The organism is Citrobacter sedlakii (assembly GCF_018128425.1).
Lineage (GTDB): Bacteria > Pseudomonadota > Gammaproteobacteria > Enterobacterales > Enterobacteriaceae > Citrobacter_A > Citrobacter_A sedlakii.
In genome coordinates, this window is sequence record NZ_CP071070.1 from 3,560,699 (window position 1) to 3,618,369 (window position 57,671).

Sequence of the window (57,671 nt, forward strand, 5' to 3'; positions counted from 1 at the left end):
CAGTTGGGTGTTCATCACGAGATTACCGTTGACGCCGGTATAGTCGCCGTTCACCGTCAGGGTTTTAAACGTCGCCGCGTCGCGGGTCAGCGAACGGGTCGTCGCGCTGGACGGCATAAAGGTCAGCGTCGAATCGTTCAGCGACAGGTTGGTCAGCTGCGAGTCTTTGGTCATATTCCAGACCGATTGCTCCGCCAGCGACAGGTTGCTCACCGCATCGTCAGTGGTTGCTGCGCCGCCATCAAAACGGGACTGGTTAATCGCGGTGATATCAATCGTCGCAGCATCTTTTGCCTCCAGCGTCCCGACAATATGGACTTTCTGCGGATTGATGGTCACGCGGGAGTCGGCATTTTCAGCCAGGATCGCGACAGCATCCGGGTCGTTGTAATTCACCCCCATCCGCACCTCGCCATTCAGGGTGATTTCGCCGCCCTTATCCGCATGGAGATAATTCCAGCTCCCGCTGCGGGTGGCGTCGACAACGTCAATATCCAGACTGCCGTTAACGGCGATTTTCCCTGCGGCTAACGCCTGATCCATCGAGGCATACAGCCCGGTGCCCGTTGTCTGCTGATGCCCTTTCGCATCAAAAGTGATACTCAGATCGTTGCCGGTATAGACCGTCGAGCCCATTGAGTCGACGCCATCAAGCACCGTCTGATCCGCGCCTGCGTTAAGTCGCATCGTGGTGGTGCCGACGGTAGTGACAGCGGCATCCACATCGACGCCCGGAAAACCGTCTGACAGCCAGATACCGGACGCCACGCCGCCGACGGCGTTGACGGTGACGTCAAGGACTGTATCGCCAAGCGCTTCAACTTTGCCGCCGTTCGCGCTAATCCCGTCAGCAAACTGATCGGCTACCGAGGTCACGGTCGCATTCTGATAGCGAATAAGCGAACGGGCACTCTCTTCCATCGCTTCGGAAATGATCCCGCCAGCATACCCCGTCCCCTTACTGTTGAGGATAACGTTCTCAGCTTCAATGCGGGTGCCATATTTTGCATACACGCCGAAAGCATTGCTGTTTGCCCCGGTCACCGTGGTATTCACAGTGGTATTACCGCTTAAGAGAATGGAACCATTGTTTTTCGCGCCATAAATCCCGGCGATCCCTTTATCATCACGCTTATGGCTCATGTTAACCGTTAAATCATCAGCAACGATCTGCGCCTGTTGCGCATTCAGGGGGGCGCTGATGTTTTCTTCAGTCATAATCGTGACCGCAGACATAAAATCATAATCAGCGTCAAGCGGCAGATCCGGTCTGCCGGGTACGGTTCCGGGAATATAATCACCAATAATATGATTCACGGTAGAGCCGGAACCTAAGTTGATAGTGCCGCTGTTAACCAGTAGGATCGTCCCGCTGGCCAGCATGAAATCACCCGTTTCAAACTCCCCACGGCCATCCACAGTCCTCGTACCGCCAGGGTTGTTAACAGTCACGCTGCCGTTATTGGCCACGGAGATAGTGTTATGTTCACCCGAAGTACTGATGATGTTATATGTTCCACCGTCAGCAAGCTCCCCGCTTCCGGTAATCACGCCATCTCTGTCATAAAGCTCAGCATGGGCATAGTTTGTCATCAACAGGCTGCTGACAAGGAGCGCTGTTGTGGTTAATTTAAATTGTTTCATATCGGTATCCGTAACAGACATCGCGGCGCTAAGACGTATTGCGTGCAATAACGCCATGGCCGATGTGCAATTCCTGGGTTAAACAAAAGTGAAAAAACGCCGGTTATTCCGGGAGTGGTCTTTGCTGGTGCTCACGGTGGCTTCTGTGCGCCATTTTCCACCTGCACAGCAACAGGACAAATGAAATGACCTTAGCTAAAAAATTGAATTTATTATCTGTATATAAAAACAATACCTTTTTAATATATAAGTATTTTATTTATTAGCAGTGTTTTATTCTTCTAAAATCAGGACAGGAAAATCTTAAGATCATCCCGTTAAGCAATACCCACTTTTTAATAGTGGGTATTTCCGCAGTGTAAGTATCACCGGTAAATGTCGGATAAGGCGCAACGCGCCTTATCCGAGGTGACTTATCAGAACGACGCTTTAATACCAATCATCGCCGAGGTGTCGCTGTAGCCTTTGTCACCGACCTGCTGGCCGACGTTGCCCCACAGGGAGACGTTCTTCGTCAGTTGGCCTTCCACACCGGCCTTCAGCTCGCCGATATTGCGGGTGCCGTCCAGATCCACGTTGTCACCGTTCATCGACACGCCGAACTCCTTGCTGTTGTGGATCCAGTTCGCTTCGACAAACGGCTGGAAGGTGCGGTCTTTACCGTCATCCAGTTTATTGTGGCCCTTGCCGAACAGACGCACGCCAATGCGGGTCTGCACGTTACCGTCACCGTGACCTTCCACGCGGGTGCCGTTGGCTTCGCGGTGTTCGTCCGCCTTCACGCCCATCCAGGTGACCTGCGCTTTCGGCTGGATATACAGCGCGTTACGCTCGCTGATGTCCGCCAGCTTCCAGGTGTAGCCGGATTCCACCGACGCGGTGAAGCCTTTTGAGTCGTACTCTTCGGATTCGACGCCGCGACCGGAAACGGTGTTGTCAAACCAGCTGTACTGCGCCCAGGTATCGACATACGCGCCTTCGTGGGTGGCGTTATCCTGCAGCCAGGTGCCGTACAGACCGACGCTGTAACCGCTGATGCGGCTGTCGGCGCGGTTGCCGTTACGCTGGTTTTCCGCCCGAGCCTTCTGGTTGGCATAGCCCGCCATCAGACCAAGGTGGAAACGGTCGGTGTTGTCGGAAGACCACTGAGCGATGTCGCCGCCAAGCTGCATCACATAGCGGTTGGCCTGCATCTCCAGCTGGCCGCTGCCGTCCTGCTGGCGGGTGTGACCGCCGACGTTGCGCAGCCACAGGCTGGTCACCGCTTTCTCGCCGGTCAGCACGTCGACGTAATGGGTTTCGCCCAGGCGGTCGTGCAGACGGGTGTTAAACATCGTGTTCGCCGCCTGCAGGTTCATACCGTACAAACCGGCTTCCGGACGCACCGCGTTTTCGCGCGGGGTCGGGGATGGCCTCTGCGGTTCCGGTTGTGCTGGTGGTGCCACCGGATCGACAGGGTCCAGAGGGTCTACAGGGTCTATGGGATCTACCGGATCGACAGGGTCTACGGGATCAACCGGATCTGGTTCGGGTTCCGGCTGCGGGTCCGGCGTCAGGCCGCTGGTCAGATACCAGTTCTTGTCGTTCTGGCCTTCACCGCGCGCCAGAGTGTAGTCATACGCCCCCGCCACGATACGTCCGCTTTGTTTGAACTCGCCGTCAGAATTTCCGGCCACGCTGATAAGCTCAATACCGTCGGTGGTCAGCCCACCTGCGCCGCCTGCGTTCACCACCGTCACATTGGTGGCGCCGGAAGTGTTGCCGTTAACGATCATCCGGTCAGTCTGAGAACTGTCATCGCCCAGTTGCGTGCGCATGATGATAGTGCCGTTATTGCCCGCGTAATCGCCGTCTACCGTCAGGGTTTTAAACGGCACCGTTTCGCGCGTCAGATTACGGCTACTCGCCATAGCCGGAGCAAAGTTCAGCGTCGCGTCATTCAGCGTCAGGTTAGTGACGCTGGAAGAATCGGTCATATCCCAGCGGCTGCTGCTGCCGTTAAACGCCAGATCGATCACCCCGTCAGAGACTTTCTTCGTGCTGCCGTAGAGATACGAGTTGTCGCCGGTTTTAATGTTAACGACATGTCCGCGTTCGGAGTGAATGTCGCCCCACGCCATAAACTTATTGTTGTTGCTGATATCGACAGAACCGTAAATGGCGAGCAGATCGCCTTTCGCGCTCGCCAGCCCTTGCTGGCTGCCCAGCGTAACGTCGCCGAGAATGCGCGCGTTGGCGCTGCGTAACAGTTCAACCCGATCCCCGCCCTGCGTCTGTACGTTTAGCGTGTTGAGCACAATGTCCTTCGCGTTCACGCCCTGGAGGCCGTACATATTGGTGCTTTCACCGCCGGTGAGCGAAATATCCACGTCGTTTATTCTCACGCTGGACTCTTCGCTGCCGTGAAACAGGGCGCCAATCACGCTGGCGTTGCCGGGCGCCGTTGCCTTGATAGTCAGATTATTCATCGTCAAATCAGAGACTTCGCCGAGGAATGAAAGGCCGGTATTTAAGCCAAATTTATATTCGTCTACCGTATTGGTGACGTTAATATTCACGTCATTAAAATTGATCTTATTTTCTCTGCCGGGTCTGGCCGTGGTCTCATAGTGATCTTCGAGAACCAACCCTTTCACCCCATCAACGGCCGCGTTGGTGTTGATACGGATGTTGGTGTCGCCTTCAAAATCACCATGGCTGCCCACGTTCATCCCTTCCAGATAGACTGCGGAAGTGGACTGCAAATCGACGTTGACATCGCCGGTAACCTTCGTGCTCAGGCCGCGGAACTCCAGCGCTTCAACGGTCGTGGTACCCACTTCGCTGGGGGACTTGCTGTCAGCATAGTTGACGGTCAGGTTGTCCAGCGCGATGGTTGAATCCCGATATGACGTGATGGCGGAGGCCATAATGCTTGACGATACCGTCACCGGGTCGGTAATCGTCATATCAATACGGGTGTCGCCCGTAAGAACCACATTCCCGCTGTTGTCGGCAGAAATGCCAATCGTCGGAACGCCGGTCTGGGTGATAGAGAGATCTTCGGCTTTGAAGGTGCCGCCATAGACCCGAACCGCATCAGCGACGGAGCTGGAGAGCGTCTTATAGCCAATAGTGGAGCCTTTACCGAAATCCAGCATACCACCGCTGACATACACGCTGGCGCCGGTGTTGCCTTCTGGACTGACCATATCAATTTTACCGTTAACCGTAACGCTGGCGTCACTTGCCGATACGCCGATATATTCCATGGCGGCGCCATCGGCGATAGTTAACGTGCGATCAGCTACAGGCGTGCGGCTATCAATAACGATGCGTTCGCCTTCAGCGTAAACCGGAAGCGAAGCGGCAGACAAAATTGAACTTAATAATAAGGCGATTTTACTGGGTTTAAATAAATAAAAAGACATCACAGGTTTCATAATTAAAAAGTACTCCGTTACCTGACGAGCCATATTTTCCAGGCAAATATTCCCATTTGCCTGTACGACATAAATACGTGAGGGATAGTGACTTAAAAGATGGTTGCCAGCAGCAACCGTTTCGATAGGGCTATTTTCGCGGCTGAATGAGGGGATCTCAAATGAAATAACCTTAACTCCACCTCAGACAGCAAATCTGAAATCATAAATATAAGCAGAGCTAAATTCTTTAAATAATCTTAAATTAAGAATTAAAAACCAGAAAAGTAAGAAAAGATCATTTCTTAAATCTCAAAGAAGAAATAACGCTTCTGCCCCTCCTCCCTTTAAGACTTTTCGTTATATGGCGATAAACTGCGGAAGATGCTTTTTTATTTATGGCAAAAATAAACCGGCGCCTTTAGCACCGGTTTGAAAATAAAGGTTTTATTGTTATTCAGGCATGGCTTATCGGTTTTTGCTCCGTCTTCTGCTGGGCATTTTCCAGCATCCGGCGTACCGGTACAATCAACACTATTAATACGGCGGCGCAAATCAACAAGGCGATGGAACAACGGGCGAAGAGGTCCGGCAACATATCCAGTTGGTCGGCTTTTACATGACCGCCGATCAGTCCCGCCGCCAGGTTACCCAGCGCGCTGGCGCAGAACCACAGTCCCATCATCTGTCCGCGCATTCTTTCCGGCGCCAGCAGCGTCATGGTCGCCAGACCGATCGGACTCAGGCACAGCTCGCCCAGGGTCAGCATCAGGATACTGCCGACCAGCCAGAACGGCGACACGCCCGCCCCACCGTTGTTCAGCACGTTTTGCGCCGCCATCATCATCAGGCCAAAGCCCGCTGCCGCGCAGAGAATACCAATCACAAACTTGGTGATACTGCCCGGACGTACATTTTTACGCGCCAGCGCAGGCCACGCCCAGCTGAATACCGGCGCCAGCAGGATGATAAACAGGGCGTTGATCGACTGGAACCAGACTGCCGGGATCTCAAAATCGCCCACCATACGGTTGGTGTAGTCGTTAGCAAACAGGTTAAACGAGGTTGGTTTTTGCTCAAACGCCGACCAGAAGAAAGCGGCGGAAACCAGCAAAATAAAGCAGACCAGCAGTCTCGCGCGTTCTTTGCGGGTCAGTCCGGCAAAGACAAACAGATAAATAAAGTACAGCGCCACGGAGGCGGCAATGACGTACACCAGCATGCTGGCGACCGCCACCGGATTGATAACGATCACCCCTTGCGCGATCAGCATCACAATAATAGCGACGCCCACCGCCAGTGCGATCAGCCACGCGCCCACGCCGTTTTTCTTCGCCACCGGACTGTTCCAGGTGGAGTCCAGGCCAACTTCCCTGTCATAGCGTTTCATGGCCGGAACGGCAAACACGCGGAAGATGATCAGCGCCACCAGCATCCCGATCCCGCCGATACCAAAGCCCCAGTGCCAGCCGTGGGTTTTAATCAGCCAGCCGGAGATCAGCGGGGCGATAAACGACCCCATGTTGATGCCCATGTAGAACAGCGAAAAGCCACCGTCACGCCGCGCATCACCTTTTTTGTACAGGGTTCCGACCATCACTGAGATACAGGTCTTGAACAGGCCAGAGCCCAACACGATAAACATCAGGCCGATAAAGAACAGGTTATCGCCCATCCAGGCGGAGAGCGCGATAGACAGATGACCCAGCGCGATCAGAATCGAGCCATACCATACCGCCCGCTGCTGGCCGAGCCAGTTGTCCGCCAGCCAGCCGCCCGGTAACGCGGCCAGATACATCGTCCCGGCAAAAATCCCAACGATAGCGGAGGCATTTTCGCGCGCCAGTCCCATGCCGCCTTCGTACACCGTCGCCGCCATAAACAGAATTAATAATGGACGAATGCCGTAAAAGGAAAAACGTTCCCACATTTCAGTGAAGAACAAGGCGCCCAACGGATAAGGATGGCCGAAGAACGTTCGGCTTTCGTTTTTATTAACAGAGGAATGCATAATTTCTCCCGAAAGGGTGTGTCGTTTTGCTTGTAGACACTGAATTGCCGCCGGTCCTGAGAATAGTCAGGCCGATCATTACATTCAGCGAAATATTATTTAACCATTTGATAACCATGCGGCAGTTTTGTCTAGTGCCGAAGGGGGGACTTTAAGGCAAAAACTCGACAATCGTCTAGTTTTATAGATTTTCTGTTGGCAAAAACGGAAATGTGATTGACTTCCCTTTATCGCTTCTCGCTGCGTGGCTCCCCTCTCTGTTTTAAGACTAATCCCAGCGCCAGTGCCGACTATGCTTAATGTTTAAAAAACGTCCTTAGCGATTCAAACACGTTTTTCATTTTCCTTTTTTACCGACCGGAGGCCTGGCATGAGCAACCTAGGCAATAACCAGGGTGAGAATCATCTGCCCGTAACGTCGCCACCTGAAATCGTCCCCATCACCCTGAATGTCAACGGCAAGCCGCAGCAGTTGCACGTGGATACCCGCACCACCCTGCTGGATGCGCTGCGTGAGCATCTGCATCTGACCGGCAGCAAAAAAGGCTGCGATCATGGGCAGTGCGGCGCCTGTACCGTGCTGCTGAACGGTCGTCGCATCAACGCCTGTCTGACTCTGGCGGTGATGCACCAGGACGCCGCAATCACCACCATTGAAGGGTTGGGCACGCCCGACGCGCTGCATCCTGTGCAGGCCGCTTTTGTGCAACATGACGGCTACCAGTGCGGCTACTGTACGCCGGGTCAGATTTGCTCTTCCGTCGCGATGTTGCAGGAGATCGAAGAGGGGATCCCCAGCCACGTTACGCTGGATCTGGTCTCGCCGCCGGAAATGACCGCGAACGAAATTCGTGAACGGATGAGCGGCAATATCTGCCGCTGCGGGGCATACAGCAATATCCTTGCCGCCATAGAAGATGCCGCCGGGGAACTGAAACCATGAAAGCCTTTACCTACGAGAAAGCGGCAACGCCCGCAGACGCGGCCTCCAGCGCCCGCCGTCATGGCAATGCGAAATTCATTGCGGGCGGCACGAATCTGCTCGATCTGATGAAGCTGGAAATTGAAACGCCCACCCACCTGATCGATGTGAACGGTCTGGATCTGGATCAGATTGAGGCCAGCGCCGACGGCGGCCTGCGGATTGGCGCGCTGGTGCGCAATACCGATCTGGCGGCCGACGAGCGTATTCGCCGTGACTACGCGGTGCTTTCCCGCGCCCTGCTGGCTGGCGCGTCGGGTCAGTTGCGTAATCAGGCCACGACGGCGGGAAACCTGCTGCAGCGCACGCGATGCCCCTATTTTTATGATACCCACCAGCCCTGCAATAAACGCTCGCCGGGCAGTGGATGCGCCGCGCTTGGCGGATTCAGCCGTCAGCATGCCGTGGTTGGCGTCAGCGACGCCTGCATCGCCACCCACCCCAGCGATATGGCCGTGGCGATGCGCCTGCTTGACGCGGTTGTCGAGACGGTGAACCCGGACGGCAACGAGCGCCGTATTCCCGTCGCTGATTTTTATCGCGCCCCGGGCGACACGCCGCATCTCGAAAATGTCTTACAGCCAGGCGAGTTTATCGTTGCCGTTACCCTTCCCCCTCCCGTGGGTGGGACGCATATTTATCGTAAGGTGCGCGATCGCGCCTCATATGCGTTCGCGCTGGTCTCGGTTGCCGCCATTGTGCAGCCAGACGGCACCGGACGCGTGGCGCTCGGCGGTGTCGCGCACAAGCCCTGGCGAAAGGCGGAAGCCGACGCACAACTGCCGCACGGCGCGCAGGCGGTGTATGACGCGCTGTTTGCCGACGCGCATCCCACGGCGGAAAACGCATTCAAGCTGATCCTGGCGAAGCGGACGCTCGCCTCAGTGCTGACAGAAGCGGGGGCATAAGCGATGAAATTTGAAAAACCAGCAGGAACCAATCCTGTCGATCGGATGCGCGTAGTGGGTCAACCGCACGATCGTATTGATGGCCCCAAAAAAACCACCGGTACCGCCCCTTACGCCTATGAATGGCATGATATCGCACCGGATGTGGCGTACGGCTATATCGTTGACGCCGCGATCGCGAAAGGCCGTATTATTTCGATGAATACCCAGCCCGCGCTGAACGCGCCGGGGGTATTCGCGGTGGTGACCGCAGAAAACGCCGGTCCACTCGGCAAGGGCGAGCGTAACGCCGCCTCGCTACTGGGCGGACCGGACATTGAGCATTACCAGCAGGCGGTAGCGCTGGTCGTGGCGGAGACCTTCGAGCAGGCGCGCGCGGCGGCCTCTCTGGTCCAGGTTGAGTACCAGCGCGAGCCGGGCGCATACGATCTGGCAAAAGAGAAGCCGTCGGTCACCACCCCGCCGGAGGATCAGCCCGATCAGGACGTCGGCGATTTCGCCACCGCATGGGCAACGGCGGCGGTGAAGCTGGACGCGATCTATACCACGCCTGACCAGAGCCATATGGCGATGGAGCCTCACGCCTCAATGGCCGTCTGGGAAGGCGACAAACTGACCCTCTGGACGTCAAACCAAATGATTAACTGGGCGCATACCGATCTGGCCGAAACGCTGAACATCCCGCAGGAAAATATCCGCGTGATCTCGCCTTATATTGGCGGCGGCTTTGGCGGCAAGCTGTTCCTGCGCAGCGATGCCCTGCTGGCGGCGCTGGGGGCGCGAGCGGTGAAGCGCCCGGTCAAAGTCATGCTGCCCCGCCCGCTGATCCCGAACAACACCACCCACCGTCCGGCAACCATCCAGCATATTCGCATCGGCACCGATCGCGACGGTAAAATCAGCGCTATCGCCCATGACAGCTGGTCCGGCAACCTGCGCGACGGCACACCGGAAACGGCCGTAAATCAGACCCGGTTTCTCTATGCAGGCGCGCATCGTCATACCGGTTTGCGCCTCGCCAGGCTCGATCTGCCGGAAGGCAACGCCATGCGCGCGCCCGGAGAAACGCCGGGGTTGATGGCGCTGGAGATCGCGATCGACGAGATGGCGATCAAGGCAGGCATGGATCCGGTTGAATTTCGCATTCTTAACGACACGCAGGTGGATCCGGCCAACCCGGATCGCCCTTTCTCGCGCCGTCAGTTGATCGCCTGTTTGCGCACCGGCGCTGAGCGCTTCGGCTGGCAACAACGTCACGCCACGCCGGGAGAGGTCCGCGAAGGCAACTGGCTGATCGGCATGGGCATGGCGGCGGGTTTTCGCGATAACCTTGTCGCCCCTTCCGGCGCGCGGGTGGCGCTGGACGCCAGCGGTACGCTGACCGTTGAAACAGACATGACCGACATCGGCACCGGCAGCTACACCATCATCGCCCAGACGGCGGCGGAGATGCTCGGCCTGCCGCTGGAAAGCGTCGACGTCAGGCTGGGCGACTCCGCCTTCCCCATTTCCGCCGGTTCCGGTGGACAGTGGGGCGCCAATACCTCCACCGCAGGCGTATACGCCGCCTGCGTCAAGCTACGGGGATCCATCGCCAAAAAACTGGGCTTCAACCCCGAGACGGCGGTATTTGAAGCAGGAGAAATCTGCGGCGACGGACGCCGGGTTTCGCTTCGCGAGGCGACAGCAGACGGTGCGCTGAGTGCGGAAGATAAGATCGAGTTTGGCGATTTAGCGGAGAAATACCAGCAGTCCACCTTTGCAGGCCACTTTGTGGAAGTTGGCGTTGACGCCGCGACCGGCGAGATCCGGGTACGCCGGATGCTGGCGGTGTGCGCCGCGGGCCGCATTCTGAATCCGAAGACCGCCCGCAGCCAGGTGATTGGCGCCATGACCATGGGGATTGGCGCCGCGCTGATGGAAGAGCTGGCGGTGGACACGCGGCAGGGTTATTTCGTTAACCACGATCTGGCGGCGTACGAAGTGCCGGTACATGCTGATATCCCTGAGCAGGAGGTGATTTTCCTGGATGACACCGACCCGATCTCCTCGCCAATGAAAGCGAAAGGCGTCGGCGAGCTGGGGCTTTGCGGCGTCAGCGCGGCTATCGCTAACGCGGTCTATAACGCCACGGGCGTACGGGTGCGGGATTATCCGGTCAGACTGGATTCGTTGCTCAGTGAGCTGCCGGATGTGGTGTAAGGAGAGTGTATGCAGCAATCGCTTATCGGCCTGACGGACGCGCCGTGCAGGACGCCTCAGGCTGCCTTTCTGACCGATGATAGCCGGGATATTTTACGCTTTGCGCTGGAGGCGTTAGCGAACGGTATGGGGGCGGCGCTGGTGACGCTGGTCGACATCCGCGGCGGCGCGGCGCGTCCGCTGGGGGCGCAGATGACCGTACGCGAGGACGGACAGTATTGCGGCTTTGTTTCCGGTGGGTGTGTGGAAGGGGCGGTCGCCTTTGAAGCGATGGAGGCGATCCGCTGCGCTCAGGATCGCACTGTGCGCTACGGTGAAGGCTCGCCGTGGTTCGACATTGTGCTTCCCTGCGGCGGAGGGATTACCCTCAACATTCATACGCTGCGCTCGGCACAGCCGCTGCACGAAGTCTTGCATCAGCTTGAACGCCGCCAGCCCGTGACGTTGCGCTACTGCCCGACCTCACAAACGTTAGCCGTTCAGCCTGGTTACAGCAAAACACGCTGGCGCAACGGCGAATTTGCGCTGGGCTTTCGCCCCTGCGTGCGGGTCATGATATTTGGTCGCTCCGTAGAGGCGCAGACCACCGCGCTGCTCGCCGAAGCGGCAGGCTACGATGTGCAGCTTTGCGCCGACGCCACGCTTTTCCCGCCACCGGATGCCGATACGGCGGTACTTTTGCTCTGGCACGATCTTGACCGCGAATTTCCCGTTTTGCAGGCGGCGCTGGCGGCAAAGCCGTTTTATATCGGCGCACTGGGCAGTTACCGCACGCACCAGAAACGGGTTGCCCGACTTTGCGCACACGGCTGGCGACAGAAGGATATCGCCCGCATCAACGCGCCTGTGGGCATTTTTCCCAAAGCGCGCGATGCCCGCTCGCTGGCACTGTCAGTGCTGGCGGACGTGGCGGCGACGCGGCTGAAAAGCGAAGCATCCTGATGTCGCCGCCGGTGGTGATTGTTCTGGCGGGCGGAAAAGGCGAACGCTTTACCAGGGCTGGCGCCTCCGGGCATAAGCTGGATGCGCGGATTGGCGCGGATTCAGTGCTCGGGCATGTGCTCCGGGCGGTTGACGATGCCGGGTTGCGCTGGCACCTTGTCCGGCCCGCTGGCGGAACAAGCGGCATGGGGGTATCCATTACGCAGGGGGTTCGCGCGACGGCTGAGGCGAGTGGATGGTTGCTCCTGCCTGCGGATTTACCGTTGATTCGTCCTGCGTCGCTGCAAGCTGTCGCGGCGGGGTTAGCGCAATATTCGGTGGTCGTGCCCTGGTATCGTCAGCAGCATGGGCATCCGGTCGGGTTTGGACGTCGTTGGCTACCGCAGCTGCTGGCGCTGTCTGGCGACACGGGCGCGAAGGCCATCGTGCATACTGCGCGTACGGAAAACGAGGTCTACGATCTGGCGCTGGACGATGCGGGCATCACGTTTGATATCGACACCCCCGACGATTTGCGGGCGGCCCGCCTGCATAGTCATACAGAACGGCGGTAACAGGGAACGCGCGCATCCTGCGTCGGGCCGTTATAGTCCGGCTGTTACATGGCCTGACCTTCACGCTGGATGCTCACAATACCCCTGTGACCTTATCTTTTATTTTCCTTGCCTGCCACACGGTATGCCGGAATAAGCCGCAACGAATTAACCCGGTCGCATAGCAATGCTGCACTACGGCCTGGATGTTTTATTCGTTGTTTAAAAATAAACAATCTTTCTCTATAGCATTCGTAGCCAGTCTGGATAATTGCGTTGACTTTCTTGCCAGGCCAACAGAGATGAAAAGATTATCCCGAAATGTTTTGTTTATGACTTTATTTACGCTCACCGCCTGCAGCGCGACGGGAGCAGATAAGATTGAACCAATCCGACAGATGCAAATTCCGCTTGTGCAACCGAACGATAGCGCGGCGAAAATACCTTTATCGCAGCTTGCTTCGTTGTACCAGTACAATCATCAGCATATCTCTACGCTGTCGGCGTCGATAAAAACGCGTTATTTGCAGGAAGTGAAACCGAAAGAGATATTTGAACACGATAATGACGTGCAGCGCGTTTACGCAGCGTTATCGAAACTGGAAGAGTTGCAGATGATGAATGAACATTACTTTACGGAGAGAAATGAGACGGGGTTACGCAAAATTGAAAACGCCCTGTCTCCGCTTATTCGTGGATAAAAAAAACCGACACGTCGTGTGTCGGTTTTTTTCATTTACGTGTCGCTGATTTCCACAACCACCCGGCGGTCCGGTGACAGACAGTTAATCAGTGTCTGCCCTTGCTTGCCGTCACACTGTGCGCCGGTGACGGATTCGCTTTCGCCACGACCCTCGGCGCGAATATTTTGCGCCGGGATCCCCAGCGTCATCAGCGCGTCGGCCACCGTCTGCGCGCGGCGGGCGGAGAGTTCCTGATTATACCCCTCGCTGCCAGTACGATCGCTGTACCCTACTACTACGGTGGATTTATCTTTCGCAGGCTGCAGACCCGGGCTGTTATAAAGCTGACGAATGGCTGACTGGCCTTCCGCAGTCAACGTTGCCGAGTTGTAGTCAAACATCACGTCAGATTTCAGGTTGAAATGCCGCGGTTCCGGCGCGGGTGCGGGCGCGACAACCGGGACCGTCACGGCAGGCGCATCATCGTGTTGACCAAAGCGGTAGGTTACGCCGGCTGTCACGGAACTGACGTCACTGCTTACGCCAATCTGGTTGGCGTTGCCGACGTTGCTGACCCACTGGTATTCGACACGGCCAGCCCAGCTTTTATTGAAGGCGTATTCCGTACCGACGGCCGCCAGTGGACGCACGCCAGTTTCAAAACGGTTATGCCCGCTGACGTCAGACTCCGCGCGATAGCCCATCGCCCCTGCACGGCCATAGACATCCCAGTTATTCGTGACGGCATAGCTGGCTTTCAGAGACATTTGCAGACCCTGCGCCTTCAGTTTTGCCCCCGAGCCACCGTGCTGACCGGCGATCTGCATATTGCCTAAGTAGTCGTAACCGCCTTCCACCGCCAGCCACGGGGTGATTTGATAGCCGGTGTAAATCCCTCCGCCGACGTTATCACGATCGATATTAAAATGATTCGAGTCATTATTATTTTCGACCGCTTTGGCACCGGTTTTCGCATCAAAATAATGTGACCAGCCAAATTTTGCGCCGCCGTACCAGGTGCCCGCGTCCGCTGCCGCGAAGGCAGATGTAGCGCTGAACGCATTCGCGACAATTAAAGCTATTACTGTCTTTTTCATGTATTTCCCGTTTACCTGAACCTGAGTTAGATTCGTTTGCAAAGTGACTCAGTGGGCAAACGATATAACGAAAGTCGCAACGGGTTAATTCGTTTTCTGTTTAATTTTAAATTTTAAAAACTCTCGGGAAGATGACCCAGTTCAAGCAGATACCCCCCGCGCTTGAAGGTGATATATTTCCCCTGTTTGAGCGCAGAGAGGACGTTCAGTATACTGCTGCGCGATAAAAGCGTGCGATCCTGAATATAGTCAAGAATGGTGGTACGCATACGCGTTTCTTCAGGCAATAATATCATTTCATGCAGATGGTTACGTATTACCGAATAGGTACGTTGCTGCACGATCTGCGCATCGCGATATATCAGATATGCCGTATGGTAAGAGAGCAACGCCGCCACGTCTTCCCAGACGCCCTCCTGACGAAAGCGCGCCGCCGCCAATTGCGCATCAACACGCAGTACGGTGGAGACAGATTCTGCCCGCAATATATGACCTTGTGTCGGCTGTATCATTTCTGCGATTCCGAACAGATGCGGTTCGTAAACCGTAACGATCAAAAGACCATCCGAAGCGCGAAGAATGGACAGTTCGCCCTCCAGCAGTAAATACATCTGCTGGCGGCCTTTATAAGTCCAGGTCATCCGTTTTCGCGGTGCGATGGTCAGTTTTTCTGCGACCGGCTCAATGATCGCCGTCAGGCGGGCGATGGATTCCTCGGGGCGAACGGGAGGTAAAACAAGCATGACGGATCCTTATCACTGAAAAGTGATGTCAGTATAGTCCAGTCGGGACGCGCAATAAGATAGTCAAAAACGTATTCATGCTTCGTTGTAAAAAGTCAGGGGAAAGAAATGACTGCCGGGATGACTGCCCTGCGTGATTATCTAACCCTACAGGAATTTATTTTCCTGATGAGCATAAATGTTGTTTATTTTTAAATTTCGGACGCGTTACGCCGGGTAAATTGCTGTTCGATGATACGGTTTCCCCACTGGTCGCCCCGCCACTCTTTTTCAAGCCTGAAGCCAAACGATTCATACAGCCGACGCGCCGCCGTCAGCTTATTAAAGGTCCATAAATGTACCGTATGGAAGCCTTTCTCATCACAAAACCGCATGGCTTCAGCCAACAGTCTTCGCCCGATGCCATGCCCCCGGCAGCCATCATCCAGAATGAACCAGCGCAGGTGCGCCTCCCCTTCCTGTAAATCTTCACCGTCAATACGCCCATGATTAGCAGGTCATCTTACCGAACACGCGAGCAAAATCGACCGCGATTATTAGCCGAAAATATACAAATACGTCACGAGGGGAGAACGTAGCTTACTTGCACGCAAGGTAAGTATTTGAAAGATAATAGGAACAAATCAAAGCTCACTAATCAATTGAATATAATAGAGTTTAATTCATTTCATTTACTATGGTACCCCCAAATTACCCCCAAATGGTTTTCTCTATAATAGAAAAACGGAAATAACAATGTTAAAGCATCCAGTGTCATCTAACATAAAATGTAGTCTTTACCATAGCTTTTGAACCCAGAGAGGCCAATGCATAGCCTCTCTAAGTACTATTAGTAAAAATTATTGGCCGTGGCACCTTTTATATTTTTTTCCGCTACCACATGGACAGGCCTCGTTCCGTCCTACTTTATTTAAGCTCTTCATTTTCGTTAAGGCCATATGAATATTTGGGTTAGAACCATTGTATTCCTTTAATCTCTCAACCTCTTCATATATATATGCATTTGCATCTGTTTTCTCTAGTGGTACCGTAAGTTCAAACGTAACTGCTCTAGAATATTTTCCTTCAGGTTCAATTTCTACCATCACACATGCTTTTATAGGCTGTTTAATATAAATAGCTACAGCGCTTGCTTTTTCATGTATGTTTTTCCAATCGATTTGACATTCAGCATTTTGTATCCAAACAAACAATGTGCTTTCTTCGTCTAAAATAGACAAATAATACCCTGGATTTTTTTCTAAACCAGTCCAGAGCTCCCTTAGCATAATCCCAAGCTTTGATCGAGTATGTGCATCATAGTTTCTAATTTGACTATCAACTGATAGCCATCCCGGAGAACGAGTATTTTCTAGCGCTTCCAATAGAGTTAGGACTTCATTTGGGAAGTCTTGGACTGGTAATGGCTTTATTTTCCAGTCCTCACCTTCAAAGCTGCTATCAACGATATCACTCATACCGTTCCAGAGAAGCATACTATTATTATCTTTTTTAAGTTGCTCAATACTATCAAAATCATAACGATTTTTTGTGATATAAGCACCAAGATGATCGAATTCATCGTAAAGAAAAGCTTTTGTAACATTTGCAAAGGCTTGTCGTACCTCCATATAATGTACAAATGCTCCTGTAGAAGGAAGGAATCTTTTCAAAACAAATAAGTCATCAATAGACATTGAAATAAATCCATACTGACCCAGAAGAGGTTTAATTTGTGGTAATTGCTTACAGAAAGATGAAAAAGGTGAGAACGATTCAACTGTCAATCCAATTGGTATCAATAGTCGATAGTCTGTATATTTTATTCTTCCACATTCTTTATATTTTCCATCTACTAATTGATAAAGAGAAACCTCCTCTTCGGATACAAGGTAATTAAAGAAGCGTTCACATTGTTTGTAGGCTTTGATTACCAAATCCTGTACTGATTGGGCGTGACGTTTAAAATCTGTAGCAGGTGAAGCAATTGTTGCCGCCGCACCAGCTTTGGCTTCTACAAGGAACAATACGTCATCCATTAATATCAGTGTGTCGTTTTCAGACCATTGGTTGTTTTCAGGATCTTTATAATAAATTTCATTGAATACTTTTGCTTCGGAGAACTGTGGCTTCAATATGTCATAAAAAGCCCCCTCACTCATTATTTTTTGACGATTCTTGAATTCTTTCGCATATTCAGGCTTCCGCTGCAATAGATTATGGAGCAATGATCGATAACCTGAGTCACGTATAAAACAGGGATCGACAGCATAATATCCTGAATCAAGTTTCAACAAGGGTTTTTTCCTTGCTGGGAGAGTTCTATAAGGAGTCCCTGAAAAATCACCCGCAGCAAAGAAATCACTTTCCTCCCCACGTTCATAGGCTAAATCTGCTAATATTTTCTTGGGTAAGTTAGTATGCTTACTTAAATTTGCAATGCCGCCTCTAAATATATCACTTGCAGCCTGATTAGCTAGTTCTACTTGTTCACTATTTTCCTCAACCCACGATCTCATAACCTCTTCTACAGGTTTTTCTTGCTGTGTAGCAACTATCTGCACTTCTATTAGTTGTTCTTTTATTTTTTCAATAGCATTTGAATGACCTGTTCGAATTGTATTAGCGATATCTTGAAAACCTGCTGCTATTTCAGCTCCGCTTATCCCGTAAATTTCTTTCAAAACATCATCATGAGGTGAAAGCACATATCGATAAAACTCTTCCTCTAAAACTAAATAACGGTTCCCTCTAAGCATTACCCATACTGATTTTGCATGAAACTCAATATCGGCTGTGTCTGGTCCGAACAGCCCTTCTTTAGCTTTAACTGAGGATGAAATTGCATATACCATAGCCTGCTGACGCAATTCACTACAAAGCCTAAAAAGCTCATTACATTTCACTTCATCAAATTTTAATTCATTAGGTGCGATATCTGATGCGAGAACTGCATGCACATATTCAAGTATGAATTGAAAATCATTGAGAATGTCTTTTGAAATTGCATCACGACCCTTCGAAATAGTATCACCCACTTCCCTGATTGAATTCATCATATACTGGCAATATATATACCCAATAAGGTCTTCAGGAGGCATGCTTACAATAATAGAGCGGATATTAGAAGCTGTCGATTCCATTTTTTTTAAAATATCATCAGCCGAGTCCGTAATTTTTTTTATTCTTCTCGTAGACATCATGATTCATTCTCTTAAATTGAAGTATAAGTTGAAAAGAATTTTACTATATTCAGGCTTGAACAATACTGAGCGAGATCTAAATAACTCAAATTTCAATCCATTTACTAATGTAACTATCTCTTTGATGCAACGGTTACTTTCAATCTGACTGCGGGAAAATACCAGGTCGTCACCGATAAGATTGCGTTCCATGCGTTCACGCAGCCGTTTGATGATACCCGGCGGCAGCTGTTTGGTGTCGTGCTTCACTTCAGCCTTTGCCACCAGCTCAAACACAATCGCCTGTTCTTCTTCCGTCATGCCGGCGGCCAGTTCGTCGCAGCTCACGCTATCCCATTTCATGTAGGCTATATGGTCAGAGGCCAACCGTGCAGAGTCCTTGCGCTGCTGACGAACAATCTCGATCCCCTTCCGGGTCGCTCTGGCTTCCGCTGCTTTGGTCTGCTTCGCTACGATGATTGTCGCAATGCCGGTTTCCCAGTTGATGCAGGAGTAACGGAAGTTGCACACGTCGCTGGTACGCCAGCCGGTAACGGTCGCAATATCCCACCAGAGTAAAACCCAGTCCGGCTGGGTCTGCTGTATGCGTTCGCGCAGTTTGCGCTGCTCTTCCCGCTCATAAACGGGGGTCATGGTGCGGATGCCTTTCGTGGTAGTGGCTTTTACCACGTTACCGCGCAGCGCGCGGGCTTTTGCTGTCAGGGTCTGGAGGTTAAACATGCTGCACCTCCTCAACGCGAAAACGACATGCCAGAATACAGACACATCCTGCAGGCGTTTTTTCGCGTGCTTCGCGCTCGGTGGAAGCAGTAACATTGTCGATCTGATTTGTGAATTCACCCAGGGTGAGAAAACGCCATGTAAATTCAGGGCGTGTTTGGGTAGACTTAGTGCAAGCCATAATGTTACCTCAACTAACGTTTTGGTTAGACGCCCTGAAAGTGTTACCGCACCTCGGGGCGTTGTTTTTTTTACTTCCTGTGTGTAATGTGTCATTACACATAAACACATTACATCGGGTGTAATTGACGTGTCAACACACAAAAACCAAAGACGTGGTAATCCTCCGTTCCAGTTTCGGCTCGATCCAGAGTTACGAGACATGATGGAACAAGCGCAACAGCAAGACGGAGATGAGTCTTTAGCTGCATGGCTGAAAAGAATTATCCGTAAGGAACTACAACAACGTGGTATCGAACCAAAACAGTAGAATATTTTGAAATCAATACTGCCCTGTAAAATCCGTTGAGATGGAACTTTAAAAAACATGAAAAGATTTAGAGAGTTATTACTAAAAACTTTAGGTGCAAAAACCTCACTTTTTTTATTGGTAGTTTTTTGTATCCTTAGTTTTGCGTTTGGGCAAGCTTTAAATGATATGAACCTATTTGCTAGCTCTGGGGCTATCATTTCTGTCTTTGGGCTTTTGTATACAATAAAATATACAACGCTCAAGAAGTTGTCTAACCAAGAGGCAGAAGTCTCTTCCAGAAGTGGTGTTACGGGACCACCACTCACAGAGGAAGAATACAATAAAATTGTCGAAGCAAACCTAAAACAAGCTAGGATTGATGTTCGTGAAGAACTTAAATCTGAGATTCTTGGTGTAGGTCTTGCGATTTTTGGTACTTTTGTTTGGGCGTATGGTGGATATATTACAATCATCCAACCCTTTGCAGTATGGATGCAAACTATTCTCGGCATGAGATAATAATTGAGTTTTCCGTTCAATGTCATATTGAAGGAAGCGAGATTTATACTCGCTTCCTTCATACCTATAAATCCAAGTTTCTTTGCTAAGTAAAATGAAGATATGACTTTCTCGAGATTGGGAAAATTAAGCATTCTCTCCTCCATTTCGGGAGGCATCAATACAAGAATTTATCCAATCATCAATTTCACTTTCGATAAAGGCAATAGCACGAGCACCAATCTTAATGGAAGAAGGGAATCTTTTCTCAGCCATGAGTCGATAGATCCAAGCCTTGCTATAGTCGGTTCTGCGCTGAACTTCAGGTAAGCGGATAAGGGATTGGGACATATATACCTCTCGAAGTCTAATGTGGTCTACGAGGTATATTTCAGCAAAAACATGCGGGTAGTTGTGGAAGTCACGGTAAATCAGTTGGAGGCAGCTCTACCACTGAAATTGAAGTACGGCCAGAAGTTTTAGAACCCGTAGATCGTCTTTTTGGAAATACTTATGAGCTATTTGGAAGCGTATGAGTTCAGAGCTTCATTAATTAGCATAGTCAACGCTTTATCAGTCACATCGATGCCATCGCCATGCTCCAATATGCTTCTTGAAACACTCCTAGCGACTTCGGATTTGTTCAAATTTTTACCGCGAACATATTTACCACCTGATTTTTCAAGCGCAATAGCCATTCCAGCGATCAGTTTTAACGCTGTATTTTTTCCAGCGAACTCGCCCCATCCTTTTGGTAAAGGCTGGCGCTCTTCACAAGAGTTATCTTGATCACTTCCAAACCAACTATCTGTAGCTGTTATTTCTTTAACAGCCCAAGGCCAAATATCATTGGAATAAAAATCAGCGCCAGTGATATCTCCGCCAGGTGAGCTAGACCATGTTCTTTTGGGATGTAGTTCTTCTGCATTAACAGCACTCAAAATTATCCTCAAGTAACTGGACACAATGTTGTAGATCTCAGGAGGGAATTTAGCTTTCAACTCATCTAAATGTGAATGGCACGATTATGCGGGATACTTACACATATGCCACCTCCTAGTCAGATATCAAATTTTTAACTGTGATACCAGTGGTTGGCAGATAGATACAGATAGGCTATGTGGCGGTGGTAGAGAGTGTGTAAGGAGGCGTGTACCTAAGATTTCATAATTGGGATGCAACCAGCTTCATTGCTGTCTTAGATTTGGACGTTGTTGTAAAATATGCCACGACGAATAGTGTAGTGTGTGCGAACTTCCGCCATAATCGTACACGAGTGAACTCGTGTAGTCGAATGAGGCAGTATATGGAATCCCTGCCGCCGGTCAGAGACCGTAAAGCCATTCGCCGTGGCAAAAAAAAATCTACAACATTAATAAGCACTAAGCAATTCTTTTTTCTCTAAAAATAAGCGTAGATCAAAGTTATCCCATTGAACGAACCAATAGCCTTGAGTAAGAGCATTCCATCCGCTATCAATCTCATCAGCAGATGGTGGTCTATTAAGCTGTAACTTCACAACTTCGGACGTTAATTTTTTCCTCTTTCGTTCTTCAATAAATGGGCAATTAATAACATCAAGAAACAAGTAAAACTTGAATGAATCAATCTTAATATCTGTTACATTCTCCAACATAATCTTAACATACTTAAACATCTTTTCCCTTAAACTATTATAGTGAGAATCTCTATCCATGTAATAAAACAGAGTTATTACCTCAAAATAACTAAAATCAGTACGATTCTCTATATCATAGATTTTACCCAAGAAATCTCGAGTTAGTTTATAATCTTCACCAAGTAATTTTAAAGCAATTAATAAATTCAGATTCTCTAGAGGTATCTTTTTAATTTTACTATTTTTCTCCACCTCAACACACCGCTCAAAATAACTATGAATCAAATTAAAAACATGTCCCTTAAGAATGCCTGCGTCCCCAGAATTCATTCCACTCACATTTTTACATATTATATCGATAAAAATGCATATTTTAACGGACGAATTATGATTAGGTGAAATGAAAAATAAGTGGAAAATTATCTCTATAGCCACACAAAAGAAATCAATGATTTGACGTTCATTGTTTTTCATAAACTCGCTATTAGCTTTACATTTCCTATCCAAATCTATAGCAATATTAGCCAAAGAAGAAATAGTGTAGCCAGAAGCTAAGTTATAGTTTTCTCGCTCAAGAACAAACATTGATTTTATCTTGTTTAGATATGATATCACTGTATTTTTCTTGCTATAGATTTTCTTCACTTTTTCTGGATTTTCTGGATCGATAAATTTGCTTGTCAATGAAGTAAGAATTTCATTTAAATGATTTATAGTCCCTGATTTCGCTGTTGAAAAAGGGCGCTGCGTAATAGATGTCTTTTGTTTATTTACTGTAAGCTTATATTTTTTAAGAGTATCTTCAACGACAAACCGAACATCATTTAGAATGGTTTCATTAAGCGTGAAAATAAATATATCATCAACATACCTCCTGATCGTATAGTGTCTACCATTAAGATAATCTAACTCGCCGAGTAAATTTTCAATTTCTCTGTCTATATCTTGAAACAATACTTCAGAAAAAATCCTGCTAACCTCAGGACCGATTATGATTCCAGCAGTTTCATTATAATTAATTGATTGCATTAGTCGATCAAAAACAGTTCCGAATGAATTTTTGACATGTTTATTTTGCTTGGAAAATTCTTTATTTTTAACTGCCCATGTAATACTATGCGTATAAATACTATCAAAACATTTTGCTACATCCACACTACAAAAAACATCAAATTTTTTTTCTAGATTTATAAATTCCATAGAATTAAAAAACTTGTATAGTCTTGTATATCGATTATAAGAAAAATATGAAGCTAGATGTTTATACTTTTTATCATCCTGTTCTGATTGTATTTCACCTCGTGAAAACTCTAATCCATCCATTTCACTATTTTTAATAAAATATTTAGATGATATTCTTGATGGAGAGCGAAGGCTGAAGTCACTTTTCTGACATAACGATAGTATCATACTCGAGAAGTGTTCATAAAAATCAACAATAGCTAACTGACTTCTTGGATGGATTAATGATAATATACGTGAGGAATCAATATCTTTTTTTATTTTATATGTTAAAGGAATGGTATAGTCTTCATTAATATTTTTTTCAAAAAGAAACGAAAGAACACCATCTGTCTCTGTAGATCTTTTATACTGCGTTATATTATTATAAAATCCTAAATTTGAAAAAATAGCAGGAACTTCATATGGAGAAGTTTCAGTCAAAAGAACACGAAGATAATCCTTCCTTTTTACAGCTTTAGCAGTTCTATTCATTTCCAGCACTCCTTTATCTCTTTTAATCTAGAATAGCTAAAGGTATGAAACCTAATCTTGTAGAATCCACTTCTGAAGTTTAATTTAGCTATTATTCTCTTTTGTTGAAGAGTAAGATTGTTTGATATTCTTTCTGAGAACGAGTTATTTACGTCAAACAAAATGCTGCGCAAAAAATTATCCAACACCTCTAGAGAACAATTGAGACCAATATTTTTATATTGATAATTATAAAAAATACCAGAATTTATTTTTATGCCAGAAACTGGATCTTTGATAGGATAATTACCGGTAATAAATTTAATTCTGTCATTAAGTAATGCAAAGTCATTCGACCTTTTACTCCCATTAAAATACGCAATAAATGATTTAATAATTCTAGCTTTAATTTTTTGAATTTTCTTTAGGGATAAATCAACATGCACCCTTCTGTTTGGGCTCATAAAAACATGATCATTTTCGTTATATACATTGTATATTTTGAAATTGTACCCTAAAAAGTCCATTTCATCTGGCTTGTCAAAGTGGTCCTTTTCATCGCTGCCCCTCCATTTCGCCCCTGCAATATTCAAAAAAGCCAACTTCTCTTTTTCATGTAATGTCAGATCACCTGGCAGATGGCTTGAGAAATAATCAAGAATGAATTGTTTTGTTATTTTTCCTCCATGATGAATAATCAATATATCATCAACAAATCTAGAGTAATAAAAAACATCCTTCTCTTTCAAAAAAAAAGAATCTATTTCATGTAGACAAAGCTCAGCCAAAGTAGCACTTAAACTTACGCCTCTAGGTAGACCTGATATATTTTTATCATCTAGAGATTTTTTAAACTTATATAAGAGACATATGTCGTACCTTGATATTTTACCATCAGATACGATCTTATCAAGTAGAACCTTAAAATCGATACTATCGTAAAATGATTTTATATCTAGTCTAGCTATATTATAAGGACTACCATCTTTTAAATTTAAAATTAGGTTTTTTATAATATCATGCCTGTTGACTCGTGAGAGTTTGTAACTTTTTTTTATATTTCGCACCAATAATCTTGCTATTAACTTATCTTCAATATTTTTAAATTTAATACCTTTTTTACCCGAAATGTTTATTTCTTTAATTCCCTCATCCAGAAACAATTTTTCCTCTGCTTTTATTTGCGCACTTCTAGAAGCTGTGACTCTAGCGGAGTACTCAATTAAGTTCTTATTCTCCATGAGGTCACTATAAGTGATGCATTCCAGAAGATTACTATATGTGTAAGAAAGTTGCTCCATTTTTTCTCTCTTATTTTTTTTCAATTAGAAATCAATGTGTTAAGTCAAACCTATTTATTGTACACCTTTTATCTTGCATAACGCATCACCTAGAACGGCAAATCCAAAATGACTTGTGGTTAAATTTTGATACGTAAAATACATTTGAGCAGATAAAATATTAAGTTAATTAAATGCTATCCTGCACTTTACCAACCAATAACAGATTACTATAAACTTCAAGCATATATCTTCTCTTTTCCAAATACTGAGCATGGTTATATGTACCACGAATACTATTTTTATCCACATGTGCCAGTTGCATTTCTATCCACGAACTATCATAACCTTGCTCATGGAGAATCGTTGAGAAGGTATGCCTAAAACCATGCCCAGTAACTTTACCGCCATATCCAATGCGTTTAATGAGCTGATTTATACTAGCTTCACTCATAGGTTTGTTCGGATCATTCCGCCCCGGAAAAACATAACGATAGCTCCCTGTCATGAGCTTGAGTTCATGTAGTAAATCTAACGCTTGGGTCGACAATGGCACAAGATGCGGCCTGCGCATTTTCATCCTTTCAGCAGGAATTTCCCATATAGCGTTATCTAGATCAAATTCTGACCACAAGGCCGCACGTAATTCGATGGTCCTCACGCCCGTAATCATTAGTAATTTCGTGGCTATCTGGACAAGCTTACTTCCAGTGTAACCCTCTAAGGCGCTCAGGAAATCAGGTATCTCATCAGCTTTTAGGAACGGGAAATGATTTGATTGATGCACTTCGAGAGCGCTTGAGAGATCAGCAGCAGGATTGTACTCCGCCCGGCCCGTTGCAATTGCGTAGCGAAATACTTCGGAGCAACGCTGCCGCACTTTCCGCATTTTCTCCAACGCACCACGTTTCTCAATTTTACGCAGTACGTTCAGCAGCTCTAGCGGTTTAATCTCTCCCACAGGCCTTGTTCCAACATAAGGAAAAATATCGTTCTTAAACGCTTCCATGATGTCTGATGCATATCCTGCCGACCATTTAGCAGATTTAAGTTGATGCCACTCTCTGGCTATCTTTTCGAAGGCGTTCTCTGAGTCTGTTTGCAGAGCCAGCTTTTGCTCTTTTCGAACCTCACTAGGGTTCTTTCCTTCTGCCACAAGTTTTCGAGCTTCATCACGACGGGAACGAGCATCGGCAAGGGTGATCGTTGGGTAAATGCCAAGCGAGATCATCTTGGGTTTGCCAGCATAGCGATAGCGGAACCGCCAGCTCTAGCTTCCATTAGGTTCTATAAGCAATGAAAGCCCTTGCCCATCTCCAAGTGTATAGGCCTTAGCTTCAGGCTTAGCGCGGCGAATCTGCATATCGTTTAAAGGCATGTGTATAGGAATCCGGACCGAACAGGAACATATACACAATCCTATACACATTCAGTACCGGATTCTACTGGATGGTTACGGACTACTATGGACTTAAAAGAATAAAAAACGTTATAAATCAGATAGGTTATAGACTAATACGGACGTTTAGGGAAGTTGAGATGGTGCCGATAATAGGAGTCGAACCTACGACCTTCGCATTACGAATGCGCTGCTCTACCAACTGAGCTATATCGGCCCTGAAAGGACGTGTCCACGAGCGTGAACACGGGGTAGAAGGTTAAAACTAACCGGGCGATGCGTCAATGGCCTTGCGATTCAAATGCCTATTTTTGCATCATCCGGTTGGTTTTACGCACGAATCGTATCGTCGCCGATGCCGATCCACTTGTATGTGGTCAGCGCCTCGAGCCCCATCGGGCCGCGGGCGTGAAGTTTCTGCGTGCTTACCGCCACTTCCGCGCCCAGGCCGAACTGACCGCCATCGGTAAAGCGCGTGGAGGCGTTGACGTAAACAGCGGAAGAATCCACTTCATTCACAAAGCGGTTTGCGTTGTGAATCGTACGCGTCAGGATAGCGTCTGAATGTTGGGTTCCGTGTTCGCGGATATGCGCGATAGCATCATCAAGATCGGCAACAATTTTTACGTTCAGATCCAGCGACAGGAACTCATCGTCGTACTCTTCCGCTTTCACTACTACAACGTGTGCCGGACCCGCGCTCAACGGCGCAAGCGCGTTAGCATCCGCATGCAGCGTTACGCCGCTTTCAGCCATCTGCTGACTCAGCGCGGGCAGGAAACGTTCGGCAATGCCCTGATGCACCAGCAGGGTTTCCACGGTATTACAGGTGCTTGGACGCTGGGTCTTGGCGTTGACGATGATATTCAGCGCCGGTTTAATGTCGGCGCTGTCATCAACAAAAATATGACACACGCCGATCCCGCCGGTGATGACCGGGATAGTCGACTGCTCGCGGCACAGCTTGTGCAGCCCGGCGCCGCCGCGTGGGATCAGCATATCGATGTATTTGTCCATCCGTAGCATCTCGTTCACCAGCGCGCGGTCAGGGCTGTCAATCGCCTGAACAGCGGCTTCCGGTAAACCGCAGGCGTTAAGCGCTTGCTGGATAACGCCTACGGTTACCGCGTTGGTCCGATACGTCTCTTTACCGCCGCGTAGAATGGCGGCGTTGCCGGTTTTCAGACACAGCGAGGCGACGTCCACGGTGACGTTAGGCCGCGCTTCATAAATCACGCCAATCACCCCCAACGGAACCCGGCGACGCTCCAGACGCAGTCCGCTGTCCAGCAGCCTGCCATCCATCACTTCCCCGACCGGATCGGCCAGATGGCATACCTTACGCACATCGTCGGCAATCGCCTTCAGACGCGCAGGGGTGAGCGCCAGACGATCGAGCATCGCTTCGCTCAGGCCGTTGTCACGCGCTCTCGCTACATCCTCGGCGTTGGCGCTGAGGATGATTTCCCTTTGCGCTTCCAGCTCATCGGCGATTTTTTCCAGCACGCGATTTTTTTCACGGCTGGAGAGCAGCGCCAGTTGGTACGACGCGGCTTTTGCCGCTTTGCCCATGTGTTCCAGCATCTGTCTGCTCCTTAGCGGGTAATCATATCATCACGATGAACGGCGACCGGGCCGTATTCGTAGCCCAGAATCGCATCAATCTGCTGTGAGTGGTGTCCGGCAATGCGGCGCAGCGCGTCGCTGTTGTAGCGGCTTACGCCGTGGGCGATGTCGCGCCCTTCCAGATTACGGATGCGGATCACTTCACCACGCGAGAAATTGCCTGTCACGCTTTTAATGCCTTTTGGCAGCAATGAGCTGCCGCGCTCCAGAATGGCGGCGGTCGCCCCTTCATCGACGCTAATTTCCCCGGCAGGCGGCGCGCCGAAGATCCAGCGCTTGCGGTTTTCCAGCGGCGAGGCCTGGGCGTGAAAACGGGTACCCACGGAGAGACCTTCCATTACGTCACCAATCACGCCCGGCTTGCTGCCTGCGGCGATAATAGTGTCGATACCGGCGCGGCAGGCGACGTCGGCGGCCTGCAGTTTGGTGCTCATGCCGCCCGTTCCCAGACCAGAAACGCTGTCGCCGGCAATCGCGCGCAGCGCGTCATCAATACCATAAACGTCTTTGATCAGTTCTGCCTGCGGATCAGTGCGCGGGTCTGCGGTGAACAGCCCCTGCTGGTCGGTCAGCAGCAACAGTTTATCCGCGCCCGCCAGGATAGCCGCCAGCGCCGAAAGATTGTCGTTATCGCCCACTTTGATTTCAGCGGTCGCCACCGCGTCGTTCTCGTTGATCACCGGAACGATATTGTTATCAAGCAGCGCGCGTAGCGTGTCGCGGGCGTTAAGGAAGCGTTCACGGTCTTCCATATCCGCGCGGGTCAGCAGCATCTGTCCGACGTGAATACCGTAAATCGAAAACAGCTGTTCCCACAGTTGAATCAGTCGACTCTGCCCTACCGCGGCCAACAGTTGCTTGGTGGCGATGGTGGCGGGCAGTTCCGGGTAGCCCAGATGTTCACGCCCGGCGGCAATCGCGCCAGAGGTAACGATAACAATACGATGTCCTGCGGCGTGCAGCTGCGCGCACTGACGAACAAGTTCTACGATGTGGGCACGGTTCAGGCGGCGCGATCCGCCCGTTAGCACACTGGTGCCGAGTTTTACCACCAGCGTCTGGCTGTCACTCATGATTCTCTGCCGTTCAAAATAGGGAAAATGATATCAAACGAACGTTTTAGCAGGACTGGCCCCGGTTGCCAACAAGCAGCGCACAAAGCATGAAATTTTGTTGCGCAGGATCAGCAAGCGTAGCGGCAAAGTTTGACGGTTTTATTACCGTGATAAATAAAACCTCTTTTTTAAAATTATTCTGACTTTGTCATAAAACTTTCATTGCAGAACGATAAAAACCATCCTGTTTTTTTCACGGGGACACTCCCAATGAATAGTTGCGCGTTAGATAAATCAGGACTGAAAATGAAAAAGAGCACTCTGGCATTAGTGGTGATGGGAATTGTTGCATCGGCATCCGTGCAGGCAGCAGAAGTGTATAACAAGAACGGTAATAAACTGGATGTGTATGGCAAAGTGAAAGCGATGCACTATTTCAGCGATGATAATGCAAAAGACGGCGACCAGACCTATATCCGTTTTGGCTTTAAAGGCGAAACGCAGATCAACGATCAGTTGACCGGTTACGGTCGCTGGGAAGCTGAATTCGCTGGCAATAAAACCGAAAGTGAGAGCGGTCAGAAGACGCGTCTGGCATTTGCCGGTCTTAAATTTGGTGAGTATGGCTCGTTTGACTACGGTCGTAACCTCGGCGCGCTGTATGACGTCGCCGCCTGGACCGACATGTTCCCGGAATTCGGCGGTGACGGCCTGGCGCAAACCGATAACTTCATGACCAAGCGCGCCAGCGGCCTGGCCACTTACCGCAACACCGACTTCTTCGGGATGATCGACGGCCTGAATATGACCCTGCAATATCAGGGCAAAAACGAAAATCGCGACGTGAAGAAACAGAACGGTGACGGCTTCGGCACTTCACTGAGCTATGACTTCGGCGGCAGCGACTTCGCGATTATCGGCGCATACGCCAACTCTGACCGTACCGATGAGCAGAATCAGCAGGCGCGCGGCCAGGGGCAAAATGCAGAAGGCTGGGCGACTGGTCTGAAATATGATGGTAACGATATTTACCTGGCCACTATCTATTCTGAAACCCGCAACATGGCGCCAATCTCCGGCGGTTTTGCCAATAAAGCGCAGAACTTCGAAGCCGTTGCGCAATATCAGTTCGACTTTGGTCTGCGTCCGTCTCTGGGCTACGTGCAGTCCAAAGGCAAAGATATTGAAGGCGTTGGTGATGAAGATATCGTGAAATATATCGATGTCGGCATGACGTACTATTTCAATAAAAACATGTCCGCCTTTGTTGATTACAAAATCAACCAGATCGATGACGACAATAAACTGGGCGTGAGCAGCGATGACATCGTTGCGCTGGGTATGACTTATCAGTTCTGATGATACATTGCCGGATGGCGTTTCGCGCATCCGGCATTTTTCGCTTTATGCGCTTAACTTCACCGGTTCATCGGCGAAATCGTCAGCAGGTTCCAGCGAAAGCTGTAGTGAGTTCAATAACTCACGCAGCTTCTCGTGAAATTCTCGCAGGGTATATTCCAGTCGCTCAACCACTTCGGTATCCTTAATCGGAACCGCCTTCCAGTCCCCCGCTTTGTCAAACAGACCAAACTGGTAACTGTAAGTGAAGCGATTTTCCTGTGCTTCCAGTTCCATCCACCAGCCCCAGAATTCGCGCAGCTCAGGCGCAGGCTTCACGTTGACGCAAACTGCCAGGCAATCGAAAAAGAATCGATTATCTTCGCACTTGCCTTCACGGATGTAAGGACCTAGCGCGGTAAACTTCTTAATCAACCTGCTCTTCGGGTGTCCACTCGGTAACGTCATTGCGATCTCCTGTTATGAAGCAACTGTTTTACCAAAACAGTAGAATTTAGCAAATTATTAACACAATCTCTTTTCAATCCAGTGCGTGATTTCCTGGAGCGCTTTGTCAAAATTGCGATACACCGGGTTAAACGGTATCTCTAAAAGTTTACCATCGGCGGATGAAGAGGTGATTAAACGCGACTCTTCCTCCGGACTGAACGGATCGTTCTTCCAGAAGCCCGACAGCATGGGCGTCGGGCAGCGTCTGCCGAGCAGTCCCTGCACCTTCAGCGAGTAGCGATTAAGCTCAACGCACAGCGCGTCGTCGGAGGCGTCGTGCATCCCCAGCCGGCTCGCCAGCACGTCAAGATACATTTCCGGTACGGCGCGCTGGCGTTGCACGTCGCTAAGCAACGCGTGTACAACCGGGCCGAGGCAGGCTACCGCTTTCAGACGCGGCGACTCAAGATAAGCGAGGCGCACCGCCACGTTCGCGCCAAAGCGGAAACCAAACGCCGCCACGCGGGTGTGGTCCACCCACGGTATGTTAGGCAACGCTTTCAGCACATGCTGATGCAACAGGCTGGAATCCTGAGTGAGTTTCCACTTCGACGAGAACCCTACCGACGGCATATCCAGCGTCAGCATGGCGATGCCGCGCGGGGCGAAGTAACGCTCATACAAGGTGTAATAATCAGTTTGCATGGCGTCGAGGCCGCCGCACATCAGTACGGTCGGGAACGGCCCGTCGCCTTTCGGCATATGTAAAAAGCCGGTCACGGGCGAACCGCCGGGAATAGCGAACTCCATTTCACGCAGCGTACCGGGCAACCGCTGCGCCGCCTCTTCATAAGCCCGGTTAGCCAACGCCTGCGCCTGCTCAGCCAGCTCGTCGCCTTTCAGATGTGGGTAGGCGGCAATATTATACAGCGTGGACGCATGCAGCCAGTGGCGACCGCTGCGTTCAGCGTCCTGCTCCTGACAAGCCTTCTGCTGCCAGTCCATCGCCTGTTTCGACCATTCATAAATCCAGTTGCCGCCGCGGTAGCCAACCACCGTATCGTACAGTTCAGCGTCGGTGCGCTCGGCTTCGCTCATGACGATGCGCGCCTGCACGTCGAGGATTTCCCACGGGTCCACGCCGCGCCAGATCCACATCAGGCGGTTAATCATACGGTACCAGTGGGGAACGTTTTTACCGTCCAGCGTGGATTGCACCGGCGACTGCGTACCGGCATTGAACCGACGAACCAGGGTCGACGTTTCAGGATGTTTAAAGCGGGGTTTGAACAGGGTTTCACTGAGGTTAGCCTGTGACATGCGTGCAGCCTCCTTAAATACTTACTGAGGCTTATTGTAACCTGTCATGGCGTAAAGAGAACAACGCCCGGCATTGCCAGGCGTTGAAACGTGCGGAGATTAGCGACCAGAAATCGGCGGAACGAAGACCACGCCCATATCCCATGGCTGCTCAATCCAGGTATCCTGCGGGATATCAATAACATAGTCGTCCACCAGCGGACGGCCTGCCGGTTTGGCAAAGATCGTGACGAAGTGGGCTTTCGGATACATTTCGCGGATAGCCACCGCGGTTCCACCGGTATCGACCAGATCGTCGATGACGATAAAGCCTTCACCGTCGCCTTCCGCGCGCTTGAGCACTTTCAGTTCGCGCTGGTTGTCGTGATCGTAGCTGGAAATGCAAACGGTATCGACATGACGAATACCCAATTCACGCGCCAGTAATGCGCCCGGTACCAGACCACCACGGCTAACGGCAATAATGCCTTTCCACTGTTCTGAAGGCATCAGGCGAGCTGCCAGTTTGCGTGCGTGAATCTGCAACATGTCCCAGGTGACGACGTATTTTTCGCTCATGTGAAGTGTCCCAGCCTGTTTATCTACGGCTTAAAAAGTGTTCGAGGGGGAAATAGGTTGCGCGAGATTATAGAGATCTGACGCAGCAAAAACCAGTGTTTCGCGGTATCCGCCCCTCTTTTTACGTGCTTTATACTACCCGCCGACAAAGAAAGTGGTATTCTCAACCGCATTGCGCAAGCCTGACTTGTGGTAATGATTAACCTGCTAACCCTGTGTGCGACAAGCCTGTTTGCCGTACACCGATGAGGAGACTCAACGTGTCTGAACTGTCTCAGTTATCACCACAACCGCTGTGGGATATTTTTGCCAAAATCTGCTCCATTCCGCATCCGTCCTATCATGAAGAACAGCTCGCTGAGCACATTGTTGGCTGGGCGAAAGAGAAAGGTTTCCACGTAGAGCGCGACCAGGTCGGTAATATCCTGATTCGCAAGCCCGCGACCGCAGGCATGGAAAACCGCAAGCCGGTCGTGCTGCAGGCGCACCTCGACATGGTGCCGCAGAAAAATAACGACACCGTACACGATTTCACCAAAGATCCTATTCAGCCCTATATCGACGGCGAGTGGGTAAAAGCGCGCGGCACCACTCTGGGGGCAGACAACGGCATTGGTATGGCCTCTGCGCTGGCGGTTTTAGCCGATGACAGCGTAGTCCACGGACCGCTGGAAGTGCTGCTGACCATGACCGAAGAAGCCGGAATGGACGGCGCGTTTGGTCTGCAGGCCAACTGGCTGCAGGCGGACATTCTGATCAATACCGACTCTGAAGAAGAGGGTGAGATCTACATGGGCTGCGCAGGGGGGATTGATTTTACCTCTAACCTGAAGCTTGAGCGCGAAGCCGTTCCGGCAGGCTTCCAGTGCGTTAAGCTGACCCTGAAAGGGTTGAAGGGCGGCCACTCCGGCGGCGAAATCCACGTGGGCCTCGGTAACGCCAACAAGCTGCTGGTACGCTTCCTCGCCGGTCATGCGCAAGAGCTGGATCTGCGTCTGGTCGACTTTAATGGCGGCACCCTACGTAACGCGATTCCGCGCGAAGCGTTTGCCACCGTTGCGGTTGCGGCTGACAAGGTCGAGACGCTGAAAGCGCGGGTCAATACTTACCAGGCTATCCTGAAAAACGAACTGGCAGAGAAAGAGAAAAATCTCGTGGTTCTGCTGGAGACGACGACCAACGAGAAAGCGGCGCTGACCGCGCAGTCTCGCGACAGCTTTATTCGTCTGCTGAACGCGACCCCGAACGGCGTGATCCGCAATTCTGACGTCGCCAAAGGCGTGGTGGAAACGTCGTTAAACGTGGGCGTGGTCACCATGACTGACGACAACGTAGAAATTCACTGCCTGATCCGTTCGCTGATCGACAGCGGTAAAGACTACGTGGTGAGTATGCTGGATTCTCTCGGCAAGCTGGCAGGCGCGAAAACCGAAGCGAAAGGCGGCTACCCGGGCTGGCAACCGGATGCTAACTCGCCGGTGATGCACCTGGTGCGGGAAACCTATCAGCGTCTGTTCAACAAGACGCCGAACATTCAGATCATCCACGCAGGTCTGGAATGCGGTCTGTTCAAAAAACCGTACCCGGACATGGACATGGTTTCCATCGGGCCAACCATTACCGGTCCGCACTCGCCGGATGAGCAGGTTCATATCGAAAGCGTGGGTCATTACTGGACGCTGCTGACGGAACTGCTGAAAGCGATCCCGGCAAAATAAGTCGGTAATCCATACCGGATGGCGCTACGCCATCCGGTCGTCTATAACCCCAGCAGTAACTGCCGCTCCAGCTGCGGATCAAGCAGCGTAACGTGTAATCCCACCAGGCGAACGCCTCGCCCTCCCCGTCTTTCGTCCCAGGTTTTACGCGCGGTAGAAAGTAAATCGTCTTTGTTCAACCGCGGCCAGACGTGTTCCTGGGTGGTTTGCTGAAAATCATTAAATTTTAATTTCACCCCCTGACGGGCGATTAATAAATCCGGTTTGACCTTTGCCAGACGGCGTTCAAGCTCGGGGTATAAGCGCTCGATGATCGCCTCGCATTCCGACCAGTGATGAATATCTTCCGCCATCGTCCGTTCGACACCCACGGATTTTCGCAGGCGTTCGCTGTTGACGTCCCGCTCGTCAATTCCCTGACTGCGCTCCCAGATAATGCGTCCGAATTTGCCAAAGCGTTTTAACAGCGTCGCCAGGTCAAAATGCTGAATATCGCCGCAGGTACGCAGTCCCATACTTTCCAGTTTTGCCGCAGAGACTTTTCCCACGCCGGGGATTTTTTCCAGCGGCAGCGTTTCGAGAAATGCCGGAACGTCTACTGGCGTGATCACGTACTGCCCGTTTGGTTTATTCAGATCAGAAGCGATTTTTGCCAGAAATTTTACCGGTGCGACGCCCGCAGAAGCGGTCAACCGCAGTTCGTTAAAAATGGTCTGGCGAATTTCCTGAGCGATAAGCGTCGCGGAACCATGACAATGGGTGCTGTCGGTGACGTCAAGATAGGCCTCGTCCAGCGAGAGGGGTTCAATGCGCGAGGTGTAGCGGGAGAAAATTTCGCGGATATGTTCTGACGCTTCTTTATACGCATCGAAACGACCGGGTAATAAGGTGAGGTGCGGGCATAACTTTAACGCCATTCCCGTGGGCATCGCGCTGCGCACGCCAAACTTTCGCGCCGGGTAATTGGCGGAGCTGATCACGCCACGCCGCTCCCGGCTGCCGCCAATGGCGATGGGAATATCGCGCAGCGCGGGGTTGTCGCGCATTTCAACCGCGGCGAAAAAACAGTCCATATCAACATGTATGATTTTACGCATCGCCCCTCCCACACACTGTTTAAGTATACAGTATATTTAGGGAATGAGAAGTCAATGAAGAACCCATAATGTGGTGTCAAAAGAGATGCAATTAAAGAAATGTCTTAATTCGTTTTAGCGTAAAGTGTAAACACAACACGCGGGGCTTGCGAAAAACTGCCGTGGTGCTAATGTGAGCGCTTAAAATCCAGATTCGTCCGATTTTGGGTACTGATATTTGCCGTTCTGGCATGTGTAACCGTTTTATCAAGGAACAAGCAGTATGCGTAAAATCGCATTGTTTATTGCGATGCTTTTGATCCCGTGCGTGTCGTTCGCCGGTTTGCTGAGTAGCAATAGCTCCACGACGCCGATCAGCAAAGAGTATAAGCAGCAGTTGATGGGTTCGCCTGTCTATATTCAGATCTTTAAAGAAGAGCGCACGCTTGATCTCTACGTTAAGATGGGCGAACAGTACCAGTTGCTCGACAGCTATAAGATTTGTAATTACTCCGGCGGTTTAGGCCCTAAACAGCGCCAGGGAGATTTCAAAAGCCCGGAAGGTTTTTACAGCGTTCAGCGTAGCCAGCTCAAACCGGACAGCCGTTTCTATAAAGCCATTAACATTGGCTTTCCTAACGCCTATGACCGCGCACACGGTTATGAGGGCAAGTATCTGATGATTCACGGCGCCTGCGTGTCCGTTGGCTGCTACGCCATGACCGACAGCGGGATTGACGAGATTTTCCAGTTCGTCACCGGCGCGCTGGTGTTTGGCCAGCCGAGCGTTCAGGTCAGCATCTACCCGTTCCGCATGACCGACGCCAATATGCAGCGTCACAAGTACTCTTATTACAAGTCGTTCTGGGCGCAGTTAAAGCCAGGCTACGACTACTTTGAGCAGACCCGCAAGCCACCGACCGTTTCCGTTGTCGATGGCCGCTATGTGGTCAGCAAGCCGTTGAGCCACGAGGTGGTTCACCCGCAGCTGGCGTCAAACTATACGCTCCCCGAGACAAAATAACGCCCACTCGCCTGGCATGATCTTTTGCCAGGTTTCATTGCCCGTCAGCGGTTGAGTGGCGATCACCGAGACCACATCGTTAGGTGTGGTCTGCGAGCTGAAGTCAATTTCCACATCCTGATCCAGCAGCGTAGCGACGCCAAACGGCGCCCGGCGCGTGATCCAGTACAGATTCGTTGAGCAGAACGCCATCACATAGCGTCCGTCTGACAGCAGCATATTGAACACGCCTTTTTCCCGCAGCACCCCCGCCAGCGTCGCGATATATTTAAACACCGAGGCCATGTTGCCCGGCGTGCGTGGGTAACGCAGGGTGAGCTTATGCAGCATCCAGCAAAACGCCTTTTCACTGTCTGTTTCGCCAACCGGACGGAAGTTGCCGGTTTCGAGAGATTTATAACCGCTAAGCTGCCCGTTATGGGCATACGTCCAGTTACGCCCCCACAGCTCGCGGGTAAAGGGATGGGTGTTCTCCAGCGCCACTTCGCCGCGATTCGCCTGACGAATATGGGCTATCACCGAGCAGGATTTTATCGGATACTCCTGTACCAGTCTGGCGATGGGTGAGTTAAAGCTGGGCTGGGGATCTTTAAATGTGCGACAGCCTTTGCCTTCATAAAAGGTGATACCCCAGCCGTCTTTATGCGGTCCGGTGCCGCCGCCACGCTGTACCAGCCCGGTAAAACTAAAGCAAATGTCGGTGGGCACATTGGCGCTCATCCCGAGCAGTTCGCACATATATCACCTCCACAACAGCGGGGGACCAGTTTGCCCCCCAGCGAAGCCTTACTTAACCATCTCTTTTTCGATCAGTTGGATCAGGATATGGATCACTTTAATGTGGATTTCCTGAATACGATCGGCGTAGCCAAAATGCGGCACGCGAATTTCGATATCGGCCGTTCCCGCCATTTTGCCGCCGTCTTTGCCAGTCAGGGTGATCACTTTCATGCCCTTTTCGCGCGCTGCGGCGATGGCTTTGATCACGTTGCCGGAATTGCCGGACGTGGAGATCCCTAACAGTACATCGCCTTCGCGCCCCACGGCTTCGACGTAACGAGAAAAGACGTAGTCGTAGCCAAAATCGTTGCTGACGCAGGAAATGTGGCTGACGTCAGAAATGGCAATCGCCGGATAGCCCGGACGGTTTTCACGGTAACGGCCGGTCAGTTCTTCCGCAAAGTGCATAGCGTCGCAGTGGGAGCCGCCGTTGCCGCAGGAAAGCACCTTACCACCCGCTTTAAAACTGTCTGCCAGCAGGACCGCCGCGCGCTGAATGGCGTGAATGTTGGCGTCATCTTTTAAAAAGTTAGCCAGCGTTTCCGCCGCTTCGTTCAGTTCGTTACGAATAAGATCCTGGTACATGAGGATATCCTTCAGCATGAATGTAAATGACAGAATGCAGTGTACCGGATAGCACCGGAAGCGAGAAGCACAAGCCTCGCTCATCCCCCGTCCTTTTGATTTTTCGTGCCGCGACAAACGGCAACAATGTGAGCTTCGTTGTAATTATTTTGTAAACACATTGCTAAAAGAATTTACATCCACTACAACCTAATCATCACAAGTGGTCAGACCTCCTACAAGCAAGGGAGCTTTTCGTTATGATGATTTTGAGTATTCTCGCTACGATTGTTTTGCTCGGCGCGCTGTTTTATCACCGCGTGAGCTTATTCCTTAGCAGCCTGATCCTGCTCGTATGGACGGCAGCACTCGGTGTGGCCGGACTGTGGAACATCTGGCTGTTGGTGCCTCTGGCCATTATTCTGGTGCCGTTTAACGTGACGCCAATGCGCAAGTCGATGATTTCCGCGCCGGTGTTCCGCGGCTTCCGTAAGGTCATGCCGCCAATGTCGCGCACCGAAAAAGAAGCCATCGATGCCGGGACCACCTGGTGGGAAGGCGATCTGTTCCAGGGGAAACCGGACTGGAAAAAACTGCACAATTACCCGCAGCCGCGCCTGACCGCAGAAGAACAAGCGTTTATTGACGGTCCGGTAGAAGAAGCGTGCCGCATGGCGAACGATTTCCAGATCACGCATGAGCTGGCGGATCTGCCGCCCGAATTATGGGCCTTCCTGAAAGAACATCGCTTCTTCGCGATGATCATCAAAAAAGAGTACGGCGGTCTGGAATTTTCTGCCTACGCCCAGTCGCGCGTGTTGCAAAAACTGTCCGGCGTTTCCGGGATTCTGGCGATTACCGTTGGCGTACCCAACTCATTAGGCCCCGGGGAACTGCTGCAACATTACGGTACCCAGGAGCAGAAAGACCACTATCTGCCTCGCCTGGCCCGCGGTCAGGAAATTCCCTGCTTTGCGCTGACCAGCCCGGAAGCGGGTTCCGATGCGGGAGCCATTCCGGACACCGGTATCGTCTGTATGGGTGAATGGCAGGGTCAGCAGGTGCTGGGGATGCGCCTGACCTGGAACAAGCGTTACATCACGCTCGCGCCGATCGCCACCGTACTGGGGCTGGCGTTTAAGCTGTCTGACCCGGAAAAACTGCTGGGTGGTGAAGAAGAGCTCGGCATTACCTGCGCGTTGATCCCCACCTCGACGCCTGGCGTAGAAATTGGTCGCCGCCACTTCCCGCTGAACGTGCCGTTCCAGAACGGTCCAACGCGCGGCAAAGATGTCTTTGTGCCGATCGATTACATCATTGGCGGGCCGAAAATGGCCGGTCAGGGTTGGCGTATGCTGGTCGAATGCCTCTCGGTCGGCCGTGGGATTACTCTGCCGTCAAACTCGACGGGGGGCCTGAAGTCCGTCGCCATGGCGACCGGCGCTTATGCCCATATCCGTCGACAGTTTAAAATCTCTATCGGTAAGATGGAGGGTATTGAAGAACCGTTAGCGCGCATTGCCGGTAACGCCTACGTGATGGACGCAGCGGCGTCGCTGATTACTTATGGCATTATGCTCGGTGAGAAACCGGCTGTCCTGTCGGCCATTGTGAAGTACCACTGTACGCATCGCGGTCAGCAGTCAATCATCGACGCGATGGATATTACTGGCGGTAAAGGCATTATGCTGGGTGAAGGCAACTTCCTTGCCCGCGCCTATCAGGGCGCGCCAATCGCGATTACCGTTGAAGGCGCGAATATCCTGACCCGCAGCATGATGATCTTTGGGCAGGGCGCGATACGCTGCCATCCGTATGTACTGGAGGAAATGGCCGCCGCGCAGAGCAACGACGTTAACGCATTCGATAAGCTGTTGTTTAAACATATCGGTCACGTCGGCAGTAATAAAGTTCGCAGTTTCTGGCTGGGTCTGACGCGCGGCCTTACCAGCGCCTCGCCAACCAGCGACGCAACCAAACGTTACTACCAGCATCTTAACCGTCTGAGCGCAAACCTGGCGCTGCTGTCCGATGTTTCTATGGCGGTGCTGGGCGGTAGCCTGAAGCGTCGCGAGCGTATCTCCGCGCGTCTGGGGGATGTATTGAGCCAGCTATACCTGGCCTCGGCGGTGCTGAAGCGGTATGACGATGAAGGCCGTCATGAGGCTGACCTGCCGCTGGTTCACTGGGGGGTTCAGGATGCGTTGTATCAGGCAGAGCAGGCCATTGACGATCTGTTGCAAAACTTCCCGAATCGTCTGGTTGCCGGTCTGCTGAACGTGGTGATCTTCCCGACCGGTCGTCACTATCTGGCGCCATCGGATAAGCTGGATCATAAAGTGGCGAAAATCCTCCAGGTGCCGAACGCGACGCGCGACCGTATTGGCCGCGGCCAGTACCTGACCCCGAGTGAGCATAATCCGGTAGGCCTGCTGGAAGCAGCATTGCGTGACATCATTGCCGCCGAACCAATCCACCAGCGGATCTGTAAAGAGATTGGCAAAAACCTGCCGTTTACCCGTCTGGACGAACTGGCGCAGAACGCGCTGGCGAAAGGCTTGATCGACAAAGATGAAGCCGCCATTCTGGTCAGAGCCGAAGAGAGCCGTCTGCGCAGCATCAACGTGGATGATTTCGACGCCGATGCGCTGGCGACACAGCCGGTAAAGCTGCCGGAGAAGACGCGTAAAGTCGAAGCGGCATAACGCTTTCGCCTCATCGTTTAGCCCTGCTTCGGCAGGGCTTTTTATTGCCCCCGTTTCCTGAAACCTCGTGCTACAGTGTTTGGATGCTGTTCAAAAAGGAGTATCGACCATGCCTGGCCTGAAAATTACGCTGTTGCAACAATCGCTGGTGTGGATGGATGGTCCCGCTAATTTACGTCATTTTGACCTGCAGCTTGAGCTTATGAGCGGACGCGATCTGATCGTTTTGCCGGAGATGTTCACCACAGGCTTTGCCATGGAGGCCGCCAGCAGCGCGCTTTCTCATGAAGACGTGATTGACTGGATGCGAGGCAAGGCGCGACAAACAAATGCGATGATTGCCGGTAGCGTAGCCCTGCCAGGCGAGACAGGAGCGGTAAACCGCTTTTTGCTGGTTGAGCCCGAAGGAACGGTACACTTTTACGATAAGCGTCATTTGTTTCGCATGGCGGACGAGCATAAATATTATCAGCCGGGTGACACCCGAAAAGTGGTCGACTGGCGCGGCTGGCGGATCCTACCGCTGATTTGCTATGACCTGCGCTTTCCGGTGTGGTCGCGTAACCGAAACGACTACGATCTGGCGCTGTACGTCGCCAACTGGCCCGCTCCCCGTTCGCTGCACTGGCAGACGCTGCTGGCGGCGCGCGCTATCGAAAACCAGGCTTACGTGGCGGGATGTAATCGCGTCGGCACCGACGGCAATGGACATCACTACCGAGGCGACAGTCGGGTAATCAATCCTCAGGGCGAAATCATTGCGACCGCGGACGCCCACCAGGCGACACGGATCGACGCAGACCTGTCGCTGAGCGCACTGAAGGAATATCGGGAAAAGTTTCCCGCCTGGCAGGACGCTGACGGGTTTACGTTAGGGTGAGATGTTGAAGCCATGCAAAAACGACGAAAGCCTGAATCATTGCTGATTCAGGCTTTCTGAATAGTGGCGGAACGGACGGGACTCGAACCCGCGACCCCCTGCGTGACAGGCAGGTATTCTAACCAACTGAACTACCGCTCCGCGTTGTGTTCCACTTGGGAACGAAGCGCATATTACGGATTGGTATGCACCTCGTCAACGCTTTTTCTCATGTTTTTAATCGTTTGCTCTAAATTTCACCCGGACGGCGATTTTTACATCATTAACGGCCTGACTTACGCCCGCCAAAGGCAACTTCCGCCCTTTTTCTCAACCAGGTCAAGACGCGATTCATGGGCGGCGACCTCCTCATCAGAGGCAAAAACAACGCGTAGTTTGCGAGCCTGACGCACAAGACGCTGGATTGTCTCTTCACCCTGTTGCTGCTGAGTTTCCCCTTCCATGGCAAAAGTCATCGACGTTTGTCCGCCCGTCATCGCCAGATAAACGTCGGCCAGGATTTGGGCATCGAGCAATGCGCCGTGAAGCGTACGTTTGCTGTTATCGATCTCATAACGCGAACATAACGCATCAAGGCTGTTGCGCTTGCCGGGGAACATCTTTCTTGCCAGCGCCAGACTGTCGGTAACTTTACAGAAGGTGTTGGTTTTAGGGATATCGCGATTGAGCTTCGCGAACTCGTAATCCATAAAGCCGATATCAAACGACGCGTTATGAATCACCAGCTCTGCGCCACGGATATAGTCGAGAAACTCATCGGCCACTTCGGAAAAGGTTGGCTTATCCAGCAGAAACTCATCCGCAATTCCGTGAACGCCGAACGCTTCCGGGTCCACCAGCCGGTCAGGCTTAAGATAGATATGAAAGTTATTGCCCGTCAGACGCCGGTTGATGACTTCCACCGCGCCGATCTCAATGATCTTGTGCCCCTCGTAGTGCGCGCCAATCTGGTTCATACCGGTAGTTTCGGTATCGAGGACGATCTGTCGTGTAATTGCAGTGCTCATAGCGGTCATTTATGTCAGACTTGTCGTTTTAGGGTTCGATTCAATTACAGGAAGTCTACCAGAGATGCTTAAACAGGTAGAAATTTTCACCGATGGCTCCTGCCTGGGTAATCCCGGTCCGGGAGGTTATGGGGCGATTTTACGCTATCGCGGACGCGAGAAAACCTTTAGTGAAGGTTATACCCTCACAACCAACAACCGCATGGAGCTCATGGCGGCGATCGTTGCGCTGGAGGCGCTCAAAGAACATTGTGAAGTCATTTTAAGCACCGACAGCCAGTACGTGCGCCAGGGGATTACTCAATGGATCCACAACTGGAAAAAACGCGGCTGGAAAACGGCAGAGAAAAAGCCGGTAAAAAATGTCGATCTGTGGAAACGGCTTGATGCAGCGCTCGGCCAGCATCAAATAAAATGGGAATGGGTAAAAGGCCACGCAGGCCATCCGGAAAACGAACGCTGCGACGAACTGGCGCGCGCAGCAGCCATGAATCCAACCCGGGAAGATGTCGGTTATCAGACAGAAGAAGCTTAAGCGTCCGGTTTGCGAAGTTGCCGGGTGGCGCCCACGGCCTGGGGAATTCGCGCTTTGGTTTTGCTCTGTTTCATTGGGTTAAGCGTAAGCGGAATCGTGCGCTTACGCGCCACAATCGTCTGCATACAGCCCAATGCAGGAAGATGCGCGCTCAGCATTTTTCCGCCGTTCTTTTTCCACGGCAGCACATGAAAGCGGCTGTAATACAACACCTCAAAATTCAACAAGGACAGCCAGTCCAACTGGCGCATCAGCGTAAACATTCGGCTATTGTAAGGAGGTGACTTGCGCAGCACAGGCACCAGCTTACGCAACCCCATCAGGCTCACCGGGTTAAAACCGCTGAGCACCAGCCAGCCATCATCAATCAGTACACGATCGGCTTCGCGCAGTAGACGGTGAGGATCGTCGCACCAGGGGAGCGTGTGCGCCAACAGGCAGACATCGACCGATTTCGGGGCGAAAGGAAGATGTAGCGGATCGGCCTGAACCTGGACAGGCGAGCCTTTGGTCGACACATTGACCTGATGAGACACCGCGCAGGCTTCTGTGTTGATTTCTGCGCTTAAATTGCCCACCTTAAGCAGGTGAAATCCATACATTTTAGCGAACCACGGATTAAGCTGTTGTTCCAGCGCCTCACGATAGTACTCGCCCCAGGGCAAATCGCCCCAGCGATCGGGTGCTACAACTGTCTGAGGGTTCCTTGCCGGTTTCATCACAACCATCCGTTACGCATAGAGAGGTAATAAATGAATCTTAACAGTATTCCGGCGTTTGAGGACAACTACATCTGGGTTCTGAGTGATGACGAAGGTCGTTGCCTGATTGTCGATCCGGGCGACGCCGCGCCAGTCCTGCACGCCATTGCCGAAAATCATTGGCAACCCGAAGCCATTTTATTGACGCATCACCATAACGATCACGTTGGCGGCGTAAAAGAACTGGCGCAAAAATTCCCACACCTGGTGGTATACGGACCGGCAGAAACACAAAATAAAGGCGCTACGCATATCGTCAAAGAGGGCGATTCCGTGTCCATTTTGGGACATGAATTTAGCGTATTCGCGACCCCAGGACACACTTTAGGACATATCTGTTACTTTAGTCATCCTTACCTTTTTTGCGGCGACACGCTTTTCTCGGGCGGTTGCGGACGGCTATTTGAAGGGACTGCCAGCCAGATGTATCAATCCCTTAAAAAAATAACCGCACTTCCTGATGATACGCTTGTTTGCTGTGCTCATGAGTATACGTTAGCAAACCTTAAGTTTGCTTTAAGCATTCTACCGCACGATTCGTTCATAAATGATTATTATCGTAAAGTTAATGAGTTACGGGTAAAAAAACAAATGACACTACCCGTAATTCTGAAAAATGAGCGGCAAAATAATATTTTTCTGCGAACAGAAGATCCTGATTTAATTAATGAAATTAACAAAGAAACAATATTGCAACACCCTGAACAGCGTTTTGCATGGTTAAGGTCAAAGAAAGACACCTTCTGACAATTCCGGGTTGCCTTTTCAAAACTTCGCCGTTATGATCGGTCGTCTTTTAAGCAACTATTGACACACACATGAAGGCAAAAGCGATATTACTCGCCTCTGTCCTGCTCGTGGGTTGCCAGTCGTCTCAAAACGCAGGCAATGTCCAACAGCACGCACAGAGCCTTTCTGCAGCTGGTCAAGGGGAAGCAGGAAAGTTTACGAGTCAGGCGCGATGGATGGACGATGGGACGTCCCTCGCGCAGGATCAAGACTTGTGGGCTTTCATTGGCGACGAGCTAAAGATGGGAATTCCGGAGAATGACCGGATTCGCGAACAGAAACAAAAGTATTTACGCAATAAGAGCTATCTCCACGATGTAACTTTACGGGCAGAGCCGTATATGTACTGGATAGCCGGGCAGGTTAAGAAACGTAACATGCCGATGGAACTGGTACTACTACCCATAGTGGAGAGCGCTTTTGATCCTCACGCAACGTCTGGCGCCAATGCCGCAGGTATCTGGCAGATCATTCCGAGCACGGGACGCAATTACGGTTTAAAACAGACCCGCAATTATGATGCGCGTCGCGATCTTGTGGCCTCCACAACCGCAGCGCTCGACATGATGCAGCGTCTGAACAAGATGTTTGATGGCGACTGGTTACTGACCGTAGCGGCGTATAACAGCGGCGAAGGTCGGGTCATGAAGGCAATCAAAGCGAACAAGGCGCGTGGGAAATCCACCGACTTCTGGTCGTTGCCGTTGCCGCGTGAAACGAAGCTGTATGTGCCTAAGATGCTGGCCTTGAGCGATATTCTTAAGAACAGTAAACGTTACGGCGTGAGTCTGCCCACCCCGGACGAAAGCCGGGCACTGGCGCGTGTACGTTTGAGCAGCCCGGTTGAAATGGCGCAGGTTGCAGACATGGCGGGGATTTCCGTCAGCAAGCTGAAGACCTTTAACGCGGGAGTGAAAGGCTCCACGTTGGGCGTTAGCGGTCCACAGTATGTGATGGTGCCAAAGAAGCATGCAGAGCAACTGCGTGAGTCGCTGGCTTCCGGCGAGATTGCCGCCGTGCAGTCTACGTTGGTGGCCGATAACACGCCGCTGAACAGTCGTAGCTATACCGTTCGTTCAGGCGATACGCTTTCCGGCATTGCTTCGCGTCTCGGCGTGAGCACCAGAGATTTGCAGCAGTGGAATAAACTGCGCGGATCATCGTTGAAAGTGGGCCAAAGCCTGACGATCGGCGCTGGCAGCAGTGCACAGCGACTGGCCAATAACAGCGACAGCATTACTTATCGCGTGCGGAAAGGCGATTCGCTGTCGAGCATTGCTAAACGTCACGGCGTAAACATCAAAGATGTGATGCGCTGGAACAGCGATACGGCAAATCTGCAGCCGGGTGATCAGCTGACGTTGTTTGTAAAAAACAACGCTACGCCGGACTCCTGAAGGCGGTTATAAAAATAAAGGCACTGGATTCCCCCCAGTGCCTTTTTTATTTATGCCGTTTTGTGGGCTTCAACCATTATCGTGTCGCTGCTGAATGAACCGTCGCCCTGTAAGTCGAAGTAAGCTTTTACTTCTGCCGAGGCACTCTCCTGATAAATACGGATCGCTTCCACCAGCGCTGCGGGAGTTCGCATTCTCGTAACCCATGAACGGAACTCCAGCGACAGACGATCGGTCAATAACGAGTCGGCCACGAAACCCGCCTCACTGATCAACGACAGCCACTCGCCAGCAGAATAATTACGCACGTGGGAGGTGTCCCGCAACGCTTCAACGGTCTGTAACCAGATATCCCGTACCGGATGTCCTGGGGACATAACATCCATCACGATCAATACCCCGCCCGGCTTCAGTACCCGATTCACTTCCCGCAACGCCCGTCCGACATCATGCCAGTGATGTGCGGAGTATCGGCTGATAACCACGTCAAAAACGCCGTCTTCAAATGGCAAGGTTTCGGCATAACCCTGACGGGTAGTGATATTGCTAAACCCCTTCTCATTTGCGGCGTGAGCGACAACATCGAGCATCTGAGAGGATAAATCATACGCCACCACCTCTTTGACGTTCTGCGCCGCGACGAAGCTGGCATGGCCGGCGCCACACCCCATGTCCAGCAAGCGGGCCTGCGGCAAAGAGGACAGGCGTGCCGCCAGACGCTGTAAGTCGCGTCCGGAGGCATGTACTGCGCTGGTTAAATAAGCGCTGGCCTGAGAGCCAAACTGTTTTTCAACGTTATCGTGGTGGGAGTGGAATGTCATTGTGCTGTCCTTTCGTTGTTGACAAGATAAAGGGCAGCACCGCGACAGGTCTGCCCCAACGGCAGACCTGACTCACCTTATTGATCAGGTTTGCCGGGACTGAATTCGACGAGTAGCGGATTGTGATCGGAAGCGCGCGTCACCAGTACGGAAGCCTCGCTGACGTTCAGACCACGGTAAAAGACAAAATCGAGAGGACGACCAAACGCCCGACGGCGCTGATCGTCAGTAAAGCGAACCTGCCGCAGGGACATCTCACGCGCAAAGCGATACAGCGCATTCATACGACGTCGGCTCCAGGCGTTAAAATCACCGGCCATAATTACCGGACCACTGTGATGCGCTATCTGGTCACCGATGGGAAGTAACTGCTTACTGTACACATCAACCCCCAGACTAAAGTTCACTGCGTGAATATTCACGACCATCAGCAGTCGCGTATCCGGTAACGGATAGACCGTGACCAGTGCAGACTTGGCGAGACGCAGTATCGGCTCACGCTCGCGAAGAGGACAACAATAAACCGGATGCGCGGCTGACAGCGTCATCACCCCGGACGGGTGCTGCGGCAACACAAACGCCGGTACCTGATCGGCCGCCAGATAGTTAGCGGTCGCAAACTGGACCAGCTCCGGCGTGGTCTGAGCTTCCTGTAATAACACCAAATGCGCGTCTTTACCGAAATTTTTCAGCACCGACAGCCATTCGGCCCGCTGCTGCTTGAATATGTTCCACACCAGGATGCGTATCCGATCTTCACTGCTTAACGGCGCCCCGGCGGGTAATGCCTGGCCGATGCTCGAAAACGACCCGGGCGGCAATATCCGCTCAGCGGGTTGTCCGGCAACGTAGCGCATGGCATAGGTGTTTTTTCGCACTTTTAACTTTCAAACCTCTGTAACGTCAACCAGTCCGGTGTCGGACTGGTTCTTCTGTTATAGGGATTTTAGCTCACACTTTCAACGACCAATTACTGTTTGTTTGTAAGTAAGCGCTGACTTAAGCCACTTACCCCAGTGCGACCACGCGTTGCGGCTTGTCCATTCGGCCACTGACGCCGAGCAATAAAAAAGCGCCCAAAACAATCAGCGCGCCGATCCACGGCGTCTGCGCCAGCCCAACATGCTCAACCGTCTGCCCGCCGATCACCGATCCCAGCGCAATGCCAATATTAAAGGCGGCAATATTCAGCCCCGACGCGACATCAACCGCATTTGGGGTAAACAGCTCAGCCTTTTGCACGACATAGACCTGCAGTCCCGGAACATTGCCAAACGCGAAAATCCCCATCACCAGTATCGTTGCCAGCGCAGCGTAGTGCAGGGTGGCCGTGAACTGAAACACCATAAGCAGGAGAAACAACGCCGCAAAGATAAATTTTAGCGCGGGTACCGCACCATGCTTATCTGCCAGTCTGCCGCCCCAGATATTCCCCACCGCCACGGATACGCCATATCCCAGTAAGATCCAGCTCACCGCTGAGGGTGAGAAACCCGCAAGCTCCTGCATCATCGGCGCGAGAAAAGTAAACGCGGTAAAGACGCCGCCATACCCGAGCGCGGTAATGGCATAAATAAGCAGCAAACGTGGATGCGTTAATACGCGCAGTTGATCGCGGAGGGATGCCGCGGCGCGTCCGGGTATGTTCGCCGGAATCAATAGCTGGCTGCCGATCAGCGCGATAACGCCTAACAGGGAAACCGCCAGAAACGTTTCACGCCAGCCAACATGTTGACCGATAAACGTCCCCAGCGGCACGCCAGTGACCAGAGCCACTGTCAGCCCACCAAACATAATGGCAATGGCGGATGCCGCTTTCTCTTTTGGCACCAGACTGGTCGCGATGGTGGAGCCAACGGAGAAAAATACCCCGTGAGCCAGTCCGGTAAGTAGCCGGGCAATAATAAGGGTGGTGTAACCCGGCGCCTGCCAGGCCAACAGATTACCCGCCGTGAACAATACCATCAGCGCGACCAGGAGCTGCTTACGCGGTAAGCGCCCTGTCAACGCGGTCAGCACTGGCGCGCCAATAGCAACACCCAGCGCATAGATAGAAACCAGCATCCCCGCCGAAGGAAGGGAGACAGATAACTGTTCGGCAATGGTCGGCACCAGCCCCACAATCACAAACTCGGTGGTACCAATAGCAAATGCGCTTATTGTTAGCGCGAATAACGCGAGAGGCATAAATTACTCCAGTTCATCACTATTCAGATGACACGCAGTATGCCGGGATGGTTTAATAACAAAAATATCCAAAATAACAATACAATTTTGCTTCAGAGGCAAAAATGAAAGCAACATCGGAAGAACTTGCTATCTTTGTATCAGTGGTGGAAAGCGGAAGCTTTAGCCGCGCAGCGGAACAACTTGGTCAGGCAAACTCAGCAGTCAGCCGGGCCGTTAAAAAACTGGAAATGAAGCTTGGCGTCAGTCTCCTTAACCGTACTACCCGTCAGCTCAGCCTGACGGAAGAAGGCGAACGTTACTTCCGGCGCGTACAGTCCGTACTGCAGGAGATGGCTGCGGCAGAGACCGAGATTATGGAGACGCGAACCACGCCGCGTGGCCTGCTGCGCATTGACGCGGCCACGCCAGTCGTTCTGCACTTTCTGATGCCGCTGATTAAACCGTTTCGTGAACGTTATCCAGAGATTACCCTTTCTCTGGTTTCTTCCGAGACCTTTATCAATCTTATTGAACGGAAAGTGGATGTGGCTATCCGCGCGGGCACATTGACGGATTCGAGCCTGCGCGCCCGACCATTGTTTACCAGCTACCGTAAAATTATTGCCTCGCCAGAGTATGTATCGCGCTTTGGTAAACCCGAGACGGTAGAAGAGTTGAAGCAGCACCTTTGCCTGGGCTTTAGCGAACCGGTCTCGCTTAATACCTGGCCCATCGCCTGTCGCGACGGTCAGCTTCACGAAATTATATGCGGTATTTCATCGAATAGCGGAGAGACGCTTAAACAGCTTTGCCTTAGCGGCAACGGCATTGCCTGTCTGTCAGATTATATGATTGATCGGGAGATCGAGCGGGGTGAGTTGATTGAGCTCATGGCCGATAAACGTTTGCCGGTAGAGATGCCATTCAGCGCGGTGTATTACAGCGATCGCGCGGTGAGTACTCGCATTCGGGCGTTCATCGACTTTCTGAGCGAGCATATCAAAACAGCTCCCGAAGGAGCTGTCTGAAAGGGAGAAGGCACAGATCAGGAATTAATCCCACTGTGGCGCCAACCCCTCGGGACTGACCAGGCGATCGTTACAGTCCAGCGTGGCGATTGCGTGTTTATCTTCAGCATCCAGCTTCAGATTCAGCGCCTGAAGATTACTCGCGAGGTTTTCCCGTTTTGTGGAAGAGGGAATGACTGAAAAGCCTTCACCTATTGCCCACGCCAGGATCACCTGGGCTGGCGTTGCGCTATGCTTCGCTGCAATACGGGAAATCACTTCATCATTCAGAGCTTTACCATACGCCAGGGTCATGTAAGAGGTGATATGGATGCCGTGCTGTTTTGCCCACTCAACCACTTTACCGTTTTGCAGATAAGGCGACAGCTCAATCTGATTTGTCGCGATATTATCAACGCCTACGGCGGCAATGGCTTTTTCCATCAATGGGATAGTGAAGTTTGAGATACCGATTTCACGAGTGAGTCCTTGCTCTTTCGCTTCCAGCAGCTCCTGCATAAATTCTGCAACCGGAACAGCATCATTAGGCGAAGGCCAGTGGATCAGCGTCAGATCGACATAATCGGTACGTAGCTTTTTAAGACTCTCTTTCAGGCTGGGAATGAGCTTGTCTTTGCTCAGATTTTCAGTCCAGATCTTGGTGGTGATGTATAACTCACCGCGTGGAATGCCGCTTTCTGCAATCGCCTGCCCTACTGCCGCTTCATTGTCATAAATTTGTGCCGTATCGACAGCACGATAGCCCAGCGCGAGAGCTGTTTTCACGGACGCAATAACCACGTCGTCCTTAAGACGAAAAGTACCTAAACCAAATGCCGGGATAGCCATAAAATTCCTCGTTAATTCTGTATGTTTGTAAACTCAAAGGATTATGACTTTCTGGTGCAGCTGGAAAAAGAGCGTAAAGCGCAGAGGATTTTTGCGAATTTGGCAATAATGGAACGGCAGGCAAAGAAAAAGCCCTGAGTGTTAACTCAGGGCTCTTAATAAGTGGCGGAACGGACGGGACTCGAACCCGCGACCCCCTGCGTGACAGGCAGGTATTCTAACCAACTGAACTACCGCTCCACCGAATTTTTCTACAACCACTGATTTTTACATCAGTTTACTGCTTAATTTGATGCCTGGCAGTTCCCTACTCTCGCATGGGGAGACCCCACACTACCATCGGCGCTACGGCGTTTCACTTCTGAGTTCGGCATGGGGTCAGGTGGGACCACCGCGCTACGGCCGCCAGGCAAATTCTTTGTGCTCTTAAAACGAATCTTTTCCACTGATGCTGCGTTGGCTGCGCTTGCGAACCTCAGTCACATACTTAGGTATGCTCCTTCCGTCGCTTCACTTGCCGCCTTGCCTCAGCGTAAAATCTTTCGTTTTCGCAAAATCTGTAATCAATGCTGAAAATCTTCTCAATTCCGCCAAAACATCTTCGGCGTTGTAAGGTTAAGCCTCACGGTTCATTAGTACCGGTTAGCTCAACGCATCGCTGCGCTTACACACCCGGCCTATCAACGTCGTCGTCTTCAACGTTCCTTCAGGAGACTTAAAGTCTCAGGGAGAACTCATCTCGGGGCAAGTTTCGTGCTTAGATGCTTTCAGCACTTATCTCTTCCGCATTTAGCTACCGGGCAGTGCCATTGGCATGACAACCCGAACACCAGTGATGCGTCCACTCCGGTCCTCTCGTACTAGGAGCAGCCCCCCTCAGTTCTCCAGCGCCCACGGCAGATAGGGACCGAACTGTCTCACGACGTTCTAAACCCAGCTCGCGTACCACTTTAAATGGCGAACAGCCATACCCTTGGGACCTACTTCAGCCCCAGGATGTGATGAGCCGACATCGAGGTGCCAAACACCGCCGTCGATATGAACTCTTGGGCGGTATCAGCCTGTTATCCCCGGAGTACCTTTTATCCGTTGAGCGATGGCCCTTCCATTCAGAACCACCGGATCACTATGACCTGCTTTCGCACCTGCTCGCGCCGTCACGCTCGCAGTCAAGCTGGCTTATGCCATTGCACTAACCTCCTGATGTCCGACCAGGATTAGCCAACCTTCGTGCTCCTCCGTTACTCTTTAGGAGGAGACCGCCCCAGTCAAACTACCCACCAGACACTGTCCGCAACCCGGATTACGGGCCTACGTTAGAACACCAGCCATTAAAGGGTGGTATTTCAAGGGCGGCTCCACGCAGACTGGCGTCCACGCTTCAAAGCCTCCCACCTATCCTACACATCAAGGACCAGTGTTCAGTGTCAAGCTATAGTAAAGGTTCACGGGGTCTTTCCGTCTTGCCGCGGGTACACTGCATCTTCACAGCGAGTTCAATTTCACTGAGTCTCGGGTGGAGACAGCCTGGCCATCATTACGCCATTCGTGCAGGTCGGAACTTACCCGACAAGGAATTTCGCTACCTTAGGACCGTTATAGTTACGGCCGCCGTTTACCGGGGCTTCGATCAAGAGCTTCTCCTTACGGATAACCCCATCAATTAACCTTCCGGCACCGGGCAGGCGTCACACCGTATACGTCCACTTTCGTGTTTGCACAGTGCTGTGTTTTTAATAAACAGTTGCAGCCAGCTGGTATCTTCGACTGATTTCAGCTCCATGAGTAAATCACTTCACCTACATATCAGCGTGCCTTCTCCCGAAGTTACGGCACCATTTTGCCTAGTTCCTTCACCCGAGTTCTCTCAAGCGCCTTGGTATTCTCTACCTGACCACCTGTGTCGGTTTGGGGTACGATTTGATGTTACCTGATGCTTAGAGGCTTTTCCTGGAAGCAGGGCATTTGTCACTTCAGCACCGTAGTGCCTCGTCATCACGCCTCAGTGTTAAAGTGAACCGGATTTACCTGGAACACACACCTACACGCTTAAACCGGGACAACCGTCGCCCGGCCGACATAGCCTTCTCCGTCCCCCCTTCGCAGTAACACCAAGTACAGGAATATTAACCTGTTTCCCATCGACTACGCCTTTCGGCCTCGCCTTAGGGGTCGACTCACCCTGCCCCGATTAACGTTGGACAGGAACCCTTGGTCTTCCGGCGAGCGGGCTTTTCACCCGCTTTATCGTTACTTATGTCAGCATTCGCACTTCTGATACCTCCAGCATGCCTCACGACACACCTTCAACGGCTTACAGAACGCTCCCCTACCCAACAACGCATACGCGTCGCTGCCGCAGCTTCGGTGCATGGTTTAGCCCCGTTACATCTTCCGCGCAGGCCGACTCGACCAGTGAGCTATTACGCTTTCTTTAAATGATGGCTGCTTCTAAGCCAACATCCTGGCTGTCTGAGCCTTCCCACATCGTTTCCCACTTAACCATGACTTTGGGACCTTAGCTGGCGGTCTGGGTTGTTTCCCTCTTCACGACGGACGTTAGCACCCGCCGTGTGTCTCCCGTGATAACATTCTCCGGTATTCGCAGTTTGCATCGGGTTGGTAAGCCGGGATGGCCCCCTAGCCGAAACAGTGCTCTACCCCCGGAGATGAATTCACGAGGCGCTACCTAAATAGCTTTCGGGGAGAACCAGCTATCTCCCGGTTTGATTGGCCTTTCACCCCCAGCCACAGGTCATCCGCTAATTTTTCAACATTAGTCGGTTCGGTCCTCCAGTTAGTGTTACCCAACCTTCAACCTGCCCATGGCTAGATCACCGGGTTTCGGGTCTATACCCTGCAACTTAACGCCCAGTTAAGACTCGGTTTCCCTGCGGCTCCCCTATACGGTTAACCTTGCTACAGAATATAAGTCGCTGACCCATTATACAAAAGGTACGCAGTCACCCCATAAAGAGGCTCCCACTGCTTGTACGTACACGGTTTCAGGTTCTTTTTCACTCCCCTCGCCGGGGTTCTTTTCGCCTTTCCCTCACGGTACTGGTTCACTATCGGTCAGTCAGGAGTATTTAGCCTTGGAGGATGGTCCCCCCATATTCAGACAGGATACCACGTGTCCCGCCCTACTCATCGAGCTCACAACCGGTGCGGTTTTGTGTACGGGGCTGTCACCCTGTATCGCGTGCCTTTCCAGACACTTCCACTACCACACTGGCTGATTCAGGCTCTGGGCTGCTCCCCGTTCGCTCGCCGCTACTGGGGGAATCTCGGTTGATTTCTTTTCCTCGGGGTACTTAGATGTTTCAGTTCCCCCGGTTCGCCTCGTTAACCTATGTATTCAGTTAACGATAGTGTGACGAATCACACTGGGTTTCCCCATTCGGACATCGCCGGGTCAAAGGTTCATATCACCTCGCCGACGCTTTTCGCAGATTAGCACGTCCTTCATCGCCTCTGACTGCCAGGGCATCCACCGTGTACGCTTGGTCGCTTAACCTCACAACCCGAAGAGGTCTTGTTCTGTCCGGTTCGTTGCGCGTCGTGAATACTGCGTTGTTCCGTACTCGCGATGCTCATGGACGGTAAGTCCACTGCGCTCGCTGCGTGCGGTACGCCTTGTCTTCACTTCGCTCACGTCACCTGTGACAGGATCCTTCATGGTTGCGATAATTGAGAGACTCACGAACAACTTTCGTTGTTCTGTGTTTCAATTTTCAGCTTGATCCAGATTTTTAAAGAGCAAATATCTCAAACATGACTCGTAAGTCAGTTTTGAGATATAACGGCCGGCGACTTTCACTCACACAAACCAGCAAGTGGCGTCCCCTAGGGGATTCGAACCCCTGTTACCGCCGTGAAAGGGCGGTGTCCTGGGCCTCTAGACGAAGGGGACACGAAAATTGCTTATCACGCGCTGCGTGATATTTTCGTGTAGGGTGAGCTTTCATTAATAGAAAGCGAGCGGCCTTATTTCATTCAGCCTCACTCCCAACGCGTAAACGCCTTGCTTCTCTACATCTATCAGACAATCTGTGTGAGCACTACAAAGGCAGGTTCTTTAAGGTAAGGAGGTGATCCAACCGCAGGTTCCCCTACGGTTACCTTGTTACGACTTCACCCCAGTCATGAATCACAAAGTGGTAAGCGCCCTCCCGAAGGTTAAGCTACCTACTTCTTTTGCAACCCACTCCCATGGTGTGACGGGCGGTGTGTACAAGGCCCGGGAACGTATTCACCGTGGCATTCTGATCCACGATTACTAGCGATTCCGACTTCATGGAGTCGAGTTGCAGACTCCAATCCGGACTACGACATACTTTATGAGGTCCGCTTGCTCTCGCGAGGTCGCTTCTCTTTGTATATGCCATTGTAGCACGTGTGTAGCCCTGGTCGTAAGGGCCATGATGACTTGACGTCATCCCCACCTTCCTCCAGTTTATCACTGGCAGTCTCCTTTGAGTTCCCGGCCGGACCGCTGGCAACAAAGGATAAGGGTTGCGCTCGTTGCGGGACTTAACCCAACATTTCACAACACGAGCTGACGACAGCCATGCAGCACCTGTCTCACGGTTCCCGAAGGCACAACCGCATCTCTGCAGTCTTCCGTGGATGTCAAGACCAGGTAAGGTTCTTCGCGTTGCATCGAATTAAACCACATGCTCCACCGCTTGTGCGGGCCCCCGTCAATTCATTTGAGTTTTAACCTTGCGGCCGTACTCCCCAGGCGGTCTACTTAACGCGTTAGCTCCGGAAGCCACGCCTCAAGGGCACAGCCTCCAAGTAGACATCGTTTACGGCGTGGACTACCAGGGTATCTAATCCTGTTTGCTCCCCACGCTTTCGCACCTGAGCGTCAGTCTTCGTCCAGGGGGCCGCCTTCGCCACCGGTATTCCTCCAGATCTCTACGCATTTCACCGCTACACCTGGAATTCTACCCCCCTCTACGAGACTCAAGCCTGCCAGTTTCGAATGCAGTTCCCAGGTTGAGCCCGGGGATTTCACATCCGACTTGACAGACCGCCTGCGTGCGCTTTACGCCCAGTAATTCCGATTAACGCTTGCACCCTCCGTATTACCGCGGCTGCTGGCACGGAGTTAGCCGGTGCTTCTTCTGCGGGTAACGTCAATGACTGCGGTTATTAACCACAATCCCTTCCTCCCCGCTGAAAGTACTTTACAACCCGAAGGCCTTCTTCATACACGCGGCATGGCTGCATCAGGCTTGCGCCCATTGTGCAATATTCCCCACTGCTGCCTCCCGTAGGAGTCTGGACCGTGTCTCAGTTCCAGTGTGGCTGGTCATCCTCTCAGACCAGCTAGGGATCGTCGCCTTGGTGAGCCGTTACCTCACCAACAAGCTAATCCCATCTGGGCACATCCGGTGGCAAGAGGCCCGAAGGTCCCCCTCTTTGGTCTTGCGACGTTATGCGGTATTAGCTACCGTTTCCAGTAGTTATCCCCCTCCACCGGGCAGTTTCCCAGACATTACTCACCCGTCCGCCACTCGTCAGCAAAGCAGCAAGCTGCTTCCTGTTACCGTTCGACTTGCATGTGTTAGGCCTGCCGCCAGCGTTCAATCTGAGCCATGATCAAACTCTTCAATTTAAGTTTGATGCTCGTGAATTAAACTTCGTAATGAATTACGTGTTCACTCAGAGACTTGGTATTCATTTTTCGTCTTTCGACGTTAAGAATCCATGTCACTTTGAGTGCCCACACAGATTGTCTGATAAATTGTTAAAGAGCAGTTGCGACGCGCTTCAGCGCTCTGTCGCGAGGTGGCGTATATTACGCTTTCCTCTTTCAGAGTCAACCCTGAATTTCAGGATTTTTCTCTTCAACCGGACCGGCTGTTTGTGTGAAGTGATTCACATCCGCCGTGTCGATGGAGGCGCATTATAGGGAGTCGTCTCAGGAAGACAAGCGGAAAAATGCAGATTTATTTCAACCGCTCACCTTTTGAGCACAACGCTTACTTTTACTGCTGTTTTATCGCTAAAGGCAGGTCTGCCAGACTATTAATCACCCAATCCGCGGCATTTTCTGCTTCTGGCGTCACAGGCTTACCGGTACGTACCAACACTTTGGTTCCGACCCCTGCCGCCAGCGCGGCCTGCATGTCTTCTAATTTATCGCCCACCATATAAGACGCCGCCATATCAATATGCAGAAAATCGCGAGCAGAGATCAGCATGCCTGGATGCGGTTTACGACAATCGCAAACCTGACGAAACTCCTCTACGCTTCCCTGTGGGTGATGGGGACAATAATAGATGCCGTCGAGATCAACATCGCGGTCTGCCAGCGACCAGTCCATCCATTCTGTTAAGGTTTCAAACTGCGCTTCAGTAAATTTGCCGCGCGCAATGCCGGACTGGTTGGTGACAACCACCAACGCATAGCCCATTTTTTTAAGTTCACGCATGGCGTCAATGACACCGTCGATGAATTCGAATTCGTCGATCTCATGTACGTAGCCGTGGTCCACATTGATAGTGCCGTCGCGGTCGAGAAAAATTGCGGGTACAGACTTTGCCACCTTTTATAGCTCCTGAATAAGGCATGTGGCGCTAGTATCGCATTTTTCGGCAGGCAAGAAAGTGCTCATCGTAGAAAGCCTGATTGATTTAGACGTCTGGATGCCTTAACATCCATTTTGTTGACGGCGATTCACCGCTTCAGACAGACAAAAATGCTACGGCTAACTTCATTACGATAATAAATAATCAATGATTAAACTTTCGAATATCACCAAAGTGTTCCAACAAGGGACCCGCACCATTCAGGCGTTGAACAATGTCAGCCTGCATGTCCCTGCCGGACAAATTTACGGTGTGATTGGCGCATCAGGCGCCGGTAAAAGTACGCTAATCCGCTGTGTCAACCTGCTGGAGCGCCCGACAGAGGGGAGCGTGTTGGTAGGCGGGCAGGAGCTGACCACGCTTTCTGAATCTGAGCTGACCAAAGCGCGTCGCCAGATCGGCATGATTTTCCAGCACTTTAATCTGCTGGCCTCCCGTACGGTTTTCGGCAACGTGGCGCTGCCGCTGGAGCTGGACAACACGCCGAAAGAGGAGATCACACGTCGCGTGACCGAATTGCTGGATCTGGTGGGTCTGGGCGATAAGCACGACAGTTACCCGGCCAATCTTTCCGGTGGTCAAAAACAGCGTGTGGCGATTGCCCGTGCGCTGGCAAGCCAGCCCAAAGT

At 51.4% G+C, this 57,671-nt stretch carries 45 protein-coding genes, 4 tRNA genes, 3 rRNA genes and 2 pseudogenes (2 of these 54 running past the window's edge); 18 read left to right on the plus strand and 36 right to left on the minus strand.

From position 1 onward, the window contains the following. The 3 genes from JY391_RS23815 to JY391_RS17090 all read right to left on the minus strand — a co-directional run. Positions 1–1,644 carry the 5' portion of an autotransporter outer membrane beta-barrel domain-containing protein gene (locus JY391_RS23815; RefSeq protein WP_229264065.1) on the minus strand. 1,332 nt of this gene lie to the left of the window's left edge, so the window shows 1,644 of its 2,976 coding nt (coding positions 1–1,644); its start codon is at positions 1,642–1,644; its stop codon lies beyond the left edge, outside the window. Positions 1,645–2,060: 416 nt separating this feature from the next. Continuing rightward, positions 2,061–5,054, minus strand: a complete 2,994-nt coding sequence (locus JY391_RS17085) for an autotransporter outer membrane beta-barrel domain-containing protein (protein ID WP_229264066.1) — start codon at positions 5,052–5,054, stop codon at positions 2,061–2,063. Between the two features lie 448 nt (positions 5,055–5,502). After that, positions 5,503–7,056 carry a peptide MFS transporter gene (locus JY391_RS17090; protein WP_211934713.1) on the minus strand — a complete coding sequence of 518 codons (1,554 nt, stop codon included), beginning with the start codon at positions 7,054–7,056 and terminating at the stop codon, positions 5,503–5,505. Between the two features lie 370 nt (positions 7,057–7,426). Here JY391_RS17090 and paoA point away from each other — a divergent pair, with 370 nt between their 5' ends. The 6 genes from paoA to JY391_RS17120 all read left to right on the plus strand — a co-directional run bounded on the left by paoA (position 7,427) and on the right by JY391_RS17120 (position 13,324). After that, positions 7,427–7,999: an aldehyde dehydrogenase iron-sulfur subunit PaoA gene (gene paoA, locus JY391_RS17095; protein ID WP_211934714.1), complete on the plus strand. Its 573-nt coding sequence runs from the start codon at positions 7,427–7,429 to the stop codon at positions 7,997–7,999. Further along, entirely contained in the window at positions 7,996–8,946 is a 951-nt protein-coding gene (locus JY391_RS17100) for an FAD binding domain-containing protein (RefSeq protein WP_060571145.1), read from the plus strand. The genes paoA and JY391_RS17100 overlap by 4 nt, the downstream gene beginning before the upstream one ends. 3 nt (positions 8,947–8,949) lie before the next feature. Continuing rightward, positions 8,950–11,148 (plus strand): aldehyde oxidoreductase molybdenum-binding subunit PaoC, encoded by a 2,199-nt coding sequence (gene paoC / locus JY391_RS17105; RefSeq protein WP_211934715.1) that lies wholly within the window; start codon positions 8,950–8,952, stop codon positions 11,146–11,148. Between the two features lie 9 nt (positions 11,149–11,157). Continuing rightward, positions 11,158–12,090, plus strand: a complete 933-nt coding sequence (locus tag JY391_RS17110; protein WP_211934716.1) for an XdhC family protein — start codon at positions 11,158–11,160, stop codon at positions 12,088–12,090. Continuing rightward, positions 12,090–12,644: a nucleotidyltransferase family protein gene (locus tag JY391_RS17115; RefSeq protein WP_374197221.1), complete on the plus strand. Its 555-nt coding sequence runs from the start codon at positions 12,090–12,092 to the stop codon at positions 12,642–12,644. The genes JY391_RS17110 and JY391_RS17115 overlap by 1 nt, the downstream gene beginning before the upstream one ends. Before the next feature lie 311 nt (positions 12,645–12,955). Continuing rightward, complete coding sequence (locus JY391_RS17120) at positions 12,956–13,324, plus strand: KPN_03583 family lipoprotein (protein WP_060571141.1); 369 nt, start codon at positions 12,956–12,958, stop codon at positions 13,322–13,324. Between the two features lie 35 nt (positions 13,325–13,359). Here the strand turns inward: JY391_RS17120 and ompA are convergent, their stop codons facing one another. From ompA to JY391_RS17150, 6 genes and pseudogenes are all read right to left on the minus strand, one after another. Then, on the minus strand, positions 13,360–14,403 hold the full coding sequence (gene ompA, locus JY391_RS17125; RefSeq protein ID WP_211934717.1) for a porin OmpA: 1,044 nt from the start codon (positions 14,401–14,403) through the stop codon (positions 13,360–13,362). Positions 14,404–14,516: 113 nt separating this feature from the next. Further along, on the minus strand, positions 14,517–15,146 hold the full coding sequence (locus JY391_RS17130) for a helix-turn-helix domain-containing protein (RefSeq protein WP_211934718.1): 630 nt from the start codon (positions 15,144–15,146) through the stop codon (positions 14,517–14,519). 191 nt (positions 15,147–15,337) lie between these two features. Beyond that, positions 15,338–15,625: pseudogene (locus tag JY391_RS17135) on the minus strand (GNAT family N-acetyltransferase); the annotation flags it as partial. Between the two features lie 360 nt (positions 15,626–15,985). After that, the gene (locus tag JY391_RS17140; RefSeq protein ID WP_229264067.1) at positions 15,986–18,328 is read right to left on the minus strand and encodes a YecA/YgfB family protein; all 2,343 of its coding nucleotides are present in this window, start codon (positions 18,326–18,328) and stop codon (positions 15,986–15,988) included. Between the two features lie 3 nt (positions 18,329–18,331). Beyond that, complete coding sequence (locus JY391_RS17145) at positions 18,332–19,048, minus strand: hypothetical protein (RefSeq protein ID WP_229264068.1); 717 nt, start codon at positions 19,046–19,048, stop codon at positions 18,332–18,334. Then, on the minus strand, positions 19,041–19,229 hold the full coding sequence (locus JY391_RS17150; protein ID WP_211934719.1) for a host cell division inhibitor Icd-like protein: 189 nt from the start codon (positions 19,227–19,229) through the stop codon (positions 19,041–19,043). Before JY391_RS17150 ends, JY391_RS17145 begins: the two co-directional genes overlap by 8 nt. Before the next feature lie 129 nt (positions 19,230–19,358). Between JY391_RS17150 and JY391_RS23820 the strand changes: the two genes are divergently transcribed. Beyond that, positions 19,359–19,538 (plus strand): YlcI/YnfO family protein, encoded by a 180-nt coding sequence (locus tag JY391_RS23820; RefSeq protein ID WP_229264069.1) that lies wholly within the window; start codon positions 19,359–19,361, stop codon positions 19,536–19,538. Positions 19,539–19,595: 57 nt separating this feature from the next. After that, positions 19,596–20,039 (plus strand): hypothetical protein, encoded by a 444-nt coding sequence (locus tag JY391_RS17155; RefSeq protein WP_038434560.1) that lies wholly within the window; start codon positions 19,596–19,598, stop codon positions 20,037–20,039. A 126-nt stretch (positions 20,040–20,165) separates the two neighbouring features. Here the strand turns inward: JY391_RS17155 and JY391_RS17160 are convergent, their stop codons facing one another. The 8 genes and pseudogenes from JY391_RS17160 to proB all read right to left on the minus strand — a co-directional run bounded on the left by JY391_RS17160 (position 20,166) and on the right by proB (position 28,709). Then, a complete protein-coding gene (locus JY391_RS17160; protein WP_211934720.1) occupies positions 20,166–20,369 on the minus strand; it encodes a helix-turn-helix transcriptional regulator in 204 nt (67 codons plus the stop codon). A 167-nt stretch (positions 20,370–20,536) separates the two neighbouring features. Then, a complete protein-coding gene (locus JY391_RS17165) occupies positions 20,537–20,959 on the minus strand; it encodes a hypothetical protein (protein ID WP_211934721.1) in 423 nt (140 codons plus the stop codon). 431 nt (positions 20,960–21,390) lie between these two features. Then, positions 21,391–23,352, minus strand: a complete 1,962-nt coding sequence (gene drt3b / locus JY391_RS17170) for an antiviral reverse transcriptase Drt3b (protein ID WP_211934722.1) — start codon at positions 23,350–23,352, stop codon at positions 21,391–21,393. Then, on the minus strand, positions 23,349–24,632 hold the full coding sequence (gene drt3a, locus JY391_RS17175) for an antiviral reverse transcriptase Drt3a (protein WP_211934723.1): 1,284 nt from the start codon (positions 24,630–24,632) through the stop codon (positions 23,349–23,351). Before drt3a ends, drt3b begins: the two co-directional genes overlap by 4 nt. 169 nt (positions 24,633–24,801) lie before the next feature. Next, positions 24,802–25,989, minus strand: a pseudogene (locus JY391_RS17180) (tyrosine-type recombinase/integrase). Positions 25,990–26,151: 162 nt separating this feature from the next. Then, positions 26,152–26,227, minus strand: a tRNA-Thr gene (locus JY391_RS17185). Between the two features lie 113 nt (positions 26,228–26,340). Next, positions 26,341–27,594, minus strand: coding sequence for a glutamate-5-semialdehyde dehydrogenase (gene proA / locus JY391_RS17190; RefSeq protein ID WP_211934724.1), 1,254 nt, complete (start codon positions 27,592–27,594; stop codon positions 26,341–26,343). An 11-nt stretch (positions 27,595–27,605) separates the two neighbouring features. Further along, positions 27,606–28,709, minus strand: coding sequence for a glutamate 5-kinase (gene proB / locus JY391_RS17195; RefSeq protein WP_211934725.1), 1,104 nt, complete (start codon positions 28,707–28,709; stop codon positions 27,606–27,608). Positions 28,710–28,997: 288 nt separating this feature from the next. Between proB and phoE the strand changes: the two genes are divergently transcribed. Continuing rightward, on the plus strand, positions 28,998–30,050 hold the full coding sequence (gene phoE, locus JY391_RS17200) for a phosphoporin PhoE (protein WP_211934726.1): 1,053 nt from the start codon (positions 28,998–29,000) through the stop codon (positions 30,048–30,050). A gap of 45 nt (positions 30,051–30,095) precedes the next feature. On the opposite strand, the gene crl is transcribed toward phoE, so the two are convergent. The 3 genes from crl to gpt form a co-directional block, all read right to left on the minus strand. Next, the gene (gene crl / locus JY391_RS17205; protein ID WP_042286152.1) at positions 30,096–30,497 is read right to left on the minus strand and encodes a sigma factor-binding protein Crl; all 402 of its coding nucleotides are present in this window, start codon (positions 30,495–30,497) and stop codon (positions 30,096–30,098) included. A gap of 57 nt (positions 30,498–30,554) precedes the next feature. Continuing rightward, the gene (frsA, locus tag JY391_RS17210) at positions 30,555–31,799 is read right to left on the minus strand and encodes an esterase FrsA (protein ID WP_042286154.1); all 1,245 of its coding nucleotides are present in this window, start codon (positions 31,797–31,799) and stop codon (positions 30,555–30,557) included. 99 nt (positions 31,800–31,898) lie between these two features. Further along, positions 31,899–32,357: a xanthine phosphoribosyltransferase gene (gene gpt, locus JY391_RS17215; protein WP_003863205.1), complete on the minus strand. Its 459-nt coding sequence runs from the start codon at positions 32,355–32,357 to the stop codon at positions 31,899–31,901. A gap of 260 nt (positions 32,358–32,617) precedes the next feature. On the opposite strand from gpt, the gene pepD reads away from it, so the two are divergent. Further along, the gene (gene pepD, locus JY391_RS17220) at positions 32,618–34,075 is read left to right on the plus strand and encodes a cytosol nonspecific dipeptidase (protein ID WP_205612913.1); all 1,458 of its coding nucleotides are present in this window, start codon (positions 32,618–32,620) and stop codon (positions 34,073–34,075) included. A gap of 41 nt (positions 34,076–34,116) precedes the next feature. Here pepD and dinB read toward each other — a convergent pair whose 3' ends face one another. Next, positions 34,117–35,172 carry a DNA polymerase IV gene (dinB, locus tag JY391_RS17225; protein ID WP_211934727.1) on the minus strand — a complete coding sequence of 352 codons (1,056 nt, stop codon included), beginning with the start codon at positions 35,170–35,172 and terminating at the stop codon, positions 34,117–34,119. A 262-nt stretch (positions 35,173–35,434) separates the two neighbouring features. Between dinB and dpaA the strand changes: the two genes are divergently transcribed. After that, positions 35,435–36,175, plus strand: coding sequence for a peptidoglycan meso-diaminopimelic acid protein amidase (dpaA, locus tag JY391_RS17230; protein ID WP_042286159.1), 741 nt, complete (start codon positions 35,435–35,437; stop codon positions 36,173–36,175). Here dpaA and JY391_RS17235 read toward each other — a convergent pair. Together JY391_RS17235 and lpcA are read right to left on the minus strand one after the other, a co-directional pair. After that, complete coding sequence (locus JY391_RS17235) at positions 36,146–36,913, minus strand: class II glutamine amidotransferase (RefSeq protein ID WP_181821925.1); 768 nt, start codon at positions 36,911–36,913, stop codon at positions 36,146–36,148. The genes dpaA and JY391_RS17235 overlap by 30 nt on opposite strands. Positions 36,914–36,961: 48 nt before the next feature. Continuing rightward, positions 36,962–37,540, minus strand: coding sequence for a D-sedoheptulose 7-phosphate isomerase (lpcA, locus tag JY391_RS17240; RefSeq protein WP_028017728.1), 579 nt, complete (start codon positions 37,538–37,540; stop codon positions 36,962–36,964). A gap of 239 nt (positions 37,541–37,779) precedes the next feature. Between lpcA and fadE the strand changes: the two genes are divergently transcribed. After that, positions 37,780–40,224, plus strand: a complete 2,445-nt coding sequence (fadE, locus tag JY391_RS17245) for an acyl-CoA dehydrogenase FadE (RefSeq protein WP_211934728.1) — start codon at positions 37,780–37,782, stop codon at positions 40,222–40,224. A gap of 109 nt (positions 40,225–40,333) precedes the next feature. Then, on the plus strand, positions 40,334–41,104 hold the full coding sequence (locus JY391_RS17250) for an amidohydrolase (protein ID WP_211934729.1): 771 nt from the start codon (positions 40,334–40,336) through the stop codon (positions 41,102–41,104). Positions 41,105–41,168: 64 nt separating this feature from the next. Here the strand turns inward: JY391_RS17250 and JY391_RS17255 are convergent. Together JY391_RS17255 and dnaQ are read right to left on the minus strand one after the other, a co-directional pair. Beyond that, a tRNA-Asp gene (locus tag JY391_RS17255) sits at positions 41,169–41,245 on the minus strand. Positions 41,246–41,379: 134 nt separating this feature from the next. Further along, the gene (gene dnaQ / locus JY391_RS17260) at positions 41,380–42,111 is read right to left on the minus strand and encodes a DNA polymerase III subunit epsilon (protein ID WP_199957898.1); all 732 of its coding nucleotides are present in this window, start codon (positions 42,109–42,111) and stop codon (positions 41,380–41,382) included. Positions 42,112–42,175: 64 nt separating this feature from the next. Between dnaQ and rnhA the strand changes: the two genes are divergently transcribed. Next, positions 42,176–42,646: a ribonuclease HI gene (rnhA, locus tag JY391_RS17265; RefSeq protein ID WP_042286171.1), complete on the plus strand. Its 471-nt coding sequence runs from the start codon at positions 42,176–42,178 to the stop codon at positions 42,644–42,646. Here the strand turns inward: rnhA and JY391_RS17270 are convergent. Beyond that, a complete protein-coding gene (locus JY391_RS17270; RefSeq protein ID WP_199957897.1) occupies positions 42,643–43,365 on the minus strand; it encodes a class I SAM-dependent methyltransferase in 723 nt (240 codons plus the stop codon). The genes rnhA and JY391_RS17270 overlap by 4 nt on opposite strands. Positions 43,366–43,398: 33 nt before the next feature. On the opposite strand from JY391_RS17270, the gene gloB reads away from it, so the two are divergent. Both gloB and mltD read left to right on the plus strand, forming a co-directional pair. Further along, on the plus strand, positions 43,399–44,154 hold the full coding sequence (gloB, locus tag JY391_RS17275) for a hydroxyacylglutathione hydrolase (protein ID WP_211934730.1): 756 nt from the start codon (positions 43,399–43,401) through the stop codon (positions 44,152–44,154). 71 nt (positions 44,155–44,225) lie between these two features. Continuing rightward, positions 44,226–45,593, plus strand: a complete 1,368-nt coding sequence (mltD, locus tag JY391_RS17280; protein ID WP_042286177.1) for a murein transglycosylase D — start codon at positions 44,226–44,228, stop codon at positions 45,591–45,593. 50 nt (positions 45,594–45,643) lie between these two features. On the opposite strand, the gene JY391_RS17285 is transcribed toward mltD, so the two are convergent. From JY391_RS17285 to JY391_RS17295, 3 genes are all read right to left on the minus strand, one after another. Next, a complete protein-coding gene (locus JY391_RS17285; protein WP_211934731.1) occupies positions 45,644–46,414 on the minus strand; it encodes a class I SAM-dependent methyltransferase in 771 nt (256 codons plus the stop codon). 77 nt (positions 46,415–46,491) lie between these two features. Next, positions 46,492–47,292: an endonuclease/exonuclease/phosphatase family protein gene (locus JY391_RS17290; protein WP_042286179.1), complete on the minus strand. Its 801-nt coding sequence runs from the start codon at positions 47,290–47,292 to the stop codon at positions 46,492–46,494. Between the two features lie 130 nt (positions 47,293–47,422). Next, positions 47,423–48,601 (minus strand): MFS transporter, encoded by a 1,179-nt coding sequence (locus tag JY391_RS17295; protein ID WP_060571102.1) that lies wholly within the window; start codon positions 48,599–48,601, stop codon positions 47,423–47,425. 104 nt (positions 48,602–48,705) lie between these two features. On the opposite strand from JY391_RS17295, the gene yafC reads away from it, so the two are divergent. Next, positions 48,706–49,611, plus strand: a complete 906-nt coding sequence (gene yafC / locus JY391_RS17300; protein WP_181821932.1) for a DNA-binding transcriptional regulator YafC — start codon at positions 48,706–48,708, stop codon at positions 49,609–49,611. A 24-nt stretch (positions 49,612–49,635) separates the two neighbouring features. On the opposite strand, the gene dkgB is transcribed toward yafC, so the two are convergent. From dkgB to gmhB, 7 genes are all read right to left on the minus strand, one after another. After that, entirely contained in the window at positions 49,636–50,439 is an 804-nt protein-coding gene (dkgB, locus tag JY391_RS17305; protein ID WP_211934732.1) for a 2,5-didehydrogluconate reductase DkgB, read from the minus strand. Positions 50,440–50,602: 163 nt separating this feature from the next. After that, a tRNA-Asp gene (locus tag JY391_RS17310) sits at positions 50,603–50,679 on the minus strand. Positions 50,680–50,733: 54 nt separating this feature from the next. Next, positions 50,734–50,849, minus strand: a 5S ribosomal RNA gene (rrf, locus tag JY391_RS17315). Positions 50,850–51,050: 201 nt separating this feature from the next. Further along, positions 51,051–53,956: ribosomal RNA gene (locus JY391_RS17320) — 23S ribosomal RNA — on the minus strand. 320 nt (positions 53,957–54,276) lie between these two features. Next, positions 54,277–54,352: transfer RNA gene (locus JY391_RS17325), tRNA-Glu, on the minus strand. 171 nt (positions 54,353–54,523) lie between these two features. Next, positions 54,524–56,065 (minus strand): 16S ribosomal RNA (locus JY391_RS17330). The 16S, 23S and 5S rRNA genes sit together here with 2 tRNA genes alongside, the layout of an rRNA operon. 373 nt (positions 56,066–56,438) lie before the next feature. Next, the gene (gmhB, locus tag JY391_RS17335) at positions 56,439–56,999 is read right to left on the minus strand and encodes a D-glycero-beta-D-manno-heptose 1,7-bisphosphate 7-phosphatase (RefSeq protein ID WP_042289808.1); all 561 of its coding nucleotides are present in this window, start codon (positions 56,997–56,999) and stop codon (positions 56,439–56,441) included. Between the two features lie 190 nt (positions 57,000–57,189). Between gmhB and metN the strand changes: the two genes are divergently transcribed. Beyond that, positions 57,190–57,671, plus strand: partial view of a methionine ABC transporter ATP-binding protein MetN gene (gene metN / locus JY391_RS17340; protein WP_211934733.1) — the start only. 550 nt of this gene lie beyond the right edge of the window; 482 of the gene's 1,032 nt are visible here — the first part of the coding sequence; the start codon lies at positions 57,190–57,192; its stop codon lies beyond the right edge, outside the window.

Excerpts from the sequence above, each read along its gene's own strand:
- proA (WP_211934724.1), bottom strand. The coding sequence starts at position 27,594 with ATGCTGGAACACATGGGCAAAGCGGCAAAAGCCGCGTCGTACCAACTG.
- paoA (WP_211934714.1), top strand. The coding sequence starts at position 7,427 with ATGAGCAACCTAGGCAATAACCAGGGTGAGAATCATCTGCCCGTAACG.
- JY391_RS17100 (WP_060571145.1), top strand. The coding sequence starts at position 7,996 with ATGAAAGCCTTTACCTACGAGAAAGCGGCAACGCCCGCAGACGCGGCC.
- lpcA (WP_028017728.1), bottom strand. The coding sequence starts at position 37,540 with ATGTACCAGGATCTTATTCGTAACGAACTGAACGAAGCGGCGGAAACG.
- JY391_RS17155 (WP_038434560.1), top strand. The coding sequence starts at position 19,596 with ATGAAAAGATTTAGAGAGTTATTACTAAAAACTTTAGGTGCAAAAACC.
- JY391_RS17110 (WP_211934716.1), top strand. The coding sequence starts at position 11,158 with ATGCAGCAATCGCTTATCGGCCTGACGGACGCGCCGTGCAGGACGCCT.
- ompA (WP_211934717.1), bottom strand. The coding sequence starts at position 14,403 with ATGAAAAAGACAGTAATAGCTTTAATTGTCGCGAATGCGTTCAGCGCT.
- rnhA (WP_042286171.1), top strand. The coding sequence starts at position 42,176 with ATGCTTAAACAGGTAGAAATTTTCACCGATGGCTCCTGCCTGGGTAAT.
- gpt (WP_003863205.1), bottom strand. The coding sequence starts at position 32,357 with ATGAGCGAAAAATACGTCGTCACCTGGGACATGTTGCAGATTCACGCA.
- JY391_RS17130 (WP_211934718.1), bottom strand. The coding sequence starts at position 15,146 with ATGCTTGTTTTACCTCCCGTTCGCCCCGAGGAATCCATCGCCCGCCTG.
- JY391_RS17145 (WP_229264068.1), bottom strand. The coding sequence starts at position 19,048 with ATGTTTAACCTCCAGACCCTGACAGCAAAAGCCCGCGCGCTGCGCGGT.
- crl (WP_042286152.1), bottom strand. The coding sequence starts at position 30,497 with ATGACGTTACCGAGTGGACACCCGAAGAGCAGGTTGATTAAGAAGTTT.
- proB (WP_211934725.1), bottom strand. The coding sequence starts at position 28,709 with ATGAGTGACAGCCAGACGCTGGTGGTAAAACTCGGCACCAGTGTGCTA.
- JY391_RS17120 (WP_060571141.1), top strand. The coding sequence starts at position 12,956 with ATGACTTTATTTACGCTCACCGCCTGCAGCGCGACGGGAGCAGATAAG.
- dkgB (WP_211934732.1), bottom strand. The coding sequence starts at position 50,439 with ATGGCTATCCCGGCATTTGGTTTAGGTACTTTTCGTCTTAAGGACGAC.
- phoE (WP_211934726.1), top strand. The coding sequence starts at position 28,998 with ATGAAAAAGAGCACTCTGGCATTAGTGGTGATGGGAATTGTTGCATCG.
- JY391_RS17250 (WP_211934729.1), top strand. The coding sequence starts at position 40,334 with ATGCCTGGCCTGAAAATTACGCTGTTGCAACAATCGCTGGTGTGGATG.
- dinB (WP_211934727.1), bottom strand. The coding sequence starts at position 35,172 with ATGCGTAAAATCATACATGTTGATATGGACTGTTTTTTCGCCGCGGTT.
- JY391_RS17140 (WP_229264067.1), bottom strand. The coding sequence starts at position 18,328 with ATGATGTCTACGAGAAGAATAAAAAAAATTACGGACTCGGCTGATGAT.
- drt3b (WP_211934722.1), bottom strand. The coding sequence starts at position 23,352 with ATGAATAGAACTGCTAAAGCTGTAAAAAGGAAGGATTATCTTCGTGTT.
- frsA (WP_042286154.1), bottom strand. The coding sequence starts at position 31,799 with ATGTCACAGGCTAACCTCAGTGAAACCCTGTTCAAACCCCGCTTTAAA.
- JY391_RS17115 (WP_374197221.1), top strand. The coding sequence starts at position 12,090 with ATGTCGCCGCCGGTGGTGATTGTTCTGGCGGGCGGAAAAGGCGAACGC.
- JY391_RS17160 (WP_211934720.1), bottom strand. The coding sequence starts at position 20,369 with ATGTCCCAATCCCTTATCCGCTTACCTGAAGTTCAGCGCAGAACCGAC.
- gloB (WP_211934730.1), top strand. The coding sequence starts at position 43,399 with ATGAATCTTAACAGTATTCCGGCGTTTGAGGACAACTACATCTGGGTT.
- JY391_RS17090 (WP_211934713.1), bottom strand. The coding sequence starts at position 7,056 with ATGCATTCCTCTGTTAATAAAAACGAAAGCCGAACGTTCTTCGGCCAT.
- fadE (WP_211934728.1), top strand. The coding sequence starts at position 37,780 with ATGATGATTTTGAGTATTCTCGCTACGATTGTTTTGCTCGGCGCGCTG.
- JY391_RS17235 (WP_181821925.1), bottom strand. The coding sequence starts at position 36,913 with ATGTGCGAACTGCTCGGGATGAGCGCCAATGTGCCCACCGACATTTGC.
- JY391_RS17285 (WP_211934731.1), bottom strand. The coding sequence starts at position 46,414 with ATGACATTCCACTCCCACCACGATAACGTTGAAAAACAGTTTGGCTCT.
- yafC (WP_181821932.1), top strand. The coding sequence starts at position 48,706 with ATGAAAGCAACATCGGAAGAACTTGCTATCTTTGTATCAGTGGTGGAA.
- JY391_RS17085 (WP_229264066.1), bottom strand. The coding sequence starts at position 5,054 with ATGTCTTTTTATTTATTTAAACCCAGTAAAATCGCCTTATTATTAAGT.
- JY391_RS17150 (WP_211934719.1), bottom strand. The coding sequence starts at position 19,229 with ATGGCTTGCACTAAGTCTACCCAAACACGCCCTGAATTTACATGGCGT.
- dnaQ (WP_199957898.1), bottom strand. The coding sequence starts at position 42,111 with ATGAGCACTGCAATTACACGACAGATCGTCCTCGATACCGAAACTACC.
- drt3a (WP_211934723.1), bottom strand. The coding sequence starts at position 24,632 with ATGGAGCAACTTTCTTACACATATAGTAATCTTCTGGAATGCATCACT.
- mltD (WP_042286177.1), top strand. The coding sequence starts at position 44,226 with ATGAAGGCAAAAGCGATATTACTCGCCTCTGTCCTGCTCGTGGGTTGC.
- dpaA (WP_042286159.1), top strand. The coding sequence starts at position 35,435 with ATGCGTAAAATCGCATTGTTTATTGCGATGCTTTTGATCCCGTGCGTG.
- paoC (WP_211934715.1), top strand. The coding sequence starts at position 8,950 with ATGAAATTTGAAAAACCAGCAGGAACCAATCCTGTCGATCGGATGCGC.
- JY391_RS17295 (WP_060571102.1), bottom strand. The coding sequence starts at position 48,601 with ATGCCTCTCGCGTTATTCGCGCTAACAATAAGCGCATTTGCTATTGGT.
- JY391_RS17270 (WP_199957897.1), bottom strand. The coding sequence starts at position 43,365 with ATGAAACCGGCAAGGAACCCTCAGACAGTTGTAGCACCCGATCGCTGG.